60 protein-coding genes and 1 pseudogene (2 of these 61 only partly in view) are annotated in these 55,423 nt (G+C 68.5%); 19 read left to right on the forward strand and 42 right to left on the reverse strand.

What is annotated here, in order from left to right:
- Both lysS and EV649_RS19990 read right to left on the reverse strand, forming a co-directional pair.
- A protein-coding gene (gene lysS / locus EV649_RS19985; protein WP_130384933.1) for a lysine--tRNA ligase crosses the window boundary here: on the reverse strand, positions 1-1,088 show its 5' portion. 433 nt of this gene lie to the left of the window's left edge; the window shows 1,088 of its 1,521 coding nt (coding positions 1-1,088); it begins with the start codon at positions 1,086-1,088; its stop codon lies beyond the left edge, outside the window.
- 9 nt (positions 1,089-1,097) lie between these two features.
- Positions 1,098-2,321: an MFS transporter gene (locus EV649_RS19990; protein WP_130384934.1), complete on the reverse strand. Its 1,224-nt coding sequence runs from the start codon at positions 2,319-2,321 to the stop codon at positions 1,098-1,100.
- Positions 2,322-2,379: 58 nt separating this feature from the next.
- Here EV649_RS19990 and EV649_RS19995 point away from each other — a divergent pair, with 58 nt between their 5' ends.
- The 4 genes from EV649_RS19995 to EV649_RS20010 all read left to right on the forward strand — a co-directional run bounded on the left by EV649_RS19995 (position 2,380) and on the right by EV649_RS20010 (position 5,054).
- Positions 2,380-2,946: a winged helix-turn-helix domain-containing protein gene (locus tag EV649_RS19995; RefSeq protein WP_198682568.1), complete on the forward strand. Its 567-nt coding sequence runs from the start codon at positions 2,380-2,382 to the stop codon at positions 2,944-2,946.
- 74 nt (positions 2,947-3,020) lie between these two features.
- Complete coding sequence (locus EV649_RS20000; RefSeq protein ID WP_130384936.1) at positions 3,021-3,467, forward strand: NfeD family protein; 447 nt, start codon at positions 3,021-3,023, stop codon at positions 3,465-3,467.
- The gene (locus EV649_RS20005) at positions 3,455-4,342 is read left to right on the forward strand and encodes an SPFH domain-containing protein (protein WP_130384937.1); all 888 of its coding nucleotides are present in this window, start codon (positions 3,455-3,457) and stop codon (positions 4,340-4,342) included. The genes EV649_RS20000 and EV649_RS20005 overlap by 13 nt, the downstream gene beginning before the upstream one ends.
- A gap of 46 nt (positions 4,343-4,388) precedes the next feature.
- Positions 4,389-5,054, forward strand: coding sequence for a DedA family protein (locus EV649_RS20010; protein WP_130384938.1), 666 nt, complete (start codon positions 4,389-4,391; stop codon positions 5,052-5,054).
- On the opposite strand, the gene EV649_RS20015 is transcribed toward EV649_RS20010, so the two are convergent.
- Positions 5,040-6,338, reverse strand: coding sequence for a hypothetical protein (locus EV649_RS20015; RefSeq protein WP_241998457.1), 1,299 nt, complete (start codon positions 6,336-6,338; stop codon positions 5,040-5,042). The two genes, EV649_RS20010 and EV649_RS20015, sit on opposite strands and share 15 nt — an antisense overlap.
- A 132-nt stretch (positions 6,339-6,470) precedes the next feature.
- Between EV649_RS20015 and EV649_RS20020 the strand changes: the two genes are divergently transcribed.
- Positions 6,471-7,031 carry a carboxymuconolactone decarboxylase family protein gene (locus EV649_RS20020; protein ID WP_130384940.1) on the forward strand — a complete coding sequence of 187 codons (561 nt, stop codon included), beginning with the start codon at positions 6,471-6,473 and terminating at the stop codon, positions 7,029-7,031.
- Here the strand turns inward: EV649_RS20020 and EV649_RS20025 are convergent.
- The 7 genes from EV649_RS20025 to EV649_RS20055 all read right to left on the reverse strand — a co-directional run bounded on the left by EV649_RS20025 (position 7,019) and on the right by EV649_RS20055 (position 13,951).
- Entirely contained in the window at positions 7,019-8,443 is a 1,425-nt protein-coding gene (locus tag EV649_RS20025) for a multicopper oxidase family protein (protein ID WP_130384941.1), read from the reverse strand. The genes EV649_RS20020 and EV649_RS20025 overlap by 13 nt on opposite strands.
- Before the next feature lie 35 nt (positions 8,444-8,478).
- Entirely contained in the window at positions 8,479-8,910 is a 432-nt protein-coding gene (locus tag EV649_RS20030; protein WP_130384942.1) for a hypothetical protein, read from the reverse strand.
- A 76-nt stretch (positions 8,911-8,986) separates the two neighbouring features.
- Entirely contained in the window at positions 8,987-9,751 is a 765-nt protein-coding gene (locus tag EV649_RS20035; RefSeq protein WP_130384943.1) for a type III pantothenate kinase, read from the reverse strand.
- Positions 9,751-10,605 carry a carboxylating nicotinate-nucleotide diphosphorylase gene (nadC, locus tag EV649_RS20040; RefSeq protein WP_130384944.1) on the reverse strand — a complete coding sequence of 285 codons (855 nt, stop codon included), beginning with the start codon at positions 10,603-10,605 and terminating at the stop codon, positions 9,751-9,753. Before nadC ends, EV649_RS20035 begins: the two co-directional genes overlap by 1 nt.
- The gene (locus tag EV649_RS20045) at positions 10,598-12,256 is read right to left on the reverse strand and encodes an L-aspartate oxidase (RefSeq protein WP_130384945.1); all 1,659 of its coding nucleotides are present in this window, start codon (positions 12,254-12,256) and stop codon (positions 10,598-10,600) included. Before EV649_RS20045 ends, nadC begins: the two co-directional genes overlap by 8 nt.
- A gap of 22 nt (positions 12,257-12,278) precedes the next feature.
- Complete coding sequence (gene panC, locus EV649_RS20050; RefSeq protein WP_130384946.1) at positions 12,279-13,106, reverse strand: pantoate--beta-alanine ligase; 828 nt, start codon at positions 13,104-13,106, stop codon at positions 12,279-12,281.
- Positions 13,103-13,951, reverse strand: coding sequence for a Rossmann-like and DUF2520 domain-containing protein (locus EV649_RS20055; protein WP_130384947.1), 849 nt, complete (start codon positions 13,949-13,951; stop codon positions 13,103-13,105). The genes panC and EV649_RS20055 overlap by 4 nt, the downstream gene beginning before the upstream one ends.
- A gap of 82 nt (positions 13,952-14,033) precedes the next feature.
- Here EV649_RS20055 and EV649_RS20060 point away from each other — a divergent pair, with 82 nt between their 5' ends.
- Both EV649_RS20060 and EV649_RS20065 read left to right on the forward strand, forming a co-directional pair.
- A complete protein-coding gene (locus tag EV649_RS20060; RefSeq protein ID WP_198682569.1) occupies positions 14,034-14,609 on the forward strand; it encodes a 2'-5' RNA ligase family protein in 576 nt (191 codons plus the stop codon).
- Positions 14,606-15,244 (forward strand): annotated as a pseudogene (locus tag EV649_RS20065) (SAM-dependent methyltransferase); the annotation flags it as partial. The gene EV649_RS20060 and the pseudogene EV649_RS20065, both read left to right, overlap by 4 nt.
- A 107-nt stretch (positions 15,245-15,351) precedes the next feature.
- Here the strand turns inward: EV649_RS20065 and EV649_RS20070 are convergent.
- Positions 15,352-16,758 carry a PH domain-containing protein gene (locus EV649_RS20070; protein WP_241998408.1) on the reverse strand — a complete coding sequence of 469 codons (1,407 nt, stop codon included), beginning with the start codon at positions 16,756-16,758 and terminating at the stop codon, positions 15,352-15,354.
- Positions 16,759-16,769: 11 nt separating this feature from the next.
- Positions 16,770-17,258: a PH domain-containing protein gene (locus EV649_RS20075; RefSeq protein ID WP_130384950.1), complete on the reverse strand. Its 489-nt coding sequence runs from the start codon at positions 17,256-17,258 to the stop codon at positions 16,770-16,772.
- Positions 17,259-17,284: 26 nt separating this feature from the next.
- On the opposite strand from EV649_RS20075, the gene EV649_RS20080 reads away from it, so the two are divergent.
- A complete protein-coding gene (locus EV649_RS20080) occupies positions 17,285-18,484 on the forward strand; it encodes an NADH-quinone oxidoreductase subunit D (RefSeq protein WP_130384951.1) in 1,200 nt (399 codons plus the stop codon).
- Position 18,485: 1 nt separating this feature from the next.
- Here EV649_RS20080 and EV649_RS20085 read toward each other — a convergent pair whose 3' ends face one another.
- The 15 genes from EV649_RS20085 to dacB form a co-directional block, all read right to left on the reverse strand.
- Positions 18,486-19,256 (reverse strand): inositol monophosphatase family protein, encoded by a 771-nt coding sequence (locus EV649_RS20085; protein ID WP_130384952.1) that lies wholly within the window; start codon positions 19,254-19,256, stop codon positions 18,486-18,488.
- 24 nt (positions 19,257-19,280) lie between these two features.
- Positions 19,281-19,676: a hypothetical protein gene (locus EV649_RS20090; protein WP_130384953.1), complete on the reverse strand. Its 396-nt coding sequence runs from the start codon at positions 19,674-19,676 to the stop codon at positions 19,281-19,283.
- Between the two features lie 21 nt (positions 19,677-19,697).
- Positions 19,698-20,138 (reverse strand): hypothetical protein, encoded by a 441-nt coding sequence (locus EV649_RS20095; protein WP_130384954.1) that lies wholly within the window; start codon positions 20,136-20,138, stop codon positions 19,698-19,700.
- Positions 20,139-20,148: 10 nt separating this feature from the next.
- Positions 20,149-20,679: a DUF3180 domain-containing protein gene (locus EV649_RS20100; protein WP_241998410.1), complete on the reverse strand. Its 531-nt coding sequence runs from the start codon at positions 20,677-20,679 to the stop codon at positions 20,149-20,151.
- Between the two features lie 2 nt (positions 20,680-20,681).
- Positions 20,682-21,239 carry a 2-amino-4-hydroxy-6-hydroxymethyldihydropteridine diphosphokinase gene (folK, locus tag EV649_RS20105; protein WP_130384956.1) on the reverse strand — a complete coding sequence of 186 codons (558 nt, stop codon included), beginning with the start codon at positions 21,237-21,239 and terminating at the stop codon, positions 20,682-20,684.
- The gene (gene folB, locus EV649_RS20110; protein ID WP_130384957.1) at positions 21,236-21,625 is read right to left on the reverse strand and encodes a dihydroneopterin aldolase; all 390 of its coding nucleotides are present in this window, start codon (positions 21,623-21,625) and stop codon (positions 21,236-21,238) included. Before folB ends, folK begins: the two co-directional genes overlap by 4 nt.
- Entirely contained in the window at positions 21,622-22,095 is a 474-nt protein-coding gene (locus EV649_RS20115) for a nuclear transport factor 2 family protein (protein WP_130384958.1), read from the reverse strand. Before EV649_RS20115 ends, folB begins: the two co-directional genes overlap by 4 nt.
- Positions 22,092-22,949, reverse strand: a complete 858-nt coding sequence (folP, locus tag EV649_RS20120) for a dihydropteroate synthase (RefSeq protein ID WP_241998412.1) — start codon at positions 22,947-22,949, stop codon at positions 22,092-22,094. Before folP ends, EV649_RS20115 begins: the two co-directional genes overlap by 4 nt.
- A gap of 73 nt (positions 22,950-23,022) precedes the next feature.
- Positions 23,023-24,174 carry a S1 family peptidase gene (locus EV649_RS20125; protein WP_130384959.1) on the reverse strand — a complete coding sequence of 384 codons (1,152 nt, stop codon included), beginning with the start codon at positions 24,172-24,174 and terminating at the stop codon, positions 23,023-23,025.
- Between the two features lie 159 nt (positions 24,175-24,333).
- Positions 24,334-24,906, reverse strand: coding sequence for a GTP cyclohydrolase I FolE (gene folE, locus EV649_RS20130; RefSeq protein ID WP_130384960.1), 573 nt, complete (start codon positions 24,904-24,906; stop codon positions 24,334-24,336).
- A 99-nt stretch (positions 24,907-25,005) separates the two neighbouring features.
- Positions 25,006-27,039: an ATP-dependent zinc metalloprotease FtsH gene (gene ftsH, locus EV649_RS20135; RefSeq protein ID WP_130384961.1), complete on the reverse strand. Its 2,034-nt coding sequence runs from the start codon at positions 27,037-27,039 to the stop codon at positions 25,006-25,008.
- 174 nt (positions 27,040-27,213) lie between these two features.
- Positions 27,214-27,765 carry a hypoxanthine phosphoribosyltransferase gene (gene hpt / locus EV649_RS20140; RefSeq protein ID WP_130384962.1) on the reverse strand — a complete coding sequence of 184 codons (552 nt, stop codon included), beginning with the start codon at positions 27,763-27,765 and terminating at the stop codon, positions 27,214-27,216.
- Positions 27,766-27,769: 4 nt separating this feature from the next.
- Positions 27,770-28,810, reverse strand: coding sequence for a tRNA lysidine(34) synthetase TilS (tilS, locus tag EV649_RS20145; RefSeq protein WP_130384963.1), 1,041 nt, complete (start codon positions 28,808-28,810; stop codon positions 27,770-27,772).
- On the reverse strand, positions 28,782-29,876 hold the full coding sequence (locus EV649_RS20150; protein ID WP_130384964.1) for a zinc-dependent metalloprotease: 1,095 nt from the start codon (positions 29,874-29,876) through the stop codon (positions 28,782-28,784). Before EV649_RS20150 ends, tilS begins: the two co-directional genes overlap by 29 nt.
- A gap of 120 nt (positions 29,877-29,996) precedes the next feature.
- On the reverse strand, positions 29,997-31,358 hold the full coding sequence (gene dacB / locus EV649_RS20155; protein WP_130384965.1) for a D-alanyl-D-alanine carboxypeptidase/D-alanyl-D-alanine-endopeptidase: 1,362 nt from the start codon (positions 31,356-31,358) through the stop codon (positions 29,997-29,999).
- 50 nt (positions 31,359-31,408) lie between these two features.
- Between dacB and EV649_RS20160 the strand changes: the two genes are divergently transcribed.
- Complete coding sequence (locus tag EV649_RS20160) at positions 31,409-31,897, forward strand: inorganic diphosphatase (protein ID WP_130384966.1); 489 nt, start codon at positions 31,409-31,411, stop codon at positions 31,895-31,897.
- Here EV649_RS20160 and EV649_RS20165 read toward each other — a convergent pair.
- On the reverse strand, positions 31,894-32,325 hold the full coding sequence (locus EV649_RS20165) for a MarR family transcriptional regulator (protein ID WP_130384967.1): 432 nt from the start codon (positions 32,323-32,325) through the stop codon (positions 31,894-31,896). The two genes, EV649_RS20160 and EV649_RS20165, sit on opposite strands and share 4 nt — an antisense overlap.
- Before the next feature lie 88 nt (positions 32,326-32,413).
- Here EV649_RS20165 and EV649_RS20170 point away from each other — a divergent pair, with 88 nt between their 5' ends.
- The 3 genes from EV649_RS20170 to EV649_RS20180 are packed head-to-tail and all read left to right on the forward strand — an operon-like array spanning position 32,414 to position 35,038.
- Positions 32,414-33,379, forward strand: a complete 966-nt coding sequence (locus tag EV649_RS20170) for a zinc-binding dehydrogenase (RefSeq protein ID WP_130384968.1) — start codon at positions 32,414-32,416, stop codon at positions 33,377-33,379.
- A gap of 13 nt (positions 33,380-33,392) precedes the next feature.
- A complete protein-coding gene (locus EV649_RS20175; RefSeq protein ID WP_130384969.1) occupies positions 33,393-34,283 on the forward strand; it encodes a LysR substrate-binding domain-containing protein in 891 nt (296 codons plus the stop codon).
- A gap of 47 nt (positions 34,284-34,330) precedes the next feature.
- Positions 34,331-35,038: an SDR family oxidoreductase gene (locus EV649_RS20180; RefSeq protein ID WP_198682570.1), complete on the forward strand. Its 708-nt coding sequence runs from the start codon at positions 34,331-34,333 to the stop codon at positions 35,036-35,038.
- A 45-nt stretch (positions 35,039-35,083) separates the two neighbouring features.
- On the opposite strand, the gene EV649_RS20185 is transcribed toward EV649_RS20180, so the two are convergent.
- The 4 genes from EV649_RS20185 to EV649_RS20200 form a co-directional block, all read right to left on the reverse strand.
- On the reverse strand, positions 35,084-36,511 hold the full coding sequence (locus EV649_RS20185; protein WP_130384970.1) for a C40 family peptidase: 1,428 nt from the start codon (positions 36,509-36,511) through the stop codon (positions 35,084-35,086).
- Between the two features lie 248 nt (positions 36,512-36,759).
- Entirely contained in the window at positions 36,760-37,572 is an 813-nt protein-coding gene (locus EV649_RS20190) for an endonuclease/exonuclease/phosphatase family protein (RefSeq protein ID WP_130384971.1), read from the reverse strand.
- A gap of 63 nt (positions 37,573-37,635) precedes the next feature.
- Positions 37,636-38,706, reverse strand: a complete 1,071-nt coding sequence (locus tag EV649_RS20195) for an oxidoreductase (protein WP_130384972.1) — start codon at positions 38,704-38,706, stop codon at positions 37,636-37,638.
- Positions 38,707-38,727: 21 nt separating this feature from the next.
- Entirely contained in the window at positions 38,728-39,999 is a 1,272-nt protein-coding gene (locus EV649_RS20200) for a ThuA domain-containing protein (RefSeq protein ID WP_130384973.1), read from the reverse strand.
- Positions 40,000-40,106: 107 nt separating this feature from the next.
- Here EV649_RS20200 and EV649_RS20205 point away from each other — a divergent pair, with 107 nt between their 5' ends.
- Positions 40,107-41,048: a bile acid:sodium symporter family protein gene (locus EV649_RS20205; RefSeq protein WP_277875684.1), complete on the forward strand. Its 942-nt coding sequence runs from the start codon at positions 40,107-40,109 to the stop codon at positions 41,046-41,048.
- Here the strand turns inward: EV649_RS20205 and EV649_RS20210 are convergent.
- Positions 41,024-41,869, reverse strand: a complete 846-nt coding sequence (locus EV649_RS20210; RefSeq protein WP_130384975.1) for a helix-turn-helix transcriptional regulator — start codon at positions 41,867-41,869, stop codon at positions 41,024-41,026. The genes EV649_RS20205 and EV649_RS20210 overlap by 25 nt on opposite strands.
- Positions 41,870-41,968: 99 nt before the next feature.
- On the opposite strand from EV649_RS20210, the gene EV649_RS20215 reads away from it, so the two are divergent.
- Positions 41,969-42,709 (forward strand): SDR family NAD(P)-dependent oxidoreductase, encoded by a 741-nt coding sequence (locus EV649_RS20215; RefSeq protein WP_130384976.1) that lies wholly within the window; start codon positions 41,969-41,971, stop codon positions 42,707-42,709.
- Here EV649_RS20215 and EV649_RS20220 read toward each other — a convergent pair.
- The 4 genes from EV649_RS20220 to EV649_RS20235 form a co-directional block, all read right to left on the reverse strand.
- Positions 42,698-42,997 carry a thiamine-binding protein gene (locus EV649_RS20220; RefSeq protein ID WP_130384977.1) on the reverse strand — a complete coding sequence of 100 codons (300 nt, stop codon included), beginning with the start codon at positions 42,995-42,997 and terminating at the stop codon, positions 42,698-42,700. The two genes, EV649_RS20215 and EV649_RS20220, sit on opposite strands and share 12 nt — an antisense overlap.
- Positions 42,994-44,571 carry an MDR family MFS transporter gene (locus EV649_RS20225; protein ID WP_130384978.1) on the reverse strand — a complete coding sequence of 526 codons (1,578 nt, stop codon included), beginning with the start codon at positions 44,569-44,571 and terminating at the stop codon, positions 42,994-42,996. The genes EV649_RS20220 and EV649_RS20225 overlap by 4 nt, the downstream gene beginning before the upstream one ends.
- Positions 44,568-45,194 carry a TetR family transcriptional regulator gene (locus tag EV649_RS20230; protein WP_241998414.1) on the reverse strand — a complete coding sequence of 209 codons (627 nt, stop codon included), beginning with the start codon at positions 45,192-45,194 and terminating at the stop codon, positions 44,568-44,570. Before EV649_RS20230 ends, EV649_RS20225 begins: the two co-directional genes overlap by 4 nt.
- Before the next feature lie 76 nt (positions 45,195-45,270).
- Positions 45,271-45,741: an isoprenylcysteine carboxylmethyltransferase family protein gene (locus tag EV649_RS20235; protein WP_130384979.1), complete on the reverse strand. Its 471-nt coding sequence runs from the start codon at positions 45,739-45,741 to the stop codon at positions 45,271-45,273.
- Between the two features lie 64 nt (positions 45,742-45,805).
- Between EV649_RS20235 and EV649_RS20240 the strand changes: the two genes are divergently transcribed.
- Positions 45,806-46,348, forward strand: a complete 543-nt coding sequence (locus EV649_RS20240; RefSeq protein WP_130384980.1) for a hypothetical protein — start codon at positions 45,806-45,808, stop codon at positions 46,346-46,348.
- A gap of 59 nt (positions 46,349-46,407) precedes the next feature.
- On the opposite strand, the gene EV649_RS20245 is transcribed toward EV649_RS20240, so the two are convergent.
- Both EV649_RS20245 and EV649_RS20250 read right to left on the reverse strand, forming a co-directional pair.
- A complete protein-coding gene (locus tag EV649_RS20245) occupies positions 46,408-47,361 on the reverse strand; it encodes a hypothetical protein (protein WP_130384981.1) in 954 nt (317 codons plus the stop codon).
- Between the two features lie 145 nt (positions 47,362-47,506).
- Positions 47,507-48,265, reverse strand: a complete 759-nt coding sequence (locus EV649_RS20250) for a hypothetical protein (protein WP_130384982.1) — start codon at positions 48,263-48,265, stop codon at positions 47,507-47,509.
- 98 nt (positions 48,266-48,363) lie between these two features.
- Here EV649_RS20250 and EV649_RS20255 point away from each other — a divergent pair, with 98 nt between their 5' ends.
- From EV649_RS20255 to EV649_RS20270, 4 genes are read left to right on the forward strand one after another with little or no spacing between them, the layout of a single operon-like run.
- Positions 48,364-48,807, forward strand: a complete 444-nt coding sequence (locus EV649_RS20255; protein WP_130384983.1) for a MarR family transcriptional regulator — start codon at positions 48,364-48,366, stop codon at positions 48,805-48,807.
- Positions 48,804-50,018 carry an MFS transporter gene (locus tag EV649_RS20260; RefSeq protein ID WP_241998416.1) on the forward strand — a complete coding sequence of 405 codons (1,215 nt, stop codon included), beginning with the start codon at positions 48,804-48,806 and terminating at the stop codon, positions 50,016-50,018. The genes EV649_RS20255 and EV649_RS20260 overlap by 4 nt, the downstream gene beginning before the upstream one ends.
- Positions 50,019-50,058: 40 nt before the next feature.
- On the forward strand, positions 50,059-50,586 hold the full coding sequence (locus EV649_RS20265; protein WP_130384984.1) for a TetR/AcrR family transcriptional regulator: 528 nt from the start codon (positions 50,059-50,061) through the stop codon (positions 50,584-50,586).
- A 10-nt stretch (positions 50,587-50,596) separates the two neighbouring features.
- Entirely contained in the window at positions 50,597-51,094 is a 498-nt protein-coding gene (locus EV649_RS20270; RefSeq protein WP_130384985.1) for a DUF2867 domain-containing protein, read from the forward strand.
- Here EV649_RS20270 and EV649_RS20275 read toward each other — a convergent pair.
- The 3 genes from EV649_RS20275 to EV649_RS20285 form a co-directional block, all read right to left on the reverse strand.
- Positions 51,042-52,877: an ABC transporter permease gene (locus EV649_RS20275; protein WP_130384986.1), complete on the reverse strand. Its 1,836-nt coding sequence runs from the start codon at positions 52,875-52,877 to the stop codon at positions 51,042-51,044. The genes EV649_RS20270 and EV649_RS20275 overlap by 53 nt on opposite strands.
- Before the next feature lie 74 nt (positions 52,878-52,951).
- The gene (locus tag EV649_RS20280) at positions 52,952-53,350 is read right to left on the reverse strand and encodes a hypothetical protein (protein WP_130384987.1); all 399 of its coding nucleotides are present in this window, start codon (positions 53,348-53,350) and stop codon (positions 52,952-52,954) included.
- Positions 53,350-55,423 carry the 3' portion of a CehA/McbA family metallohydrolase gene (locus tag EV649_RS20285; protein WP_130384988.1) on the reverse strand. The gene runs 233 nt beyond the window's last position, so only the last 2,074 of its 2,307 coding nucleotides appear in the window; its start codon lies off the right edge, out of view; it ends in the stop codon at positions 53,350-53,352. Before EV649_RS20285 ends, EV649_RS20280 begins: the two co-directional genes overlap by 1 nt.

Genomic DNA, 55,423 nt, shown 5'->3' on the forward strand with positions numbered 1-55,423 from the left:
ACGTCGTGCTGCTCGGCCAACTTGGTCAGGCCGGCCACGTCGGTGGTCGCGTCGACACTCTCCCCGACCGCTTCCGAGAGCAGCCCGAAAAGCGTCGCATGCCGGAACGGCTGCTCGACGTCGATGGTCGAACCGTCGCGCCCGGTGATCGTCGTACGACCGATCGCACGGCCCGCGTTCCGGATCAGCTCCTGGATCAGCTCGGCCATCGTGTCGTAATCGCCGTACGCCTCGTACGCCTCGATCATCGAGAATTCCGCCGAGTGGGTGGAGTCCAGCCCCTCGTTACGGAACGTCCGGCCGATCTCGTAGACCCTGTCGACGCCGCCGATCATCGCGCGCTTGAGATCGAGCTCGAGCGCGATCCGGAGCTTCATCTCCTGGTCGAACGCGTTCAGGTGGGTCGAGAACGGCCGGGCCGCGGCGCCGCCGTTGGTCAGCTGCAGCACCGGCGTCTCGACCTCGACGAAGCCGTGACCGTCGTACGTCGCGCGCAGCGCCTTGAGGACGGCTGCCTTCGCGCGGACCATCTCGCGCGCCTCGGGACGCACGATCAGGTCGACGTACCGCATCCGGACCCGCGCCTCTTCGCTGAGCGGCTTGTGCTCGTTCGGGAGCGGGCGGAGCGTCTTCGCGGCCATCTGCCACGCGGTCGCCTGCACGGACAGCTCACCGCGCCGGCTGGTGATCACCTCGCCCTGGACGGACAGCAGGTCGCCGATGTCGACGAGCTGCTTGAACCGGGCCAGCTCCTCCTCGCCGAGGTCGGCGAGCGAGAACATCACCTGCAGCTCGGTCCCGTCCCCCTCGCGGAGCCGGACGAAGCAGAGCTTGCCGGTGTTCCGCAGGAAGATCACCCGGCCGGCCACCGAGACCTGCTCGCCGGTCCGGGTGTCGGGCTCCAGGTCCTGGGCGTCGTACTTCGCCCGCAGGTCCTTGAGCAGGTGCGTCCGGGCCACCGAGATCGGGTACGGCGGCACTCCTTCCGCCAGCAGGCGGTCACGCTTCTCCCGGCGAACCCGCATCTGCTCGGGCAGGTCGTCCTGCCCGCTGTCGGGGTTCACCGGGTCCACGTGTGCGTCAGTCATGCCCAAAGGCTAGTGACTGAGTGCCTCCAGCTCCGAATCCTTTGATTCGTCCTTGCTCCGGGCGACCAGGGCGCCGACGATCGCGGCGGCCACGACGCACGCCACTCCGCAGGTCACGAACGTCCCGCGCGGGCCGAGCAGAGCACCGGCCAGACCGCCCAGCAGCATCGCGAGAATGCTGAACGAGCGGACCGTGCCGTTCAGGGCCGCGATCACCCGGCCACGGACGGCCTCGGCGGACCTGGTCACTACCAGTGCGCTCGTCGCAGCGTTCAGCATCCCGCTTCCGACGCCGATCGTGGTGGCCCCGATCAGCAGGGTCACGAGATTCCCCGCCAGGCCCATCAGCACACTTGATCCGCCGATTGCCGCCATTCCCACGACGACGCCCACCGCCCGAGCCCGGTCGCCGTTCAGCCGGCCGCTGTACCAGGCGCCGAAGATCGCCCCGGCCCCGGTCGCCGCTCCCGCTGCGCCGTACAGAGCAGGTCCGAGGCCGAGCTCGCCGGTGATCAGGAAGACCTCCACGACGTTGACCGCCTCGCCCGCGACCACGAACATCCACAGCGCCGGGACCAGGATCTTCAGGATGTCGTCGCCGAAGATGGAGCGCAGTCCCGCCGAGACTCCGCCGCGCTCGCGAGCGGCGCCGGGCTCCGGCCGGCGGCGAGTGCGGACCAGTTGCGCGATGACCACCAGAGCGAGGAAGGTCGCGGCGTCGACGAGCAGGGCGCCACGGCTGCCGACCCAACCGACCAGCACACCACCGGCCGCCGAGCCCGCCAGTGTCGCGACCCCGATCAGCGCCTGGCTGGTCCCGGTGGTGCGACCAACGAGTTCCTCGCCGACGATCCGCGGGATCAGGGCTCCCCATGCCGGGCCGGCAACAGCCTGGCCGATCTGAAGCACGCACACCAGCGCCAGCGTGTTGACCAGGTCGTGCACGAACGCCAGCCCGATGCCGGCGACGACCTGCAGCAGCCCTGACCAGACCAGGACCGTGCGCGAGTCGAACCCGTCCACGATCCGCCCCGCGAACGGGATCATCACCACGGTCGGTACGGCGAACGCGAGCAGCAATGCCGTGACAGCCGCCGGCCCGTGACCGTCGGAGACCCGCAGCATCAGCGCGATCATCGCGATCGAGTCGCCCGCGTACGACAGCGCGCGGGCGGGCAGCACCAGCCGGATGTCCCGGGACGACCAGATCGAGGTCTGAAGTGTTTGCTTCATAGTTGTGAAGTAAACACTTCAGACTTTGCGGCGTCAAGCGGTTCGCTACGCTGACCTCGTGGCGAAGAAGAAGCGGCTGGTGATCACGGACCCGAAGGCGATCCGCGCCCTCGCGCACCCGGCCCGGCAGCGGGTCATCGACGAGCTGTTCAACGGCAAGGTGCTGACCGCGACCGAGTGCGCGGAGCTCGCCGGGCTGACGCCGTCCGCGATGAGCTACCACCTGCGCGCGCTGGAGAAGTGGGGCATCATCCAGCGCGCCGACGAATCCGCCGACGGCCGCGAGCGGCCCTGGCAGGCACCGGCCGCCAGCCTGGTGATCTCGTCGCAGTCCACCGGCGCCGGGCGGCTGGCGAGCCAGGCGATGATCAAGACCGCGATGGACGCGGTCCTCGACCAGTTCGTGGACATGGATGCGGACGATCCCTGGGACGGCGTCAGCTCGATGAGCCGGTCCCGGTTGTGGCTGACCCGTGACGAGGCGGAGCAGTTCAACCAGGACCTGATCGACCTGGTCGACCGCTACAAGAAGACCCGGACGGCCGCGAGTCATCCGGCCGGAACGCGTGAGGTGACGTCGCTGATAGCCGTCGTACCGACCGGGGATCCGCCGAAGGACAGCTGAACCGTTAGCTACGGATCCGCGGATCTCGGAGTACCGTCGAATGAAGAGGTACTTTCCGCCGTCGGGTGGTCGCCATGCAGTCCTGGATCCTGTGGTTGATCGTCGCCGCCGTCCTCGGCACGGCCGAGTTGATGACAGCGACCTTGGACCTGCTCCTGCTCGCCGTCGCCGCGCTCGCCGCGGCCGGGATCGGCGCGCTGGGACTCGGCATCGCCTTCCAGGTGCTGGCCTTCGCGATCACCGCCGCGACCATGGTCACGCTGGTCCGTCCGGTCGCGCGCCGGCATCTGACCGGGCACCCGAAGCTGCGGACCGGTGTCGCCGCGCTGATCGGCCGCGAGGCCGTCGTACTCGCGCCGTGTGACCGGGACGACGGCCGGGTCCGGATCGGCGGCGAGGAGTGGAGCGCCCGCTCCTACGACCCGCACCTGCACATCCCCGCGGGCACCCGCGTCGACGTGTTCGCCATCGAGGGGGCTACCGCCCTCGTCCATCCTCAGGAGGAACCATGGCCGGACTGATCATCGGAATCGTCGTCGCGCTGCTCGCTGTCGTGCTGGTACTGCGGACCGTGCGGATCGTGCCGCAGGCGCGGGCGGTCAACGTCGAACGCCTCGGCCGGTACCTGCGCACCCTCGAGCCCGGCCTGAACGTCCTGATCCCGTTCATCGACCGGCCCCGGCAGCTGATCGACCTGCGCGAGCAGGTGGTCTCGTTCGAGCCGAACTCGGTGATCACCGAGGACAACCTGGTCGTCCACATCGACACGGTGCTGTACTTCCAGGTCACCGATCCGCGGGCGGCGGCGTACGAGATCTTCAACTACATCCAGGCGATCGAGCAGCTGACCGTCACGACGCTGCGCAACGTCATCGGTGCGCTGGACCTGGAGAAGACGCTGACCTCGCGCGAGCACATCAACTCGATCCTGCGCGGCGTCCTCGACGAGGCCTCCGGCAAGTGGGGCATCCGGGTGAACCGGGTCGAGCTCAAGGCGATCGAGCCGCCGGCGTCGATCAAGGAGTCGATGGAGAAGCAGATGCGGGCCGAGCGGGAGAAGCGGGCCGCGATCCTGAACGCCGAGGGCGTCCGGCAGTCCCGGATCCTGACCGCGGAAGGCGACCGGCAGGCCGCGATTCTGCGCGCCGAGGGTCAGGCGAAGGCGATCGACACCGTGTTCGAGGCCATCCACCGCAACGACCCGGACCCGAAGCTGCTCGCGTACCAGTACCTGCAGATGCTCCCCGAACTGGCCAAGGGACCCGGCAACACCTTCTGGGTCATCCCGTCCGAGGTCACCACCGCACTGCAGAACGTCACCAAGGCGTTCAGCGGCGAGACAACCCCGAAGATCCCCTCGGAGAACGGCCACAACCCTGAACTTCCCCGGACTTAGTTGCCCGGTCACCAAATCGGTTGTCTGACGATGTCACTATGGGTGCATGGGGGAACCTCTACTCGCCCAGGCGATCGCCATTCCTACCGGGGTGGCCGTGCTGGCGTATCTGGTGGTCGGACTTGTCATCGGCGTGGAGAGCATGGGCGTACCGCTGCCCGGTGAGACCACGCTCATCGCGGCCGCGCTGCTCGCGTCGCAGCAGCATCATCTGAAGATCGAGTTCGTGATCCTGGCCGCCGCCGCGGGCGCGATCATCGGCGACTCGATCGGGTACTTCATCGGCCGCAAGGCCGGCCGCCGGCTCTTCGAACGGCTGGGGAAACGGTTCCATCACTTCTCCGAGGACCGGATCGTCCGGGCCGAGAAGTACTTCCACAAGTACGGCGTCTGGACGGTGTTCTTCGGCCGCTTCGTCGCGCTGCTGCGGATCTTCGCGGGCCCGATGGCCGGCATGCTGCGGATGCACTACCCGCGCTTCCTGGTCGCGAACGCCGCCGGCGGCATCGCCTGGGCGACCACGATCGGTGTCGTCGCGTACAAGATCGGCGACAACGCCGACAAGATCTTCGGCCGGGTGTCGGTCGTCGCGCTGATCGCCGTCGCGGTCCTGGTGGTCGCGCTGTACGTCGTACACAAGGTCCGCAAGCGTCGCCGCGAGCAGGCCGAGCCGGTTCTCGAGGCGGCGGCGACCGGGTCAGCGGACGTGTAGCTGCAACTGCGCCGTCGTGGTCCCGTCGATCGGCCGGCCGAACATCATCGCGCCGGGGATCACGAACCGGTAGACGAAGTCGCCCGGCTGCGCGGCCTTGAACGCCAGCGCGGCCTGGCCGTTGCGCATCGGCAGCGCCTTGGAGTCCACCCACCGACGGGTCTGCCGGTTCCAGGCCTGCAACATCACGGTCGTGTTCATGGCCGGCTTCACGCCGACGGACACGGTCACCGTCGAGCCCTTCGCCGTCGCCGCGTTCCCGCCCGCGAATCCGGCCGACGCGACCCGGACGATGCTCTTCGTGTACGCCGGCTTGCTGGTCGACGTACCCGTCTGTATCCCGCCCTTGGTGTTCTCCGGCACGGTGATCTTGTACGGGCGACTGCCACCGGTCGGCACCGCGATGTCGTAGTACCCGCCGCCTGTCGTCGACCCGCGTGCCGCCGGCGTCCACCGCGCGCCCGGGGTGACCTGGGTCAGCACCACGACCGGTACGCCGGCCGGGGTCGCGCGCCTGCTCGTGCACGGCGAGTCGAGCTCGCAGCCGACCTGGTAGAGGATGACCCGCCCGCGGACCCGGATCGGCACGCTGAACTGGGCCAGTCTCGGGACGGCCGCGTTGATCGAGCTGGTCAGCCCGAGCACCTGCCCGCCCATGCTGGTGCTCCACTCGTTCTGGGTGCGCAGCTGGAAGGTGTACGGCGGTTTGACGCTCTTGATCACCTGCCGGGTCGAGGTCGTCGCCGGGCCGATCACCTTCAGCATCTGGCCGGGCCGCCCGATCATCGGCACGTACCGCTGGGTCTTCTTGCCCTTCACGTCCAGCGGGTCGTTCGGCGTGAAGTCCTGCGGCGCGACCGGCACCGACCATCTGATCAGCACCCCGCGCCCCTGCTTCGCCACCGCCGCCGCGCTCGGCCGCACCGGACCGTCGGTGTCGAACACGGGCGACTTGGTGAGCTTGCTGGTCACCCCGCCCTGCGAGGTCCCGGTCCCGACCGCGACCTTGTAGTTCCCGTCCGGCGGGAACGCCGAGGTCGGAATCTCCCACCGGTTCGGTTCACCGGCCGGGATGTACTTCACGTACGACGGGCTCTCGCTGAGCACACCCTCGATCGTGACCCGGTTCGGCAGCCCGTTGTCCTTCCAGGTCACCAGCACCGCGGCACGCCCCTTGGGCGCCCACGCGACGGCGACATCGGTCGGCGGCGGATCGGAGGCACAGGCAGTCAGCGAGGCAGCCCCCGCGATCACCGCCAGCGCTACGGCGAGCACGCGCCGCATTCCGACCACCCCTCGTCTCCTCACGACCGACCGGGTGAACGATACCCAGTCGCGGGTGCCCTCTCCCTACAGCCGTTGCCGGATCGGTATCGCGCACCTACCGTGAGGTAAGCCACTGAGGGGGGAACCACGATGGCATTCATCAGTACGCCGAACGTCCCGGAGATGTTCGCAGCGAATCGGGCGCCGGCCGGGCACGTGCCCAACTTCGTCCACACGTTCGCCGCGCGACCGGCCGTCTACGAGGCGTGGAAGCAGCTGAACGGCGCGATCAAGGAGTCGATGGACCTGCGCCGCTACGAGCTGGCCACGCTGGCCGCGGCGACCGCGCTGAAGTCGAGCTACTGCAGCCTCGCGCACGGCCAGATCCTGGCCGACAAGTTCTACACCGCGGAGGAAGTCGCGGCGCTCGTCGACGAGCCGGCGAACGACCCGGTCGACCGCGCCGTGATGGCCTTCGCGCGCCAGATCGCACTCGGCGCCGACACCGTCACCCAGGCGGACGTCGACGCGCTGAAAGCACTCGGCCTGACGGATGACGACATACTCGACGTAGCCCTGGCGGCCGCGGCCCGAGCCTTCTTCTCCAAGACACTCGACGCCACCGGCACCCAACCCGACGAGGCCTTCAACGGCCTCCCCGAAACCCTCCGCAAATCCCTCACCGTCGGCCGCCCTATCTACTCGGGCTGATTGTTCGGGGTGCCGCCGAGGTGGTGGTTCGTGGTGACGCCGGTGTACATCAGGTGGGTCACGAGGCCTTGGGCGGCATGCGGGAGGTTGTGGCAGTGGTCCATCCAGATGCCTGGGTTGTCGGCCACGAAGGCGACCTCGTAGGTCTCCTTGTCCTCGACGTTGAGGGAGTCCGTCCGCCACGGGCTCCCGGTCGCGCGCACCCCGTCGCGGCTGAGTACGACGACGTGGTGGCCGTGCAGATGCATCGGGTGGACCTGGCCTGAGCTGTTCTTGATCGTCATCCGCACGATGTCGCCCTCGCTCACCACGAACATCGGCACGTCCGGGTACTGATGCCCGTTGATCGTCCACCACAGCCCGGGTTTCCCGTCGAAGAACCCGATCCGCCGGCCGATGTCGTACCGGAACACCCGGGTCGCCTTCGCCGGATCGAACCCGATCGGCTTCGGCGTTCCGTACTTCAGCAGGTCGACCCGGTCCCGCGGCTCGGTCCCGGCCGGCGCGTCACCGTCCCCGATCACCAGCGTCGTCGGTCCGCCACCGAGCCCGATCCGCACCGCTTTCGCCGTGGGGATCTCGAGGTCCACCCGGCCGCCCGCGGTGACGAGCACCGCCTTCCCGCTCACCTCGGTCGGCGCGTTCACCTCGGTCCCGTCGACCGCGACCACCTTGTACGGCGCCCCGTCGACCCAGACCGCCATCGGTCCGTTGTCGGTGTTGATCAGACGGACCCGCGCGATCGGACCAGGTGCTTGCACACGACGTTCGCCGTACTCGCCGTTGACCGTGCGGACCTTGTCGTAGGTGTGCACCGCCGCGATCACGTCCGTCGCGGACGGCTGGACGATCAGTACGCCGTACAGCCCCTTCTGCACCTGCTCGTGCGAGACCTGGTGCGAGTGGTACCAGTACGTGCCGGCGTCCTTCGCGACGAAGCGGTACACGTACGACTTGCCCAGTGGGATCGCATCCTGCGTGACGCCCGCGACACCGTCCTCGGCATTCGGTACGTCGACGCCGTGCCAGTGCAGTGTGATGCCCTCGGCAACGTTCTCGTTGCGCAATGTGACCTGGACGAGATCGCCTTGTTTCGCGACGATCCGCGGCCCCGGCGACGTGTGGTTCAACGTGTAGCCGTCCATCGGCCCGCGACCCGGGATGTCGAAGCGCTCCTCGCGCGCCACGAGATCCACCGCGACGTCAGGCTTCTGATCGGCAGGACCCGTCAGCCGGCTGACGTCGGTCCCGTGATGCGCCGCGGCCGGTCCGCCACCGTAGTCGGCGTACCCCATCGTCATCGGCGACAGGTCGTTCGGGATCAGGCTCCGCTGCCAGAAGAACCCGATCGGCGCCAGCACCACAACCGTCGCGACGACCGCGATCAGCCCACGACGAGACGGCGATCGCATCCTCACGACCGCCGCCGGTCAGTTGCCAAGGGCATCTAGATGGTCGAAGCCGCTGCGGCCGTCGTCTCCGGCTGAGTCGCGGCTCGCCGGGCCGCCATCGCCGCGACTGCCAGGAGCGCGAACGCGTTCAGCCCGTGCAGGGCGCCGACCGCAGATGCGCCGAACGACAAGACGGCCAGCCCGAACTGCAGCACGACCAGACCGAACACGTACAGCGCCCACTTGACCCCGCCGTCGACCTTCGCGAAGAACGAGACGATCAGCAGCAGAATCGCCAGCAGCGGGATGATCCCGCTGCCCACGATGGTGTGGATCATGTGCCCTACGTTGGCATCGGAGTTCTTGTCGAACACCAAGCCGCCGTCGACATCCTTGATGACCGTGAACCACGCGAGTGCGATCGCCATCGCCTGGACGATCACCCCGATCGCGATGAGCCCGGCCAAGGCACGATAAACAGACCTCATATTTCCCCCAACCCCTGAAGTCACCCCTGGGGCTCATAGTGAGGCAGGTCACCTCAAGCGCACAAGAGGTCGACCCTCAGCCGTGGTTGCGGGCGAAGGCCTGATACAGACCGCGCAGGGTCAGCAACGGTTCGTCGCGGACCGGGGTGTTCAACCGGCCGGCGAGCAGTGGCGCGAGGGCGCCGGTGAGTACGACCACGACGTCGTCGTTCAGAGACTGCTCGGTCCGGATTCGTGCGACCAGACCGTCCACCAGCGCGGCGAAGCCGTGGATCGCGCCGGACTGCAGCGCCTCGACGGTGTTCTTCGCGACCACCGATCGCGGCCGGACCAACTCGACCCGGCGCAGTTGCGCGGCCGCCTGCCCGAGCGCGTCGGTCGCGGTTTCGATGCCCGGGGCAATCACGCCCCCGATGAAGGCGCCGGCCGGGTTGACCACGTCGATCGTGATCGCCGTACCGACATCGACGACCAGGCAGGGCGCGCCGTACTTGGTCACGGCCGCCAGCGCGTTCGCGATCCGGTCCGTGCCGACCTCCCGCGGGTTGTCGACCAGCACCGGCAGCCCGGTCTTCACACCGGGCTCGACGACGACGCTCGGCACACCCTGGTAGTACCGCGACACGACGTCCCGCAACTCGTGCAGCACATGCGGTACGGCGGAACACACGGCGATCCCCGACACCGGCGATTCACCGGTGAGCAGGCCCTGCAGCAGCACCGCCCACTCGTCCGCCGTACGGCGTGGATCGGTCCCAACCCACCAGTGCCGCTTGACCGTGCCTTCGAACACCAGCCCGACCAGCGTCCTGGTGTTCTCGACGGCAACGGTTAGCAGCATCAGCCTTCTCGCAGATCCAACGCGATGTCGAGCACCGGCGCGGAGTGCGTCAGCGCACCGACCGCGAGGAAGTCGACACCGGTCTCGGCGACCTCTCGCGCCTTGTCCAGGGTCAGCCCGCCGGAGGCCTCCAACCGGGCGCGGCCCGCGACCTTCTCGACGGCTTCCCGCAGCAAGGGGACGTCCATGTTGTCCAGCAGGATCAGCTCGGCGCCGGACTCGACCGCGATCACCGCGTCCTCGACCGAGTCCACCTCGACCTCGATCCCGATCTCCGGGTACGCCTTGCGCACCAGCCGGAACGCCTCCGCGACGCCACCCGCCGCGATCACGTGGTTGTCCTTGATCAGCGCGGCGTCCGACAGACCCATCCGGTGGTTCTTCCCGCCCCCGCAACGTACGGCGTACTTCTCGAGGGACCTGAGCAACGGCATGGTCTTGCGGGTGTCGCGGATGACCGCGCCGGTGCCGTCGACCGCGTCCACCCAGTGCCGGGTCAGCGTGGCGACACCACTCAGGTGGCAGAGCAGGTTCAGCGTGGTGCGCTCGGCCGTCAGGAGTTGCCGCGTCTTGCCGCGGACCGTCATCAGGACGTCGCCCCGCCGCACTGAGTCGCCGTCGCGGACGGTGTGCTCGATCTCGATCTCGTCCGGCGCCGCGACCTGGCGCAGCACCAGCTCCGCGATCTCCAGGCCTGCCACCACGCCGTCGGCGCGGGCGACCAGCTCGGCGACCGACACCTGGTCCGGGTCGACCGTGGCGGTGGTCGTCACGTCGACACCCCCGGCCAGGTCCTCCTCGATGGTTGCCCGCACGAGGTCACCGACCCACTGCCGGTCGACTGTCTCATCCATGCCGGTCATTCTCCTCGGATTCGCGCGGAACAAACGTGGCTTGCGGCACAGCCTGCTGATCAAGTGTCAGGTCCAGGCTTCCGAACCAGTGCAGATCATCGCGGTCCGGGTGGTCCTCGCGCCAGTGCGCGCCCCGGCTTTCTTCGCGGGCGGTCGCCGCGGCGATCAGCGCGGAGGCGACCGTCACCAGGTTCGTCGCCTCCCAGCCCGGCGTCCCCGGCTCGTCGTACGGCTGCTCGATCAGCTTGCCGATCGCCGCCCCCGCCTCCGACAGCCCGGTCGCGCTCCGGATCACGCCGGCGCCGACGGTCATCGCCCGCTGCAGCTCGGGTACGACGTCCGCGTCGACGAGTCCCGGCGTACGGCGGTCCACGACCGGCTCCCGCCGCTCGGGCAGCCCGTTCGCGAGGTGCGCCGCGATCCGGCGGGCGAACACGAGTCCTTCGAGCAACGAGTTCGAGGCCAGCCGGTTGGCCCCGTGTACGCCGGTGCACGCAACCTCACCGCACGCGTACAGGCCGGGCACCGAGGTCTGGCCGTTCAGGTCCGTCCACACGCCGCCTGACGAGTAGTGGCAGGCGGGCGCGACCGGGATCAGTTCGCGGACCGGGTCGATACCGTGCGAGCGGCAGGACGCGAGGATGGTCGGGAACCGGACCCGCCACTTCTCGTCACCGAAGTGCCGGGCGTCCAGGTAGACATGGTCCTTGCCGGTAGCAATCATCTGGCGCATGATCGCCTTCGCCACGATGTCCCGCGGCGCGAGGTCTGCGAGCTCGTGCTGCCCCTGCATGAACCGCTTGCCGGTGTGGTCGACGAGGAACGCGCCCTCGCCGCGAACCGCCTCGGACACCAACGGCTGCTGGCCTTTCGCGCTCTTGCCCAGCCAGAGCACCGTCGGGTGGAACTGCACGAACTCCAGGTCCCGGACCTTCGCGCCGGCCCGCAGCGCGAGCGCCATCCCGTCACCGGTCGACACGCTCGGGTTGGTCGTTGCCGCGTACAACTGTCCGAGACCGCCGGACGCCAGGATCACTGCCCGGGTACGGATCTCGCCGACGCCGTCCAGCTGTCCCTCGCCCATCACGTGCAACGTCACGCCGGCGATGGAGCCGTCGGAGGCGGTGAGCAGGTCGAGGACCAGGGCGTGCTCGATCAGCCGGATGTCCTTGGCCCGCTTGACCGCGGCAACCAGCGCCCGCTCGATCTCGGCGCCGGTCGCGTCGCCGCCCGCGTGCGCGATCCGGTTGCGGTGGTGCCCGCCCTCACGGCCGAGCGAGATCTCCCCGTCCGCCATGGTGTCGAAGCGCGCGCCGAGGTCGATCAGGTCGCGGACGGCGTCCGGGCCTTCGGTAACGAGCACCCGGACGGCCTCCGGATCGCTCAGTCCGGCGCCGGCGACGAGCGTGTCCTGCAGGTGCTCCTCGGGAGAGTCCTCCGGGTCGAGGGCGGCGGCGACGCCGCCCTGCGCCCACTGCGTGGAGCCGGAGGCGACGACGTCCTTCGTCACCACCAGGACGGAGCCCAGCTCGCGGGCCTTGAGCGCGGCGCTCAGCCCGGCGACGCCGGAGCCGATCACCACCACGTCAACTGTGTCGGTCCAGCCGGCCTCCGGCGCGGCCAAACGTCGCGGGACTGCGGGTGCGGTCATTCGGTGACCGTATCAACCGAATTCATCGCAGCGTGATGGAAATGTTGTCAATGAGACGGGTCAGGCCGACGCGGGCGGCGATCAGCATCCGGGCCTCGCCGGGGCCGATCACCGGGCCGAGATCGGGTGCTCGCAGGGCGAGATAGTCGATCTTCACCGACGGCACCGCCTCGAGCTCGGCCTGCGCCGCCGCCAGCACCGCGTCCGGGCCGTTCATCCCGGCCTTCGCACCGGCGCTCAGCGCCCGGTACAGCACCAGCGCCTCGTCACGCTCGGTCTCGCTCAGGTACCGGTTGCGTGAGGACAGCGCGAGGCCGTCCGCCTCCCGAACGGTCGGCACCGGCACGATGTCGACGTCCATATCGAGGTCGCAGACCATCTCGCGGATCAACGTCAGCTGCTGGTAGTCCTTCTCGCCGAACAACGCCAGGTCGGGCCCGGTCAGGTGCAACAGCTTCGAGACCACGGTCAGTACGCCGGAGAAGTGGCCCGGCCGGAACACGCCCTCCAGCTCGTCCGCCAACGGGCCCGGATGCACCGTGATCGACGGCTCGTTCGGGTACAGCTCGTCCCGAGACGGGTTGAAGACCAGGTCGACGCCCTCGTTCTTCGCGATCGCCAGGTCGCTGGCCAGCGTCCGCGGGTACCGGTCGAAGTCCTCGGTCGGCCCGAACTGCAACGGATTCACGAAGATCGTCAGGAGCACGCTGCCGTCCGGCCCGACCCGTTCGCGGGCCTCGGCCAGCAGCGCGGCATGGCCGTCGTGCAGGGCGCCCATCGTCATCACGACCGCCCGTGGCCGGATCGCGGCCGCCGCTCGCAGTTCGGCCTTGGTCTGGGTGAGTCTCATCGCGGTGCCTCCCCTGTCCGATCTGCCCGGTGCCCGTCCAGTACCTCGGTCAAGCGGCGGACCGTCTCCGCGTCCAGCCGCCCGTCCGTCGCCAGTTCCACAGTCGCCCGGGCAAGTTCGGCGTACGTGCGCCGCGTACTGCCCCGAAGTACTGCCAGATGTGCTGCCACCGTGTCGACATCGCCCCGGGCGATCGGCCCGGTGAGCGCATGATGACCGGATCGCAGCGTGTTGTCGAGGGTTGCGACGAGCAATGGCCGGAGTGTCGCCACCGGATCCGCCACGCCCGCCTCCCGCAGTACGGCGACTGCCTGCGAGACCAGCGTCGTCAGGTGGTTCGCGCCGTGGACCAACCCGGCGTGGTAGCGCGCACGCTGATCGTCGGCGACCCACTGCACCTGTGCGCCAAGCGCCTTCACCAGCCGCTCGACGATCGACCGAGCCGCATCAGGAGCGGTCGCGGTGAACATGACCCCGTCCAGCCTTACCGGACCGCCTGGAAAGGTCATGGACGGGTGCAGCGCGACCGGTGTCGCAGCAAGTCCGGTCAGCGGGGCCAGGCCATGCGCTCCGGACAGGTGCACGACGTATTGCGCACTGGTCAACGGCAGCGTGTGCGCGACCTCGTGAATCAGGTCGTCCGGTACGGCGACCAGTACGACGTCGGCGCTCCTCGTGACCTCGTCAGCGGTTAGCACGGGCACAGCGGGCAGAAGGCGGGCGGCGCGGTCCAGGGACGCGTCCGAGCGCGCGGTGACTCCGACCAGGGGATGTCCGGCTGCCGCCAAGGCTGCTCCCAAGGCGGTCCCGGCCCGGCCGGCTCCGATCAAGCCGATCCGTTCCATCACTCACTCTCTTCTCGTTCCAGTCCCGCTCCCGGGTACCAGACGATCTACCTGTCAGCGTAGGTGATGAGAGCATTGGAGGGTGAGTGATGCGTGGGCAGCGGGTGCCGAATTGACCGCGATTCTGATCACAGTTCCCGAGCTGGCGGAGTACACAGAGCGTTGGCGTTCGGTGTCACGGTCGACCGCGAGACCACAGGTCCCGTTGACCGAGCTCATCCCGCCGCACGTGACGGTGCTGGTCCCCTGGGTTGCCGAGCCCACCGACACCGACCTGGCCCGGCTCCAGGCGGCAGTCGCGTCGATCGAGCCGTTCGAGCTCAGCTTCCCGACCGCGGGTCAGTTCCCGAACGGTACGGCGTGGCTGAAGCCGGAGCCGTTCGACAAGGTGCGCTCGATCCTCCTGTCCGTCTTCGACGCCTTCCCCGAGTGCCCGCCGTACGGCGGTGAGTTCCCGGACCCGCATCCGCACCTGACCATCTCGTCGTCCGCTCAAGGCGGTCCGGCCGTGGTAGCCGAGGCAAACGCTGCCCTGGCCGCGGCACCGGCCCCGACCGTCCTGCTGACCGAGCTGGAGCTGTGGCGCGAGGACGCGGAGGGCGTGTGGCACCAGCTCGGCGCGGTACCGCTGGGGTCCGCTCCGAACGGCAGGCGATGAGCGAGACCTTCCGAGACGCCTGGCAGCAGGCCCTGTACGGCCCTGGCGGTTTCTACCGCCGGGAGCGCCCGTCTGCGCATTTCCGTACGTCGGTCCACGCATCTGACCTGTTCGGGCAGGCCATCGCGCGGCTGGCCGATCAGCTCGGTCTGGACGAGGTCGTGGACATTGCCGCCGGTTCTGGTGAGCTGGGCAAGGTCCTGCGCGCAGAGGGCCTGACGGTCGTCGACATCGAGCTGGACGACCAGCTGCCCGATCGCCTGACCGGACTGGTCATCGCCAACGAGTGGCTCGACAACGTCCCGTGTGAGGTGGTCGAGTGGGACGAGGACGGCGTACCGCGCTATCTGGGCGCTGACCTGACGCCAGGGGACGTTGTCGACGGCAACGACCTGGACTGGTTGCGTGAGTGGTGGCCCGGCGATCCCGGTGACCGGGCCGAGGTCGGCAGGGCACGTGACGAGGCTTGGCAGGACGTGGTCCAGCGGCTCGCGGACGGCGCAGTCGCGATCGCCATCGACTACGGACACGTGAAGTCGGCCAGGCCGCCGTACGGGACCCTGACCGGCTTCCGCTCCGGCCGTGAGTGCTCACCTGACCCCGACGGCAGCTGCGACATCACTGCCCACGTGGCCCTCGACTCGCTGGGCGGCACGATTCTGAGCCAACGGGACGCCCTACGAGCCTTGGGCGTCAGCGGGGCCCGGCCGAGCCTGGAGCTGGCTCAGACCGAGCCGCTGCGCTACCTGTCCGAGCTGTCGTCAGCCGGGGAGGCTGCCGAGTTGCTGGACCCGTCCGGGCTCGGTGGGTTCGGCTGGGTCTGGACGGCGACCGATGCAGCCACCGTACGGCGGGCCTCGCGTGCCCTCTCCGCCTGAGCCGCGACCAGCGCCGCAGCCTCCGCCTGGTCGCGGTGCAGCGCAGTGGCGTCGGTCGGACCCAGTGGGGTGTCCACATGCACGTTGGCCAGCCCCAGGCGCCGCTGGATCGGCCCCTGCTCCAGCCGGACCGACTGCGTCTTGTGGTGCAGCACGATCGACGTACGGCGGCTCACCCAGCCGCGCGTGGTGACCATGACCTGGTCGTCGACGCCGTACATCAGGTAGCGCCAGCCGACCGGACGCAGCCACTTGGCGCGCTCCGGCGCCGGGTGCATCTGAATACGGCTCAGGTCGAAGCCGGGCAACACCCGCGCGAGGACGTAGGCCACCTCGGCACGCTCGCCGACCGGTAGCAGCTGTGCGCCCTCCAGCGCGTCGTCGCCGTCCTCCTTCTGACCAGCCACGCCGGCGATGTCCAGCTCGACCCGGGACCAGCCGAGCAGCCGCCAGATCAGCGGCTCGGTGATCAGCAGACCCTGCACGCGGCCGGGCGGTACGGTCTGGCGCTGGACGTCGAACAGTCCACGTTTCGTCCGCAGGCCGTGGCTGGACTCGGACAGCGTGAACCCGTGGTTCCCAACGACCTGCTTCCAGATCGGCTGCACCACACCGAGCAGCAAGGGCAGACCGGCGAACAGACCGATGTGGAAGTCCAGCACCATGGTCGCGACGATCAGCCAGACCAGTGCGCCGGCACTGGCGACGACCGTGGACGACAGCAGCGTCGCACCGAGCAGGCGGTTGGTCGGGACCGTCAGCAGCGGCGGAGCCAGTGCCTCGGCCTGCTGATCGTGCTCCTGCTGCTCAGCAGCCTTCTCGCCCTTGGCACGGACCAGCAGTGTGGTGCGGAGCTGCTGCGCCTCGTCGTACCGGAAGTAGCTCAGCTTGCCGTCGCTCTTGCCGCCACCGGCCACGTCCATCCGCAGCTCGGCCATGCCGAACAACCGCGCGACGAACGGCTGCGCCACGTCGATCGCCTGGATCCGGTCGAACCGGATGATCCGGGTCCGGCGGAACAGGAACCCGCTGTCCACGCGGATCGCGTCGCCGGTGAGCTGCCACTTGGTGAACCACCAGGACAGTGCGCCGAGCAGGATGCCGCCGACGAGCACGCCGGCCAGGCCGATGCCTGCGACGGTCAGGTTGCTTCGCAGGCCCTCGTTGTTGACAAGGGCGACGGCCGCGACGACGAAGTACCCCCATCCCTTCACGAACGGGGTGAGTGGGTGAAGTCGCTGGCCGACGACCTCGACGGTCTGCTGTGTCACCGGATCTTGAGTCACAGGCCCCACGCCTGCGCCTGACCGAGGGCGGACAACCGGTCACGGAGCCGTCCAGCCTCGTCCGGATGCAGCCCCGGGATCTTCGCGTCGGTGGCCGGCGTCGCCGTGTGCAGCTCCACGGTGGCCATCCCGTACGCACGCTCCAGCGGCCCGGCAGTCACGTCCACGAACTGCATCCGGCCGTACGGTACGACGACCAGCTCGCGGAACATGACGCCGTGGCTGACGAGCAGCTCGTCCTCACGTTCGGCGTACTTCCACGAGCGCTGGTTGCGGCCGATCAGCACCCACGCCCAGCCGAGGAGCAGTGCGATCACCACGACCGCGAGAACGCCGTACAGCCAGCTCAGCGTCAGCCCGAGCGCGACCAGCGCCACGATCGCGGCCAGCCCGGCAACGATCGCCGCGTTCAGCCGCCGGAGCGTGGCGAGCTTGGGCGAGACCGGCGTCCAACTGACATCCGAGGGTGCGAAGAGGTCGTCCACGGGTAAAGCCTGTCACGATAGTGGTCATGAGCACGGAAAGAGTCGTGGGAGTCGGCGCGGGAGCCGCTGGATTCGACCCGGCGTACGAGCGGGGTGGGACCGGCGCCGGATCGGAGCTGGCGACGTCCGACATGGTGCTCAACATCGGGCCCCAGCACCCGGCGACGCACGGCGTACTGCGGCTGCGGCTGACCCTCGACGGCGAGCGGATCGTCGGCTGCGAACCGATCATCGGCTACATGCACCGCGGCGCGGAGAAGCTGTTCGAGGTCCGCGACTACCGGCAGATCATCGTCCTGGCGAACCGGCACGACTGGCTGTCCGCGTTCTCCAACGAGCTCGGCGTCGTGCACGCGGTCGAGCGGATGATGGGCCTCGAGGTCCCCGTCCGCGCGGTCTGGCTGCGGACCCTGCTGGCCGAGCTGAACCGGATCCTGAACCATCTGATGTTCCTCGGCTCGTACCCGCTCGAGCTCGGCGCGATCACGCCGGTGTTCTACGCGTTCCGCGAGCGCGAGACGATCCAGGCCGTGATGGAGGAGCTGTCCGGCGGCCGGATGCACTACATGTTCAACCGGGTCGGCGGCCTGAAGGAGGACCTGCCATACGGCTGGCTCGGCCGCGCGGCAGCTGCCTCCGCCGCGGTCCGGACCCGGCTGCCCGACATCGAGGAGCTCATCCTCGGCAACGAGATCTTCCGCGCCCGCACGGTCGGCGTCGGCAAGCTCTCCCCCGAACTCGTCGCGCAGTACGGCGTCTCCGGGCCGATCGCCCGCGCCTCCGGGGTCGACGCCGACCTCCGCCGCGACGAGCCGTACCTCGCGTACGGCGAACTGCATGACGTGCTCCGCGTCGTCACCCGACCCGAAGGCGATTGCTTCGCGCGATTCGCCGTACTGCTCGACCAGGTCAAGGTGTCGCTCGACCTGGTCGACGCCTGCCTCGACAAGCTGTCCACACTGCCGGCCGGACCGGTCAACGTCCGGCTCCCGAAGATCCTCAAGGTCCCCGAGGGCCAGACCTACGCCTGGACCGAAAGCCCGCTCGGCATCAACGGCTACTACCTGGTGTCCCGCGGCGACAAGACCCCCTGGCGCCTGAAGCTCCGCTCAGCCAGCTTCAACAACATCTCCGCCCTCCCCGCCCTACTCCCCGGCACCATGATCCCCGACATGATCGCCATCCTCGGCAGCATGTTCTTCGTCGTCGGCGACATCGACAAGTAGCTCAGCCGAGAAGCTCCTGCAGCGGATCGCGGATGCCATCGGCGACGGCGAAGACGCCGTGGGATTCGGGGGCGTGGTTCGTGCCGTCTAGGTCTAGGACGGTGACGCCAGCCTCGCGGCAGATGGCTACGCCGGCCATTGTGTCCCAGGGCTTGTTGGAGAACATGATCAGCGCGTCGAAGTAGCCGTTCGCCGTCCAGGTCAGCGCGGTGGCCGCCGTACCGATCATCCGGAGGCGCTGCACCCGCGGGACCAGCCGCTGGGTCAGCGCCGCTCGATCGGCGTTCACCGTGTCGGCGTTCGGCCCGACCGCATAGTCGCCCACGGCAACCAACGCGTTCTCGAGGTCGGTGCATTGACTGCCCCGGATCGCCTTCCCGTTGCAGGTCGCGCCCAGTCCTTCAGCAGCGGCGTACGTCGTGCCGAGCGCCGGGTGGTCGATCACACCCGCGACGGCGCGGCCCTCGTGGATCAGCCCGAGCGAGATCGCCCACAGCGGTACGCCGTGGATGAAGTTCACCGTCCCGTCGACCGGGTCCAGAACCCAGCGCGTCCCGTCGGTGGCGCCGCCCTCCTCCTCGCCGAGTACGCCGATCTCCGGCGTCTCTCGCTCGAGGAAGGCCCGCACCTCCCGCTCCACGGCGAAGTCCACCTCGGAGGCCATGTCCCGGTCGCCCTTGAACGTCAGCTCCCCGACCGCACGGCTCTGTGTCACCGCCCGCCCACGCTCGACGGCAGCTCCGGCAACCTTCAGCAGCTTCGCGAGATCCACACCCCAGAACCTACGCGACAGGAGCTACGCCGTACCGAGTGATCTCGCCCTTCGACGCCAGGCTGCGGCAGCGGCGGCTCCTCCGATCACCAGGAGTCCGGCACCGGCCGCCTGGGCGATCTTGATCGGGCAGCCGCTCGCGCAGTCCGGGATCGGGTACGGCTGGCCGGGGTTCAGCTCGTGGGTCTCGTCGGCGCCGACGTACGCCTCGTCCGCCGGGAACGGGAAGCCCTCGGGGTTCAGCAGGCGGTACCAGTACAGGTCGTCCCACGCCTTGCGCCGGCACGTCACATTCACCGACGGAGCCTCGTACGGCGTCGGCCCGAGCTGCCCGATCGGCAGATGGTCCTCGTTGTAGACCGTGACGTGGCCGTTCGGATCGTTCATCGTCACGGCCGGGTAATTCGCATCCAGCCCCATGACCGCAGTATGGGGCTGCGGTCAGGACGCGGCCAGGCCTCGGAGCTTGAGGTCGACGACGGTCGGCGCGTCGGCCTGCGAATGCTTGTCGCCGGCGGCAACGACGGTCGCGACCTCCTGGTCGATCTTGTCGAGGCGCTGGTCGATCTTGTCCAGCCGGCGCTGCATCAGGTCGACGAACTCCGCGTTCTCGACGACCCGCGCGCTGGTGATCCGCGAGTACTCCTGCGCGACCTGCGCGCGCTCGTCGGAATGCGCCAGCCGCTCGACCAGCAACTGGTGGCGGAACAGGAAAGCAGCAGCGATCGCGACCAGAACAGCCCCACCTGCGGCAGCCCGGAGAATCCAGGCATTCTGCGAGAAGAGCGCGATGCTCACGCCCAGGCAGACAACGATCAGCAAACCGTTGGCGACGGTGAGAACTGTGGTCCTGGTTCGACGGCGGCTACCCCTGGAACCCATGGACCGCATGTTAGGGGGTCTTGTCGGGGTCCTCAGGAATACGACACGCGCGTTCGAGCAACAATCCGGCCGTGACGACCAGCACAGAGACCACCGCCGCAGCGCCGGCCATGATCACACGGTTACGAGGCCCGGAGGAGCCCATCGCCTGCAGGAAGCTTAACGCGAACCCTGCGTAAACGCCGGTGCACAACGCGCCGACGAAGGCGCTCGCCTTCCCGATCATCAACAGGAAGACCGCGCGCGACGGTTCGATCCGTTCCCGGCGTACCTGGACCCGCTGATGGGTGTTGCGGGCCGCGGCGAACAGCAGCGCGGCCAGGAAGCCCCAGGCGATCAGCGTCAGCCAGGACACCGCCGGCGCGACCCCGCCGCCGGCCTCGATCGCCTTCACCGTCGTCACGCCGATGGCGACCCCGAGGACGGCGATCGCGACCAGCAACCGTCGTGAGGTCGGCCGCACCGAGCCCGGGCGCGGCGGCTCCTGCTTGTCGCCGTGGTGATCGTTGGGCGCCCGATCGGGCTCGGTACCGCCGGACACCACTACTGCAGCTCGATGTCGAGCTTGGTCACACTGTCGGTCCCGACCTTGGCGAGCAGCTCCGCGACCGGACCGTGGCCCGGCAGTACGGCGTCGCGCTCGATGTCGAGCCACGGCGCCAGCACGAACGCACGCTCGTGCGCCCGCGGATGCGGAATCGTCAGTTCGTCGGTCTCGATCGTCTTCTGCCCGTAGGTGATCAGGTCGACGTCGAGGGTCCGCGGCGCGCCCGGCACGCTACGCTCCCGGCCGAACGCCTGCTCGACCGCGTGCGCACGTTCGAGCAACAGGTCGACGCCCAGCGTCGAGTCGGCGAGCAGGACGACATTCAGATACGGACCGGACTCGTCCGGGCCGCCGACCGGTTCGGTCTCGTAGACCGGCGAGACATCGACCACCACGACGTCCGGGGTGTCCCGCAGTGCGTCGACCGCGCCCTGCAGGTTCGCCTCACGGTCGCCGAGATTGCTGCCGAGCGACAGGATCACCTGGCGGATCGGCTTCAGGCCACCGCTCAGGGTGTCCGCGTCGATGACGTGGGGACTAGGGGTCTCAGTCACGTGGATTCTCCGGCTCTGCGCTGCACGGTCAGGACAACGTCGTCGAACGGCACCGTGATCGGCGCCGAGGGTTTGTGGATGGTCACGGCCGTCGCTGTCACCCGCTTGTCGGCGAGACAGAGATCGGCGATGCGCTGGGCGAGGGTCTCGATCAGATCCACCGGGTCGGTCTCGATCGCCTGGTGCACCTGCTCGGCCACCACCCCGTAGTTCACGGTGTCGGCCAGGTCGTCGGAGGCCGCAGCGGCCCGGGTGTCCAGCTCCAGCCGGACGTCCACGACGAACTCCTGTCCGTCGGCCCGCTCGTGATCGAACACCCCGTGGCGCCCGAAACCGCGGATGCCCCGGATCTCGATCACATCAGAAGGTGCAACGGGACCGCTCATTCCGCCTCCTCCTGTCGGCCCCCAGACGACAGTACCGGTGAGGCATGGTGGATCCACAACCGCCAGCCGGAGGAAGTTCTGCGGAAAACGTTCGTGGCGAGCGCCTTTCCGCCCGCGAACCCGTCCTCCGGGGCGCCCTCACCCGACGACAGGACATTCTCCGTACACGTGACGTAGGCCACGTCTTCATCCACCCGCACCTGCACGTCGGTGAGGAAGAACTGGATGTACGGCGTGTTCGCGAAGATCATCGCCCAGGCCCGCATCATCTCGGCGTACCCGGAGATCGCCGCGTTCCCCGGATGGATGCAGACGGGATCGGGCTCCGGCAGCCAGACGGCCGCCATCAGGTCGAGGTCACCGGCCTCGAACGCGTTGTAGAACGCGGTGTTGGCATTCAGTACGACGTCCTGCACCGTGGCGTCGGCCTGCCGCTTGGGAGCACCCTCCTGCCGCGGTCCATCCGTCATACAGTTCCCCATCTCTTCGCCACCCGGACCGCGTCCGCGTTCGGCGCCACCGCGTGGGCCCGGACACACCAGGCACCTGCGGCGGCGGCCAGGGCGGATACGGCCACGCTCGCGTCGTCTCGTCGTACGGCCGGTCTGGGTTCACCGGTCTGCTCGTCGGCGAGCAGCCTACCGAGGAACGTCTTCCTGGACGCACCGATCAGTAACGGTCTTTCCAGTACGGCGAATTCCCGCAGCCGGCGCAGAATCTCCCAGTTGTGGTCCGCGTTCTTCGCGAAGCCGAGGCCCGGATCGAGGGCGACCCGGTTCAGGTCGATGCCCGCCTGGCTGATCACCTCGAGGCGTTCGCCCAGCTCGGCGATGACCTCGGCCACCACGTCGTCGTACTGCGCCTTGTTCTGCATGTCGACCGAGTGCCCGCGCCAGTGCATGCACAGGTACGGCCTTCCGCGCTCGGCGATCAGCGGGAGCATGTCCGGATCGGCCAGCCCACCGGACACGTCGTTGATCATCGTGGCGCCGGCGTCGAGCACGAGCTCCGCTACCTGGGACCGCATGGTGTCGACGGAGATGATCGCGCCTTCCGCGGCGAGGGTCTCGACGACCGGGATCACCCGGCGGATCTCCTCCTCCTGCGACGGCCGCACAGCCCGCGGGCGAGTCGACTCACCACCCACGTCCAGCAGATCGGCGCCCTCGGCCAGCAGCTCGCGGCCGTGCTTGATCGCGGCGCTCGGCTCGAACCACTCGCCGCCGTCCGAGAACGAGTCGGGCGTCACGTTCACGACACCCATGACGAGACACCGGTCCACCACCGGCAACCCGTCCACGTGACCCCACGGCTCAGTTCTCATCCACACACCGTAGTAGCCCCTACAGACACCCCGGCAACCAGCCGCCGATTTCCCGTGAGCAGGGCGCCTGGGATCAGTTCGCGAGGATCAGGCGGGACTTTGTCGACTGGAGCGCCGGGGCGATGGGTTGGGCGTACGACTCGTTGGTCTGGCCGTGCTTCTCCAGGCACTGCCCGTCGATCAGCGCCGCCCCGCTGGTGATGCCCTGGGCGTAGTTCCCGGTCATGCTGGCGCCGCCGGAGTCGCCCGACTCGACGCACGCGGTGTGCTGGAACAGCCCGCGGACCACGCGGTTGTTCCCGTAGTTGACCGTCACGTTCCGGGCGACGATCCGCCCACACGTCCAGCCGGTGGTCTTGCCCGACTTGCAGAGCGTGGAGCCGACGGTGGCGTCCGCAATCCCCTTGACCGCGACGTTCCCGTTGCCCCAGCCCTCGACGTACCCCTGCTGGTCCCAGCCCTCGATCACGCCGACCGACCCGAAGTCGTGCCCCGGGAAGCTCGAGGTGGACGTGTTGCCGAGGACGTACCCGTTGCGGGAGAACGACGGTTTGCCGGACGTGCAGTGCCCCGCGGTCAGGAAGATCCGGTTGCCCTTGCGGGTCCGGGCGTTGAACCCGAGCGAGCACATGTATCCGGTGTTCTTGGTGACCTGTACGCCGCCGCGCAGGCTGAAATCGTCCGCGGTCGGCCGGACCGTCCCGGACACCTCGCGCAGGGTCACCCGCTCGCCGTTCGCCATCGCGCGGGAGAGGAACCGGTCGGTGATCGAGTCGTGCACGCCTCGCGGCACCGAGACCACCACGGTCCCCGACACGGGGTCGACGTACCACGACCGGACCTTGCCGGCGCTCGACGTGACAGCCAGCCGGTTCAGCTCGCCCTGTACGGCGTTCAGCTGCTTGGCGGTGAACTTGACCAGGCGCGGGACCGCGCCGATCCGGCGGACGAGGGCGGCTGTCGACAGGTTGGACACCGCGACGATCAACTCGCCGGAGTCGTCGTAGTAGCTGCCCACGACGCCCGAGTCGGAGCCGAGCTCCGACTCCAGGGTCTCGGCGACCAGCGGGTCCACGGGCATCTTCGCGGCCTGCTTCTGGTGCGCGGTCTGAGGTCCGGTCTTGTTCCGCGTGTCCGCGGTGGCCCAGTTCGCTGCGACCAGCCCGCCGGCCGTCAGGACGACGACCCCGGCAAGTGCGGCGCCGACCCGGAAACGCCCCGACATCCTGTCCTCCTCACACCAGCACCTGGTCCCCGTTGGCCAAGCACCACTACGGAAAGTAAACGCTCAGCGACAGAATGTCCATAGTGCCGGACTCTCAAACTTCAACGACCACAGCCCTCCCCGGGCTACGGGTGGGTGGGCAGGTCGGAAGACCCGCCCCTAGCCAACGATCAGGCTCATGGCCTCGGCGCGGGTGACGGGGTTGCGGAGCTGGCCGCGGACGGCGGAGGTAATCGTCTTGGCGCCCGGTTTCCGGACGCCGCGCATGGTCATGCACAGGTGCTCGCACTCGATCACCACGATCACGCCGCGCGGCTGCAGGATCTCCACCAGGGACTCGGCGATCTGGGTGGTCAGCCGTTCCTGGACCTGCGGGCGTTTCGCGTACACGTCGACCAGCCGGGCGAGCTTCGACAACCCGGTCACGCGGCCGTCCCGGCTCGGGATGTAGCCGACGTGCGCGACGCCCGTGAACGGGACCAGGTGGTGCTCGCACAGGCTCCAGACCTCGATGTCCTTCACCAGGATCATCTCGTCGTGCTCGAGCGCGAACGTGGTCGTCAGCACGTCCTCGGCGCCCTGACCGAGCCCGGCCGTCATCTCGGCGTACGCCCGCGCCACCCGGGCCGGGGTGTCGTGCAGGCCCTCGCGCTCCGGGTCCTCGCCGATCGCGTACAGCAGCTCGCGCACGGCCCGCTCGGCGCGCTCATGGTCGAAATTCGGTGACGCCATCCCGGCTCCTCCTGCCAACGGAACTTCGCACGCTACCGCGCGGGCAAACGAAAACGCCGCCCCCCGGTCGGGTGGCGGCGCTCGTTCGAGCTGGTCAGCTCACTGGTGGCTCGGCGGGGTCGGGCCGCTGCCGTAGTCCGGCGGGCGGATCGCCTCGTCCGGGCCGACAGAACCGCCCGGCAGCACGTCGTGCAGCGAACCGTTCTGCTCAGCGCGGCCGGGAACCGGCATCACCGGCGGCTGGTCGGACGGGATCCGGGTCGACGACCCGGTCCAGGCCGGCCGGCGCTCCTTCATGATCACCGGCTCGAAGACCCGGGCGATCTGGTGCTTGTCCAGGGTCTCCTTCTCCAGCAGCTCCTCGACCAGGTGGTCCAGGACGGCCCGGTTCTCGACCAGGATGTCGAAGGCCTCCTGGTGCGCGTTCAGGATCAGCTTGCCGACCTCCTCGTCGACCGCGGCCGCGATCTCCTCGGAGTAGTTGCGCTGGCTGCCGATGTCGCGGCCCAGGAACGGCTCGCCGTTGTCCTGGCCGAACTTGATCGCGCCGAGCCGCTCGGTCATGCCGTACTGCGTGACCATCGCGCGGGCGAGTGCGGTCGCCTTCTCGATGTCGTTGCTGGCGCCGGTGGTCGGGTCGTGGAAGACCATCTCCTCGGCCGCGCGGCCACCGAGCATGTAGGCGAGCTTGTCCAGCATCTCCGACCGGGTGGTCGAGTACTTGTCCTCGTCCGGCAGCACCATCGTGTAGCCGAGCGCCCGGCCCCGCGGCAGAATCGTCACCTTCTGGACCGGGTCGGAGTGCGGCAGGGCAGCGGCGACCAGGGCGTGTCCGCCCTCGTGGTACGCCGTCAGCACCTTCTCCTTGTCCGACATCAGCCGGCTGCGCCGCTGCGGACCGGCGATGACCCGGTCGATCGCCTCGTCGAGGCCGCGGTTGTCGATCACCTGCTGGTTGTTCCGCGCGGTGAGCAGGGCGGCCTCGTTCAGCACGTTGGCCAGGTCGGCACCGGTGAAGCCCGGCGTACGGCGGGCGACCGCGGTCAGGTCCACGTCCGGCGCCATCGGCTTGCCGCGCGCGTGCACCTTCAGGATCTGCTCGCGACCGGGCAGGTCCGGCGCGTCGACGGCGATCTGCCGGTCGAAGCGGCCGGGCCGCAGCAGCGCCGGGTCGAGGACGTCGGGCCGGTTGGTGGCCGCGATCAGGATCACCCCGCCGCGGACGTCGAAGCCGTCCATCTCGACCAGCAGCTGGTTCAGGGTCTGCTCGCGCTCGTCGTGTCCACCGCCGAGGCCCGCACCACGGTGCCGGCCGACGGCGTCGATCTCGTCGATGAACACGATCGCCGGGGCGTTCGTCTTGGCCTGCTCGAACAGGTCGCGGACCCGGGAGGCACCGACACCGACGAACATCTCGACGAAGTCCGAACCGGAGATCGAGTAGAACGGCACGCCGGCCTCACCGGCGACCGCGCGGGCCAGCAGGGTCTTACCGGTTCCGGGCTGGCCGTAGAGCAGCACGCCCTTCGGGATCTTCGCCCCGACCGCCTGGAACTTTCCTGGTTCCTGCAGGAACTCCTTGATCTCGCCGAGCTCCTCGATCGCCTCGTCACAGCCGGCGACGTCCGCGAAGGTCGTCTTCGGGGTGTCCTTGGTGACCAGCTTGGCCTTCGACTTGGCGAAGCTCATCACCCGGGAGCCGCCGCCCTGCATGGAGTTCATCAGGAAGATGAACACCACCGCGATCAGCAGGAACGGGATCAGCGTGGAGAACACCTGGCCGATGAAGCTCGGCTTCGGGTTCTCGACGTCGTACCGCTCGATCTTGCCGTCCTGGAACAGCGACTGCAGGTCGTTGCCGAGGTTCTCGGCCTGGCCGTCCACCCAGTGGGCCCGGAGCTTGGTGCCGTCGGTCTTCTCGACCCGGATCTCCTGATCCGGATCGATCAGCGTCACCGTCTTGATCGTCTTGTCGCTCGACGACTTGGCCTGCTGGATCAGCTGGACGACCTGGCCGGTGGGCTCGGTCTTGTACCCGGTCGAGCCGGTCAGGAGCTGCCCGATCACCAGGACGCCCAGGAAGGCGACGACGATCCAGAACAGGGGTCCGCGGAAGATGCGCTTCACGTCCATGATCGAGGCCTAGGCCCCGTCCCTCCTAGCTCGGCAGGCCCGGGTATGGCGGGCTTGTGACGGTAATACCAGTCCAAGTGTCTCGTGTCGCACAAGACAACACAGCACGAGGGTCACCAATGGACGGTACGACCCGTTGTACAGGCCGTCACCAAGTCTGCCCTGAAGCGTGGATCAGGAGTAGACGTGCGGTGCCAGTGTGGCGACGCAACGCAGGTTCCGGTACTTCTCGGCGTAGTCCAGCCCGTACCCGACGACGAACTCGTCCGGCAACTCCAGACCGACGTACTTCACCGGCACCTGCATCTTGGCGGCGTCCGGCTTCACGAAGGCCGTGCACAGCTCCAGCGAGGCGGGTTTGCGTGACTCCAGGTTGCTGACCAGCCAGCTCAGCGTGAGGCCGGTGTCGATGATGTCCTCGACGATCAGCACGTGCCGGTTGGTGATGTCGGTGTCCAGGTCCTTCTGGATCCGCACCACACCCGACGACTTGGTCCCGGACCCGTACGACGAGATGGCCATCCAGTCCATCTCCACGTGCCGGCTGAACGACCTGGCCAGGTCGGCCATCACCATCACCGCACCGCGCAGGACGCCGACCAGCAGCAGGTCCTTGCCCTCGTAGTCGGCCTCGATCCGCGCTGCCAGCTCCCGCAGCTTCGCGAGGATCTCGTCCTCGGTGTAATGGATCTTGCTCAGGTCCTTCTCGATGTCCGCCGCATCCACGCGGTCAGCCTGTCACATCAGGGCCGAGGATGATGAATCCGCCTTGGCGGACCGCTCGGATGCCCTGCGGGAGATCGATCCAGCGCTGCCCACGCCAGTCGGTCACCAGCGCGTCGACAGACGCCACATGGCCGGCGGTGAGGTCGGTGGCCCGGCAACCGGCTTCCAGCGCTGCCTGCCGCAGGACCCGCGTGCGGATCGCTGCAGGCTGCTCTACGAGTACGCCGATGTCGCTGCGGACCTGTCCCTCAGCGCGGCTCAGTGTGGTCTCCGCAACGTCCGCAGCGAGCTGATCGAGCGCATCCGCGTCCGCTCGGAGCAGACCCGCCGTACGGGCCAGGGCCTCGACCACACCAGGCCCCAGTGCCTCCTCCAGCACCGGCAGCACTTCGTGCCGTACGCGGACCCGGGTGTACTGCGGATCGTCGTTGTGCGGGTCGTGCCACGGCCGCAGCCCGGACGCGATGCACGCAGCAGCCGTAGTGGCTCGCGGTACCTCCAGGAACGGTCTGCGCAGCCGCCCGACGGCCGGAGCCATCCCAGCCAGCGAACGCGCACCAGAGCCACGCCCCAGCCCAAGGAGGACAGTCTCAGCCTGATCATCGCGGGTGTGAGCCAGCAGTACGACGTCTGCGCTCAGCTCATCGGCTGCGTCGCGGAGTGCGTCGTACCGGGCTGTGCGCGCAGCGCCTTCCGGACCGCCATCGGCGCCGACCTCGACCACGCGGACCTGGACAGGGTCCAGCCCGAGCGTCCGGCACTGCTCCGCGGCGGTCTCGGCGACATGCGCCGAGTCAGGCTGCAGATCGTGGTCCACGACGACCGCACCGGCCCGTAGACCGAGCTTCGGCGCCTCGAAGGCGGTAGCGGCCGCCAGCGCGAGTGAGTCGGTTCCGCCGGAGCAGGCGACCAGGACGGTGGTGCCCTGCGGCAGTTCGGCCAATGTCGCTCGTACCGCCTCCCGGGTGCGAGCGACGGCGGGGTGCAGCTTCCCCCGCCGTTGCCCCACCAGGCGTTCAGCCGTGGAGTCGGGCGACCCAGGCATCGGGGTTCGCGATCTCGTTCTTGGTCGGCAACGTGTTCGGACCGGTCCAGACCCGGTTGAAGCCCTCCATGCCGACCTGGTCGACCACCCGGCGTACGAACGCGGCTCCGTCCTTGTACTGCCGCAGCTTCGCGTCCAGCCCGAGCAGCCGCTTCAGCAGCTGGTCCACCGGGTTGCCGCTCGCCCGCCGCGACGAGAACTTCGAGCGGATGGTGTCCACCGTCGGAATGACGGACGGCCCGACCCCGTCCATCACGAAGTCGGCATGACCCTCCAGCAACGACATGACCGCGGTCAGCCGGTCCAGCACCGCACGCTGCTCCGGCGACTGCATCAGGTCCACCAGACTCAGCTCGGCCTCGCCACGCACCGACCGACCCAGCCGCTGCACGGCCTCGCGGAACATCGCGGCGTACGCCGAAGCGTCCAGCTCGGCCTGGTCCAGGAACAGGGCGATCTCCGACCGCAGGTGGTCCCGCAGCCACGGGACTGCGGTGAACTGCACCCGGTGCGTCTCCTCGTGCAGACACACCCACAGCCGGAAGTCTCGCGGTACGACGCCCAGCTCGGACTCCACCTGCATGACGTTGGGCGCCACTAGGAGGAGGCGACCGGTCAGACCGGGACGGTCCGGGTCAGGCTGTGCCGGGTAGAACGGGTCGAACTGACCGAGCACCCGGGACGACATGAAGGCCAGCAGTGCACCGGCCTCGATGCCTGTCACCCGGGAGCCGACCGCGGAGGACAGGCCGGCTGTCCGGTCCGCCTTCTCGCGCAGCTTGTCCGCCAGCGGCTGCAGCACGGTCCGGAAGCCGTCCGCGTTCGCCTGAACCCAGCCCGGCCGGTCGACGATCATCACCGGCGCGGTGGCCGACGTTGCCTTCAGCCCGGTGAACTCGCGCACGTGTCCCTCGGACTCGGCCGCGAACTGACGCAGATCGGCGACCACCTGGTCCGCCTCCGCGCGGCTGACCGCCGGGCCGGGTCGCAGCAGCTTCCGTGCCACACCGGTCGCCAGCTGCCAGTCGACCATCTCGGTCGTGGTCCCGCCTTCCGCCGTGCTCATCCACGTCCTCGCTTCGCTCCGGGCGCGGATGAGACACAAGGCACACTGTGCTTGATGATGAACTCGCTCCGCTCGTTCATACAACGACCCTAGTGGTATGTCCCAACATGCGCTGCCCAATCAGCAGCCGCAGTTGGCCAATGCAGCGGTCGCGCGGTCCAGGGCAGCGCGGGCGTCGAGCGTCTTCGGGACCGGAACGCTGTCACTGGCGATCGCGAACACCAGCAGCGTGCCGGTGCGGTCACGGGCGTACCCGGCCAGGCTGTGGACCCCGGTAAGCGTTCCGGTCTTCGCACGGACCAGTCCGGTCCCAGTACCGGTTCCGGCCGAGGTGAACCGCTCCCTGAGGCTCCCGTTGAAGCCCGCCACCGGCAGACCGCTCAGCAGGTGCCGCAACTCCGGGTGGTCCTTCGACACGGCCACGCGGACCGCACCGGCGAGCAGGTCGAGCGGGACCTTGTTGGCGCGGGTCAGACCGCTGCCGTCGTAGATGCGGGCCTTGCTGACGTCCAGGCCGAGCTTGGTCAGCGTGGCCCGGAGGCCCTTGACGCCACCGGCGTACGAGCCGCCGTTGCCGGTCGCGATGCCGACGTGCCGCAGGAGCACCTCGGCGCCGTCGTTGTCGCTGTGCAGGTTCACGTACTCGACGATCTGGCCGAGCGTCGGCGACTTGACCTGTGCCAACGGCGTAGCGCCGGCAGGTGCCGCAGCGGCCTTGGCAGCGCCCACCTTGATGCCGTACTGCGTCAGCAGCTTCTGGAACGACGTCGCAGCAGCCAGCGCCGGAGAGGTCGCGCGCTTCGCCATGCCCGGAGACACACGACCCTCGTTGACCCAGAGCGCGGAGGTGGGGGCAGCGATGCCTTCGGGGACGTAGTTCGCTTCCCAGTTCGCGTTGACAGCCGGGCCGGTGAACAGCGAGGCGTCGTACCCGAGGGTCACGGAGGCGAGGCCCTGCGCCTTGAGTGCCTTCGCCGTACTCGCAGCCAGGGCCTGGAGCGTGGCGCGGGCAGGGAAGCCGTCGCTCGCGGACGCCTTCGCAGTCAGCAGCGGGTCGCCGCCGCCGACCAGGACGATCGACCCCTTGCCGGTGCTCACGACCTTGGTGGCGAACGTGTGGTCCGGACCGAGTGTGGCCAGCGCGGACACTGTGGTGAGCAGCTTCAAGGTGGAGGCAGGCGTGTACGGCGTGGCTGCGCCGACCGAGAACACCGGCTTGTCGCGTGAGGCGTCGTACACGTAGATGCCGCGGTGCGAGCCGAGCGACGGGTCTTTGAGGATCGCCGCGAGCGCCGTACCGACGCCGGCCGCGGTCGGGGCGGTCCCCTCGGTGGTCGCCGGCGCCAGGACGGCCGGAGCCTGCTGGGTGCTCCGGTCAGCTGTCTGCACTGAACCGGGTACGGCGCGTGCGCTGCTCACCAGGCCGGCACACAGCGCCGTGGCGAGGAGCGTGACGAATGCCGCACGGGCAGGTCGGGCCACCGGGCTGCTCCTGTCATTCGGTCGGTCGGAACCGTGACAGTATCTGCCGTATGGAGTTCGACGTCTTCATCGAGATCCCCAAGGGCACCCGCAACAAGTACGAGCTGGACCACAAGACGAACCGTCTGCGGCTGGACCGGACGCTGTTCACCGCGACCCAGTATCCGTCCGACTACGGGTTCATCGAGGACACCCTGGGCCAGGACGGCGACCCGCTGGACGCGCTCGTGCTGCTACCGGAGCCGACGTTCCCCGGCTGCCTGATCCGCGCTCGCGCGATCGGCATGTTCCGGATGACCGACGAGAAGGGGCCGGACGACAAGGTCCTGTGCGTCCCGGCCGGGGACCCGCGGCAGGAGCACCTGCGCGACATCCACCACGTGCCGGAGTTCGACCGCCTGGAGATCCAGCACTTCTTCGAGGTCTACAAGGACCTCGAGCCCGGCAAGTCGGTCGAGGGCGCCACCTGGGTCGGCCGCGCCGACGCCGAGACCGAGATCACCGCCTCCTTCGCCCGTCTGAAGACCGAAGGCCACTAGTCGTCTGACAGGCGGCGGAGCAGCGCCAGCAAGGACTTGCGCTCCGCCGCGGTCAGCGGCTCCAGCAGCTCCGCCTCCGCGGCGCGGATCAGCTCGTCCATCGAGTCGAGCTGCCGCTCACCCGCCGGGGTGATCGCGACGATCTTCCGTCGCCGGTCCGCGGGATCGACCCGCCGCGCCAGGAACTTCAGCTCCTCGAGCTCGTCCAGCAGCGTCACCAGATCGCTGCGATCGAATCCGATCCGGTCCGCGAGCGTCGCCTGCGCGGCCTCGCCGTCGTCGGACAGACTCGCGAGCACGTGGTAATGCTGCGTCCGGACGCCGCCGTCGGTCATGTGCTGCCGGACCAACCGCTGGGCGTGCTGACTCGACCGCCCCAGCGCAAACAGGACGTGGTCGGACAGCCGGTGGTTCGGCGACTTCTTCACCGCACCAACTCTATTGGCAACGCCGACCCGTCGAGTTATCGTGGGAGTCTCCCATTATTTCTGAATCCCACGATATGGAGCACCCACCATGCGCGCAGTGCGCTTCCACCGCCACGGCGGTCCCGACGTACTCCAGCTCGACGAGGTCGCCGTCCCCGAACCCGCCGCCGGCCAGGTCCTGATCCATGCCGAAGCGATCGGCGCGAACGCGATCGACACCGTTCTCCGCCGCGGCGGTTCGCCCTGGGACGGCCCGCTGCCCGGCACCCTGACCGGCGACGTCGTCGGCCGGATCGTCCAACTCGGCCCCGGCACCCCGCCCGGCGTCGCCGTCGGCCAGCGCGTCTCCGCCCTCACCGTGGACGCCTTCGCGGAGTACGCCGTGGCGGACGCGGGCTTCCTCGCACCGATCCCGGACGACGCGGATGCGGGCGAGGCCACGATGATGTCGCTGGCCGCCCCGCTCGCCCTCCGCCTGCTAGAGGCCGGCCGGATCCCGGCCGGCGGCACGATCCTGATCCAGTCCGCGGCCGGCACCATCGGCCACCTCGCCGTCCAGCTGGCCCGCTCCTACAACCCGAAGACGATTATCGGTACGGCGTCCTCCGCGCACCGGCTCGACTTCATCCGCGAACTCGGCGCCGAACCAGTCAACCTCACCGCCGCCGACTGGCCGGACCACGTTCGCGCGATCGCCCCGGACGGTGTCGACACGGTCCTCGACGCGGTGGGCGGCACCGTCTTCGACCAAGGCCTCGGCCTGGTCGCACCCCTCGGCACGATGATCACCTACGGCGCCATCACGACCGAGCTCCCGAGCATCCCGGTCAGCAGCCTGTTCGGCCTCAAGACCGTTACCGGCGTGGGAATACAGGGCTGGCGTGAGGCCCGGCCGGACGAGGCCCGCGCCGACATCACCGAGGTTACCCACCGCTGGCAGTCCGGCGAGCTCCGCCCGATCGTCCACGCCACCCACCCGCTCGCCGACGTCGCCCGCATCCACGAAGCCCTCGACGCCCGCACCAGCCTCGGCCGCCTTGTAGCGACTCCCTGAATAGAATCACCGGGTGGAGCTTCGGCCGCTGCGGTACTTCGTGGGCGTCGCCGAGGAACTGCATTTCGGTAAGGCCGCCGAGCGCCTGTACATCTCCACCCCGACGCTCAGCCAGCAGATCAAGCAACTCGAGCGCGAGATCGGCACCGCCCTGCTGATCCGGCACAGCCGCGGCGTCGAGCTCACCCCGGCCGGGCAGGTCCTGCTCGTTCGCGCCCGGGAAACCCTCCAGGCGGCCGGCCTGGCGCTGAAGGACACGCGCCGGGCCGCCGGCCTGGATGAGCCGGTGCTTCGCCTCGGCCTGCTGAACGGGATTCCCGGCCACCTCCCGGCCGCCCTCGAACAGCTCGCCACCGAACGCTTCCCGAACAGCACGGTCACCCTCGAAGCAGGCACCACCACCGACCAGCTCCGGATGCTCGACGCCGGTGAGATCGACCTCGGCCTGGTCCGCACCCCGCTGACGTTGCCTCCAGCAATTACCTCCGAACAGCTCGCCGACGAGGAGCTCGGCGTCCTGCTGACCGCGACCCACCCGCTCGCAGCAGCACCCGAACTCACGCTCGACGACCTGACCGGACTCGAGCTCATCTGGATCCCCCGCGCCGCCGCGCCCGAGTTCTACGACGACACGATCCGCCGGATCGGCACCGGCGTACGGCTGAGCGACATCAGCATGAGCCACTCACAACTCCGGTCGGCACTCCTCGTACGACGCTCCGCCTTCAGCCTCGGCTCCCGCCGCGCCGCGACGCCGGACATCGTCTGGCGACCGCTCGCGGGCCGCCCGCTGGTGGCCCGGTACGCCGCCGTGTGGCGCACCGACTCGCACAACCCGGTGCTCCAGGCGATGACCGTTAGTCCCGGCCTAACGGTCATCAGGCAACAAGTCGTGGCGGACTGACACACCCGGTGGTTGGCTCGAAATGTCAACCACCGAAGGAGAATCTGTTGCAGGAACACGTCGTCATCGTCGGCGGCAGCTCAGGGATGGGTCGCGCCCTCGCCGCCGAACTCGTTGCCCAAGGCAGCGAGGTCACCGTCGCCGGCCGGACACCCGCCAAGCTCGACGCAGTACGCCGGGAGCTCGGCGTACGCACCGTTGCCACGGACCTCGGAAGTGAGCACGACATCGAACGCCTCTTCGCGACTACCGGCAAGGTCAGCCACATCGTCACCACGGCCGCCGACGTCGGCGGCGCCTACCAGCCGATCGCCGAGTACGACGTGGGCTCGGCGCGCGGCGCGGTCGACTCCAAGCTGCTCGGCCCGCTGCTGCTCGCCAAGCACGGTGCCCCGATGCTCGAACCCGGCGGCTCGATCGTGTTCACCTCAGGCATCGCGGCGTACCGGCCAGGTCCGCGGGCCTCGTTGCTCGCGGCACTCAACGGCGCACTCGCCTCGCTCGCCGCGGCGCTCGCGGTCGAACTGGCACCGCTGCGAGTCAACGTGATCTCACCCGGCTGGGTCGACACCCCGATCTGGCAAGACGTGGCCGGCGAGGCCGCGCCCGAGACGCTGTCCGCGATGGCGGCCCGCCTCCCGGTCGGCCGGATCGGCCATCCCCAGGACATCGCCGCGGCGATCATCGCCCTGCTCCGCAACGGATTCATCACCGGCACCGTTCTGCACGCCGACGGCGGACACCGGCTGGCGTAGAAGAGAAATGTCCCCGGCAACAAACCGTTGCCGGGGACAACTGCATCAGGGACGACCGAAGAAGTCCGGGGGTTCCCAGTAGTAGACGCTGTCGATCTGCACCGGCTTGCCGGTCCGCGGCGCGTGGATCATCCGGCCGTTGCCGAGGTACATCGCGACGTGGTGGATGGTGCCCGGGTCGCTCGGGTTCAGCGACCAGAAGATCAGGTCGCCGGGCCGCAGCTCGTCCTCGTCGATGTGCTGGATCTGCTCGTACTGCGCGACGCTGTAGTGCGGCAGCTGCACACCGGCCTTCTCCCAGGCACCCTGGGTCAGCCCGGAGCAGTCCCACCGGCTCGGGCCGGTCGCACCCCACAGGTACATGTCGCCGAGCTGCCGCATCGCGAACTCGATCGCCGCCGACGCGCCCTTCCGCGAGCTGTGGTTGCCGTCATTGTCATTGTCGTCGTTGTCACGGCTAGGCGTGGACGGCTTGTGCCGCTTCGGCGGGTTCTTCTTGCCGTTGTTCTGCTCGCGCTCTTCCTTCTCCTCGCGAGCCTTCTCCTCCGCCTCCCGGGCCCGCTCGGCCGCCTCCGCACGGCGTTCGGCCGCCTCCCGGGCTGCGATCCGGCGCTTCAGTTCGGCGGCCTTCTTCGCAGCGATCGCAGCGGCGCGCTGCCGCGCAAGCTCCTCGAGCCCCGCCTGTCGCTGGGCGGCCACGTGGACGGAGATGTTCTGCAAGGTGGCGAGCTGCGCGATCGACTGCTTGCGCTGGACGCCGATCGCGGTCACAGCTGCCGACTGCGCAGCCTCCGCGGCCTCGGCCGCCTTCTTCGCTTGGGCTGCCTCGTCGGCTGCCTTCTTCACCTTCACGACCGCCTGGTCGGCCTGCACCTTGAACAGGTTCGTCATCACCTGGGTCGCCGTGAATCGCAGGTACGAACCCTGCATGGCGGCCGACACCGAGTGCGCCGCACCGGCCGAGTCGAGCAGCTGCTGCGGACCCTCCGCGGTGAACAGCGGCGCGATCTTCGCCACCTCGCCACCACCCTGGTACGACGCGGCGGCGAAGCGGCCGATCTGCTGCCGCTGGGCGGTCAGCGTCTTCTGCGCCTCGGCGGCCCGGGCCGCGGCGGCGGCTGCCTCGGCCTTGGCCTGCTGCAGGCGGTAGACGGCGCCGTTGTACGCCTCGTCGGCGATGCCGGACGCGATGCCGAGCTGCTCGAGCCGCGCGCCGGCGGCGGCGAGCTGACGCTCGATCGCGGCGACCTGGCCGGCCTTCGAGGCGGCGGCCTGCTTGGCGCGCTCGACCGCGGCCTTGGACGGAATCACCGGCGGCTTCGGCTTCGCGGCCTCAGCCGGAAGGGTTGGCATGGCCATGGTGCCGGCCAAGCAGATCGCGAGTACCCCGGAGAGCAGGGCCTTGCCCGCTCGGCCGGTCTTCCCAGCACTCGTGATCCGCCTGCCGGACGTGGCCCTGGGGGGCGTCCGCATCGGGATCGTTCCTTCCGCCGGTCACGAACCCCTTCCCCAGGATTCGTGAACTTTTGGTCCTCCTGGACCACATACGTGACACTAGTTGCCTGCAGCCCCATTGGGAACAGCTTTCACACAAGTATCTTTGTTTCACCCGTGTGTCGACTTGACAAACTACAAGCTTGTAATTCCGCGAAGCCGCAGGTCGGCGCACAAAAACGCCCCTCCGGCCGGAGCCGGAGGGGCGTTGCTGCGAACCCGGTGATTCAGCTGAGGACGAACGAGGCGACCACCGGCAGGTGGTCCGAGGCCGGCGTCACCGGTACGGCGGCCTTCGTCGGGCGCAGGCCCTCGCTGTGCAGCTGGAAATCGATGCGCTTGGTCGGGTTGTCCGCCTCGATCGTGTAGCCCGGACCGACACCGACCTCGACCCAGGTGTCGTCGTACACCGCGGTCAGCGTCTTGATCTCCGGCTTCTCCGGCGTCGCGTTCAGGTCGCCGACGAGCAGTGTCGGTGTCCGCGATCCGCTCAGCAGCTCGACCACCTTCTGCGCCTGCTCCAGCCGCTCGGCGTTGTTGTTGCTGGTCAGATGCGTGTTCGCGAAGCGCAGTTTGGCGCCGCGGACGGTGAGGTCTGCCACCGCCAGGCCGCGCTGTTCACCGGTCGGGTACTTCGGCAGCAGCGTGTTGCTGAAGTCCTGGATCGGATACCTGGACAGGATGGCGGTCCCGTACTGCCGGCGCGGCTCCCCCGGGTTCACGGGCGGGAGGTCGAGGTTGGCGGCGTACGCGTAGTGCATCTTGAGGCGCTGGGCGAACCAGGCCGGCTGGTCCACCCAGTTGCTCCGCACGTCCCAGTGCCGGTCGACCTCCTGCAGGCCGATCACGTCGGCGCCGGACTGCTCGATCAGAACGGCGATCCGCTCGAGATCGAGTACGCCGTCGATCCCCGCGCCGTGGTGGATGTTGTACGACATGACGGTCAGCGGCCGGCCCGGACGACCCGCGTCGGGCTGCGCCGCGGCAACGGTAGGAACCATCATCAGCAACCCCACGAGGACGGTCAGCAATTTACGCATGCAGTCATCTTTCCGGAAAACCGGCGACACCCGCACAACGAGCGAGTGTCGCCGGTCTGAACGTCAGTGCACCAGACGTCCGACTGCACCCTTGGCGCCCGAGGCCCAGCAGCCTGCCTGGATGCCGTGGCCGGCGCATTCGACGCTGTCGAAACTGCCGTCGTAGAACTGCTTCCAACTGCGGCCGCCGTCGAAGCTGACGTCACTCCCGGACGGACCGACCGCGACGACGGTCGTGGGCAACCACGGGACGAAGTGCGACCCGCTCCGGTAGCCCTTCGGCGCCTTGTCTGCCGGGACCAGCTTCCACGTGCGACCACCGTCGTACGTGACCGATGCGGCGTTCACCGCCTCGGTCGGCTTGAGGAAGTCACCGCCGACCGCGACGCCGAACAACGAGTTCCGGAACGCCAGGCTGAAGATTCCGGCTGCTTCACCACTGGCCATCGGAGAGTCCGAGACCGTCCAGCGCCGTCCGCCGTCGACGGTCCGGAAGACCCGCGGCCGATCGCCGCCACCGCTCGCGAACCACGCCGTACGACCATGGCCGGCGACCAGGCAGGTACCGCTCGCCGCGAACGCGAACTCACCGGCAAGCGCGGCCGGCATTCCGTCGGTCGGCTGCACTTTCCAGGACTTTCCGCCGTCGGCCGTCGCCGCGATCCGGAACTTTCCGTCCACCGGATCGCTCAACGCCAGGCCGTGCTTGTCGTCGTTGAAGGCGATGCAGTCGTAGAACGCGTTCGCGTCCGTGTTCCGGAACGTTTCCGACCAGGTTTTTCCGCCGTCGGCGGTTCGGTAGACCCGGGAGTCCTCGCCGTTCCCGATTGTCAGCGCAACCGCACGCCGCGCGTCGAACGCCTCGACATCGCGGAACTGCAGCGCCTCCGCACCGGGCGGGCTGACGTTCTGCCAATGCTTCCCGCCGTCGACGGTCCGCAGCACGGTGCCCGCGGATCCGCCGACCCAGGCGACGTCCTTGCTGACCGCCGCCAGCCCACGGAACTGCGCCGTAGTTCCGGTCGGCGTCAGCTCCCACCGGTACGACGATCCGCCGTCAGCCTGGGCGGGCACGACCTGACCCATCAACAACAGACCTCCTGCCGCCAAAGCGGCCACACGCAGGATTCTCATGCGCCGCAATCTAACCGCAGGTCAGGCTGTAGTCAGCAGGAATGACTGTGCCGGGCCTCCGTTGCAGGTGAGTTGGACGAGTTGAGTGCTGTCGGCGACCGAGCCGTTGGGGACGGTCAGGCACTTGTTGCTGAGGCGGCTGACGATGTGGAAGTAGCCGCTGCCTTCGGAAACGGCCTGCCACTGCTGGTTGTTTCCGTTGCTGTACGTCCACAACTGGAGGCCGGCGTTGTCCGCGGCGGACACACCGGTCACGTCGATCACCTTGGTGGCGTCGTTGCGGTTGTTGACCCGCGTGAAACCGCTGGACGTCGGCTGGAACTGGAACTGCTGCGCCTGCGTGCCGTTGCAGCTGTACTGCTGGATCACGGTCCCGTTGGCGGTCCCGGCCGCGCGGGCGTCGACGCACTTCCCGTTGGCCTTGTTCGCGACCGAGTACCACGAGGTCGGCGACGGCTGGTCGACCGGCGGCGTCGTACCGGCACCGCCGAGCCACTTCAGCGCGTCCATCATGAACTGGTTCTGCGCCGGGCTGTCGAAGGTCGACGAGAGCCGCGTGTTGGTCTCGTAGTTCATCGCGTTGTGGCCGAAGTTCGCGTAGATCATCTTGTAGTTCTTGTTGGTCCAGATGATCGGGTAGTAGCCGCCGTACCAGGTCTGGTTCGGGTCGGTGCCGACCGGGAAGCTGGAGCTGTCGATCGACGCCAGGATCTGGATATCGGGGTTGTTCCGCAGGTCGTTCTGCCAGCTGTACCACTCGCTGACAGACGACCGGAACGTCGCTCCCGTGTTCACCAGCGACGGGTGCGAACGGTTCTCGGTCCGCAGGGTCACCGCGGTCGGACCCCAGGTGTTGGACTGGAACCTCCCGGTGCCGAGCAGCGTGTTGTTGAACCACGGCCAGCCACCACTGGCATCGTTGTACGCCGCGACGTGGAAGCCGAAGAATGCGCCGCCGTTGTCCATGTAGTTCTTGAACCCGTTGCGCTGCGCGTCGGTGTGCGGCGAGTCGTCGAGGAACATCACCACCTGGTACTGCGAGGCGGTCAGGTTGTTGAGCTGGTCCCAGTTGTTGGTGGCCGTGTAGGTGAACCCGTTCTGCGCGCCGAACTCCGGAAAGCGCTGGTTCGCCTCTTTCTCGAAGTCGACGTGGGCGGCGTCCCAGGTCCCGCTGTAGAACGCGAGGACCTTGAAGGTGGCTTGAACCTGAGCCGCCGCGGTGCTGGTCAGGCAGCCGACCAGGAGCACGAGGGCGAGCACGAATGCGGGTAGGCGGAATCGATCGGAAAGCATGGGGGCGGACCTTTCCGTAAGAACGCTCTATAAATTTCAGAACTTAAATTAACTCATGACCTAAAGCGGGTAAAGACTCCACCGGTCCCGGAACCAAAGCCGAGATCTTGCCGCCGTCCCGTAGCGCTGTCACCCTGAGCCACCGACTTCCGAAGGAGCCGCCGATGAACGACTCCGTGCTCACCTCGGTTCTGCTGCCGGTCGCGCTCGCGATCATCATGTTCGGCCTCGGCCTGACCCTGACGGTCGCCGACTTCACCCGGGTGCTGCGGATGCCCAGGGCCGTCCTGGTCGCGCTCGGGACCCAGGTGATCCTGCTGCCGGTGATCTGCTTCGGGCTGGTGACGTTGTTCGAGCTGGAGCCCGCACACGCCGCCGGCATGATGCTGCTGGCCGCCTCCCCCGGCGGCACCACGGCGAACCTGTTCAGTCACCTGGCCGGCGGCGACGTCGCGCTCAACGTCTCGCTGACCGCGGTGAACTCGGTCCTCGCCGTGGTCACCCTGCCGATCGTGGTCAACCTGTCCCTCGACCACTTCCTCGGCGACGGCCAGATCGGCCTGCAGCCACTGAAGATGCTGCAGGTGTTCGCGATCGTGCTGGTCCCGGTGGCGCTCGGGATGCTGGTGCGGAGCCGGCGGGCCCGGTTCGCGGAGCGGATGACGCGGCCGGTCAAGCTCGGCTCCGTCATCGTCCTGGCCCTGGTGATCTTCGCCGCGATCTACACCGAGCGCGCCAACGTCCTCGACTACATCGCCGCCGTCGGCGCGGTCGCCGTACTGCTGAACGTACTCAGCCTGTTCTTCGGGTACGTCGTACCGAAGCTGGCCCGATTGGGTGAGCGGCAGTCGATCGCCTGCTCGATGGAGATCGGCATCCACAACGCCACGCTCGCCCTGACGATCGCGCTCAGCCCGGCACTGCTCGGCAACAGCGAGATGTCGATCCCGGTCGCGGTCTACGGCATCGTAATGTTCTTCCCGACCGCCGCGTTCGCCTTCTACCTCAGCCGTCGTACGACAGATCAGCGTGCCGGATCGAGTGTCTGACTTCCCAGCACGGCCAGCAGCTCCAGCTTCTCCGCGCTCTCGCTGCCCGGCTCCGCGGTGAAGACGATCAGTGTCTGCTGCTGGTCGCGGCTCTGGATCAGCTCGCAGTACAGCTCCAGCTCGCCGACGGACGGGTGCCGGAACCGCTTGGTCCGGCTGTGGGCGACGACCACCTCGTGTGCGTCCCAGATCGCCACGAACTCCGGGCTGAGCTTCTGCAGCGCCCGGACGATCGAGGCGCAGATCGACTTCGGACCGTCGATGGTCACGGCCGTACGCAGCATCGAGACGAACAGCCGGCTGTTCATGGACAGCTCGGGCTCGGCATACAGGGCCCGCGACTCAGGATGCGCGAACCAGCGGTAGTACTCACTGCGCTCCATGCCCTGGAAGTTGGTCAGCTCACCGGCGAACGCGACGTGCGCCGGCGTCTGCGCGACCACCTCGCCGCACCGGCTGAGCAGCAGCGCCGGGGTGTCCTGCAGCCGGTCCAGGATCCGCAACATTCCCGGGTCGACGTGGTGCGGTGCCGTCGTGCGCGGCGGCGTACCGTGACCGGCCAGCAGGAACAGGTGGTCGCGCTCCTCGAGCGTCAGGCGGAGCGCCCGGGCGATCGCGCCCAGCATGTCGACCGAGGGTTGCGGGCCGCGGCCGCCCTCGAGCCGGCTGTAGTAATCGGCCGACATCGACGCGAGCGCCGCCACCTCCTCACGGCGCAGTCCCGGCGTACGGCGTCGGCGGCCGCGCGGCATCCCGACGTCTTCAGGTTGCAGGGCCTCACGGCGTTTGCGCAGGAAGTCGGACAGGTCGGCGTACTCCATGACTCCAGTGTCCACCGGTCAGGCCGGTTAACCACTGCTTGCCGAGCAGTGGCTGAGCGCAGCCTGGTTGCCCGGGGCATCCGGCTCCACGCTGGAACCATGAGAACAACAGGCAACACGATCTTCATGACCGGCGGTACGTCGGGTATCGGCCTCGAGCTCGCCCGGCGGTTCCGGGACCTCGGCAACACCGTGATCATCAGCGGCCGTCGCAAGGACCTGCTCGACAGGATCGCCGCCGAGGACGGTATCGAGGGCATCCTGCTCGACGTCGCCGACCCGGCTTCGATCACCGCCGCCTTCGAGCAGGTGACCAGCACCCACGACGTCAACGTGCTGATCACGATGGCCGGCATCATGCAGGTCGAGGATCTCCGCGATCCCGGTCACCTCGCCACCGCGGAGCAGACGATCGAGATCAACCTGCTCGGGACGATCCGCGCGGTCGCCACGTTCACGCCGTACCTGCTGAAGCAGCGCGATCCGGCGATCCTCACGGTCTCCTCCGGCCTCGCGTCGGTGCCACTGACGATCACGCCGACGTACAGCGCGACGAAGGCCGCGATCCACAGCTACACGCAGAGCCTGCGGATCCAGCTCGCCGACACCGGGGTTCAGGTGATCGAGGTGGTCCCGCCGGCCGTCCAGACCACTCTGATGAACCAGGAGAACGACGAACGGTCGATGCCGCTGGACGAGTACCTCGACGAGACGATGAACATCCTCCAGCAGCAGCCGGACGCCGACGAGATCCTCGTCGACCGGGTCCGCTTCCTCCGCGACGCCGAACGCGAGAACCGCTACGACGCCGTCGTCGCAGCCCTCAACTCAGTCGCCTAACGCCTGCTCGATCCGCTCCACCTTGGCGGCGAGTTGGCCGGTGTAGCCGGGGCGGATGTCGGCCTTGAGGACCAGGCTGACCCGGGGCGATACGGCGGCGACAGCATCCACGGCCTGCTTCACCACCGCCATCACCTCGTCCCACTCGCCCTCGATGTTGGTGAACATCGCGTTGGTCTCGTTGGGAAGACCGGAGGCGCGGACGACGCGGACGGCCTCGGCCACCGCTTCGCTCACGCCCCCGGTCTCGTCACCGGCCGACGGGCTGATGCTGAATGCGACGATCATGCATCCAGTTTGTCAGGCTCCTCGTTGGCGAGGCGTTCGGCGCCGGAGGTGGTGAGGAGGGCCTTCTCCTTGATGAAGAGGTCGGCGATCAGGGCGAGGACCGCGAACGGGACCGACATCATGAACAGGTCCGCGGTCGCCGCGCCGTACGCGTTCTCGACGATCGTCCGAATCTCCGGAGGCAGCTCCGCGATGTTCGGCACCGCGTTGCCGCCGCCGGACGACGCGCCGCCCGGGTTCAGCGTCTCGGCGACGTTGTTCGCCAGGATCGCGCCCAGCACGCTCACGCCGATCGTGCCGCCCATGCTCCGGAAGAAGCTGACCGCGGACGTCGCCGCCCCGAGCTCCCGGGCCGGTACGTCGTTCTGCGCGGCGAGGACCAGGTTCTGCATCACCAGGCCGATGCCGACGCCGAGGACGATCATGAAGCTCCACAGCAGGTACTTCGAGGTGTGCGCGTCGATCGTGCCGAACAGCGCCAGCCCGATCGGCAACAGGACACTGCCGATGACCAGGTAGATCTTCCAGCGGCCGTACTTCGTGATCAGGCCACCGGCGATCGTGGACGCGACCATCATGCCGAGGATCAGCGGCAGGCTCATCAGGCCGGCCTTGGTCGGTGTGTAGCCCTGCGCGATCTGGAAGTACTGCGCCAGGAACACCGAGCCACCGAACATCGCGACCCCGACCAGCGCGCTGGCCACGATGGACAGCGTCACCGTGCGGTTGCGGAACAGGTCCATCGGGATGATCGGCTCGGGGTGCCGACGCTCGACCAGCACCGCCGCGACCAGCGCCACCAGGGCGACCGCGACCAGTGCGAAGCTCCAGCCGGAGACCCACTCGAACTTGTTGCCGGCGAACGAGGACCAGACCAGCAGCGTGCTCACGCCGCCCATGATCAGGACCGCGCCCCACCAGTCGATCTTCACCTCGCGACGGACGGTCGGCAGCTTCAGCGTGCGCTGCAGCAGGATGATGGCCGCCAGCACGAACGGCACACCGACCAGGAAGCAGGCGCGCCAGCCGAGCGGCGAGTCGACGAGGAAGCCGCCGAGCAGCGGTCCGCCGACGGTCGCCGACGCGAAGATGGCACCGAAGATGCCGGAGTACCGGCCGAGCTCCCGCGGCGGGATGATGGCCGCCATCACGATCTGTACGAGCGCGGTCAGACCGCCGGCGCCGAGGCCCTGGAGGACGCGGCTGCCGAGCAGCACCTCGATGTTCGGTGCGAAACCGGCGACCAGCGAGCCGATCACGAAGAAGCCCAGCGACAGCTGGACCAGCAGCTTGTTGTTGTAGAGGTCGGCGAGCTTGCCCCACAGCGGCACGGTGGCCGTCATCGTCAGCAGCTCGAGCGTGACGACCCAGGTGTACGACGACTGACTCGCCCCCAGGTCGTGAATGATGCGCGGCAGGGCGGTGCTCACCACGGTGCCGGCGAGGATCGCCACGAACATGCCCATCATCAGGCCGGAGATGGCCTGGATGGTCTGCCGCGGTGTGAGTGTCGCCGTGTCGGTGGCGGTGACCTCACCCACGGGTTCCGGAGTGGGTGACGAGGTCGTCGTCATGAGGTGCCTTTCTTCTGGTGGTCCGGCCCGAAGGCGGTGTCGATGCCTTGGGCAAGTAATTGGAAGGCTTCGTCGAGCAGGTCGCGGATCGGCCGTTCGGGAGCGGTCTTGTGCAGCTCCATCACCACCCGGCAGGCGGCCCCGGCCGTGCTGACGATCAGCGCCGGCCGGACCGATCCGGCCGGTTCGCCCATCCGCTCGGCGAGGGCTGCGGTCAGCTGCCGCTCGTCGTCGAGGCTCGACAGCATCAGCTGGTACAGCAGGCTCGGTGAGCTCATGATCAGCTCACCCCGGCGCGACAGTTGACCGTCGCTCTCCAGTTCCCGCAGTACGTCGTGGACGATGAGCCACATCGTGGTCAGCGGCGACTCCTCGGCCGGCGCCGTCCGCATCCGCTCCAGGGCGCGTTCGAGGTGCTCGGGGTTGCGCGCGAGGATCGCGTGCTCCTTGTGCGGGAAGTAGTTGAAGAAGGTCCGCACAGAGACGTCGGCCGCCTCGGCGATCTCCTCGACCGTGACGTGGTCGGGCCCCTTCTCCAACGCCAGCCGCAACGCCGCATCGGCCAACGCCGCCCGCGTCTGCAGTTTCTTACGCTCCCGCAACCCACCCTCTACGTGCTTCACGCCTACCAGGCTACGGACAAACTTGCACTCACTGCAAACAATTAAACGCTGCAACTTTGCAGCCGTGCAGGTTCGCCTACCGACCTGAAGCTCTGAACCGGGGAATCCACGCCGGCACGGTCCGGCAGTACTCCTCGTACTGCCGGCCGTACCGCTCCCGCAGCACCGGCTCCTCGTACCAGCGCACGAACGACGCCATCACGGCCCACGCGATCACGCCGTACCCGAGCACTCGCCAGTCAAGGAAAACGAGTGCCTGCCCGAAGATCGCCGCGACCACCCCGACGTACATCGGATTCCGCACGAACCGGTAGTCACCACCGACCACAAGCTCCTCGGTCGGCGCGACCGGGGCCGGCGTACCCCGGCCCTCGCGGACGAACCGGACGAAGGCACGCAGTACGACGAACGCACCGGTCGCCACGATCACGAAGCCCGGCCAGAACCGTGGCGCGGCCCAGCCGCTGACCCACCACGGGAGCACACCAGCGACCACGCAGGGCGCCGCGAAGAAGAACACTGCGCTTCCGAGGATCGCTTTGACCATGGGGATTCCTGTAGAATGTAGAGGCAGCCTCCGGCACGGTTCTCGTGTTCGGAGGCTTTTGTGTATGACGACTCTTCTCTACAAAGCCGCCGGCGACATCCGCGGTGACGACATCCTGCCGCTCAACCAGCTCCGTGTGCACTACCCCGACCTCTACGAGGTCCACTTCAAGAAATACGCGGATCGCCCGAACCGGGTGGGTGCTCCGGTTTATCCGCTGGACTGCACCTGGGCCGACGTGGTCTTCCTGTCCCCGGTCCACCCCGCCCCGATCTTCGAGGCGATGCACGAGTCCGGCCGGATCGGCCCGGTCGTAGTCGACTACTGGACCCTAGAGGCCGACCTCCTCGACCCGGCGAACACCTGCATCCTGCTCAAACGCCACGACCCCGAACTCCGCCCGCAGCCGCCCGAGGACTTCATCCCCTACACGCCTGAAGCAGCCGCCGCCCTGTCCACACCCTCCGAGCGCGCCCTGCACCGCCTCCGCAACCTCAACGCCACCGAGCCCCTCTACCCCTGGGCCGACATCCCCCACATCCTGCACCGCGGCCCGATTCCGGTCTCCGCGTTCCGCACCGCAGAAGGCGACCCGGTCGCCGACTGAACGCGACGAAGCCCAGGACACACCGTGGTGTCCTGGGCTTCGTCGAGCAACTGCTGCTACTACTCGCCGACCAGCTGGTCGTAGTGCGTGGTGAGCGACACATCGCTCACGCCGTTGAAGGGGGCCGGGATCTTGCCGTACGACGTGATTGCGGTTGCGGCGCCGTTCGCCCTGCTCATCGCGAACTGGTAGCCGGACTGCGTGCCGTGGTCGACGGCGACGATCAGCGAACCACCGCGGTCACCGCAGCCCTGGGCGACCAGGGACTCGTAGGCCGACCAGCCCGAGGAGCGGATCAGCTTCATCACCGGCTTGGCCCCGGCGGCGACCGGGATGTGGGCGGTCCACAGCGCACCGGCGTTGGTGGTCATCAGCAGCGTGTCGTACGTCGCGGTCTCGCTGATCACCGTCATCGTCTTGAAGCCGCGGAAGCCCGGGATCGGGCCGAGGCCTCGGAAGCCGGTGCCGACCATCTGGTACCGGTACAGGCTGCCGTTGGTGTTCAGGCCGTACAGGTACGCATGCCGCGGCGTACCGACACTGTAGTTCGAGGTGGCGATCGCCTTGAAGCTGGTCCAGCCCGACCCGACCTTCTTGAAGGTGGGCGACCAGCTGAACGTGTCGCCGTTGTCCCGGAGGTACGTCGTGTGCCGGTACAGGTTGCCGCCCTGCAGGAGCAGGCCGTAGTAGTACACCTGCGTGCCGGCGGCGTTCACCGCGCCGTACCACGTCGTGTCGGCGCGGCTGCCAACGAACTTGAACGGCGTGTCCTGGAAAGCCTCGACGTGGCGGCCCGGCATGGCCAAGGTCTCTTGCGACATGCCCGCGGCAGTCGGCGACATGACGTCGCTGATGCAGGGCTCGCCGGCGGCCTTGATCGTGTTCGGCGTGACGTTTTTGGCAAACGGGTGCTTCGGGTCGGTCTGCCCGGTGGCGACGGCCGGGACGGAACTGGCGGCCGCGGCGATCAGCCCGGCTCCGGCCAGTGCAAGCGCAAAGCGCTGCAGTTTCATACGAGTTCCCCCTCTGAAAGCGTCTCGAAGAGTTCGAGCGCGCGCTGAACATCGCCGAGCCCGCCAACGAGTGGCCGAACCGGGCAGCAATGTGCACATCGTTGACAAGGGGCCGGCCGTTACAGATTTCGGGAATCGGCCTTGTTCAGCGGGTGACCCGGTCGAGGAAGGCGAACAGCGCCGGTTTCGCGACGGCGGCCTCGGTGCCGTCCAGGAGCTCGACGCCATGGCCGGTGGAGCCGGCGACGACGACCAGCTTCTTGTCCTTGGCAGGTACGACGGCGAAGTCCTTGCGCACCTCGGCGATCGGAAGGCTGTCGCCGTCGCCGGCCAGGTACAGCGCCGGCACCCGGAGCTTCGCGGCGAGCGGTGTTGTCGGCAGCCTGTGCTCCACGTCGTACCAGGACGCGCAGCTCAACACCGCGACCCCTGAGACCGCCGGGGTGATCATGGAGCCGCCGATCATCGATACGCAGCCGCCCACCGAGCCACCGGCCAGCACAACCTCTGTCGCGCCGGCGGCCCGGACCTGGTCCACGACGGCCTGCAGCTCCTTGATCCGATCCAGGCCGGTGAGTGTGCCGTACTCCCACAGCGCGACCCGGTAGCCGCGGGCGACCAGCTCGGTCGCGACGTCGGACCAGTCGCACGGCGATCCGCCCCACTCGTAGGACAACACGACGGCCCTGCCGGCGTCACCCAGCTGCACGCCACTAACCGGGCTCCCGCCGGCAACCGGTGCGGTGAACTCTTCCGCACCCTGGGACGGGCACGCGGCCATGATCCCCGCCGGGGCGGATGTGGTCGGCGAACTCGGCGCCGGCACGGCTGGATCGGCCCCGCATCCGGCCAGTCCGAGCGCGAGGACGACGACGAAGACCGCGGACCGACCGACATTCGGCATGACCACCTCCAAGGGCGCGACCAGTGTGGCACTCCGATTCGTGATGCTGTTCACTTTCGTGGAGATGCATAGCTTTGCTATGTATATTTGCAGGTGTGATGGCAACTGAGCTGACCAGTCTCGGAGAAGACATCGTCGTCGCGTCGACGCGGTTGGCGCGGCTGGCGACGCGGAACGTGAACACGCTGCCGCACGCCGCGATGCGCGTGCTGGGGCGATTGGACGAGCTCGGCCAGGCCCGGATCAGCGAGCTGGCCAAGGCCGATCGGTGTTCGCAGCCGACCATGTCCAACCTGGTGCAGCGCCTCGAGGACCAGGGCTGGGTGCGCCGCGCCCAGGACCCGGCCGACTCGCGCGCCAGCTTGATCAGCCTCACCGACGCAGGCCTCGCCGAGCTGCGCAGCGCCCGCCACCAGTCCGGCGCCGCCTTGGCCGCGCATCTGAGTCAGCTCCCGGCGACCGACCTCACCACCCTGGAGGCCGCGGTCGCCATCGTCCACAAACTCCTCACCCTCGAACCCGTGGAGGACACAGCCCGGTGAGCAAGTCGTCGTTCCTGAAGCAGCCCAAGTCCGTCTGGGCGGTCGCGTTCGCCTGCGTGATCGCTTTCATGGGCATCGGCCTGGTGGATCCGATCCTCAAGCCGATCGCCGAACAACTGCACGCGAGCCCGTCCCAGGTCTCGCTGCTGTTCACCAGCTACATGGCGGTCATCGGTGTCGCGATGCTGATCACCGGCGCGGTCTCCAGCCGGATCGGCGCCAAGCGCACCCTGCTGATCGGTCTGGCCATCATCGTCGTGTTCAGCGCGCTGGCCGGCCTGTCCAACAGCATCGGCATGATCGTCGCGTTCCGGGCCGGCTGGGGCCTGGGCAACGCGCTGTTCATCGCGACTGCGCTCGCCACGATCGTGAACTCGGCCGCCGGTTCGGTCGCCGAGGCGATCATCCTCTACGAAGCCGCCCTCGGCGTCGGTATCGCGGCCGGCCCACTGGTCGGCGGCGAACTCGGCACGATCTCCTGGCGCGGCCCGTTCTTCGGCGTCGCCGTACTGATGACGATCGCCCTCGCCGCCACCGCGTTCCTGCTGCCCGCATCGCCGCCGGAAGCACGCCGTACGTCGGTTCTCGAGCCGTTGAAGGCACTACGGCACCGGTCGCTCGCGACGGTTGCGGTCACCGCGTTGCTGTACAACTTCGGATTCTTCACGCTGCTCGCGTTCACCCCGTTCCCGCTGGCGATGTCGGCGCGGCAGATCGGTCTGATCTTCTTCGGCTGGGGTATCTGTCTCGCGTTCACCTCGGTGTTCGTGGCGCCGCGGCTGCAGCGCCGGTTCGGCACCCTCCCGGTGGCGATGACCGTGCTGCTGATGTTCGGCGCGGACCTCGCGGTGATGGGTGTCTACGCGCACCACAAGCCGGTGCTCGCGGCCGGCGTCATCGTGGCCGGCCTGTTCCTGGGCATCAACAACACACTGATCACCGAGGCCGTGATGGCAGCCGCTCCGGTCGAACGCGGTACGGCGTCCGCGGCGTACTCCTTCGTCCGCTTCTCCGGCGGCGCGGTCGCACCGTGGCTGGCCGGCAAGCTCGGCGAGGAGTTCAACATCCAGCTCCCGTTCTACGTCGGCGCCTTCGCCGTCCTCCTCGCGGTCGGCGTCCTCGCCAGCGGCTGGAAGCCCCTCTCCCACCTTCGGGTCCCCACCACCCACTCCGAGCCGGAAGCCGAAGCCCTCACCGCCGCCGACGCCTGACCCATCAGACCATACCAAACGGTATGGTATGGTCTGGGACGTGGTCAGTCGGACGGAGTGGTTGGACGCGGGGCTCGAGTTGCTGGCGGCGGAAGGTGCGCCGGCGGTGACGATCGAGCGGTTGACCGGTGCGCTCGGGGTGACGAAGGGGTCGTACTACCACCACTTCAACGGGGCTTCCGGTTACAAGGCGGCCTTGCTGGAGTACTTCGAGGCGCGGAACACGACCCGGCTGATCGACGCCGTTGAAGACGGTCGTGACGCGAACGCGAAGCTCCAGCATCTGTTGCGGCTGGTGCTGGCTGACCCGGAAAGCGCGGCCCTGGAGATCGCCGTACGCGCTTGGGCCTTGCAGGACAGCGAGGTGCGGGCCGCGCAGGAGCGGGTGGACAAGGCGCGGACGGCGTACCTGCAGAAGCTGTGCCGTGGACTGGGTGCGGACGTGGACCCAGATCGCTTCGCACAGTTGTTGTACCTGATTCTGATCGGCGCCGAGCAGGTGGTGCCGCCGATCGGCAAGCGGGACGTGCGGGAGATCTACGACCTGGTTCTCCGGCTGATCGACTAGAGGAGCGCAGATGCCGACCACCTTGCACGAGCTGGACGATCTGGTGCCGGTTGTGGACGAGATCGATGTGAAGACGGGGCGGGGCGACGTCACGCTGCGGGAGTTCGTCGCGGGCGCACTGGGGCACAGTCCGTTGTGGGTCAAGGGATTGTTCGCGGTGCGGATGGCCGTGGCCGCGGTCCTTCGCCTCGAGACCACCGGCGTACCGGACTCGCGGTGCCTGCGGCCCGAGACGGTGAGCTTCACGCCGGGCGAGAAGAACGCGTTCTTCACCGTCGTGCGCGGCGAGGAGGACCATTACCTGCTGCTGAAGGTCTCCGACAACCACCTGGACGCGTGGCTCGCGTTCATCACCGACAACGAGCGGCCGGCGACGGTCAAGGTCGTCACGCTGGTGCAGTTCCTGCGGCCCGCCGGGAGGTTCTACTACAACCTGATCCGGCCGTTCCACCACGTCATTCTGCTCGGTATGTGCCGAGCCGGTGAGACGTGGCGCGACCGGCAGTGAGCGCCACCGCGACCCCGACGACCACCAGCGCCGACGCGAAGATCAGTCCGAGCAACCGCCACGGAATCGCCAACGCAGCAAGGCCGTAAGGCCCTGCCGCGATGCCGGCGAGCGCGGCCGCGGCGACCAGCGATCCCAGCAGTACGCCGACCACCACAACGGTCCCGGACTCCACGAGCGCGACCATCACGACCTGCGCCCGCGTCAGACCGGCCAACCGTGCCAGGTGGAACTCCTGCCGCCGGTCAGCTGTCGACATGACGACCGCGTTGACGACCGCGACCGCGGTGAAGATCCCGGCCAACCCCAGGAGCGCGGCAAACAGTCCCGAGTTGCTGCGCTGCTGCGCCTCACCACGAGCCTCGGCCCACTGCTCGACCGTCTGGCCGTCCAGCGTCGCACCAGACGCCAGCTTCACCAGCGTCTCGGTCCGCCCACCGGCCGGCAGCAGACTCCTCGGAACGAAGAAGTTCTCGCTCACATCGAGCGTCTCGGGCATGATCGCGACCACCTTCACGGCGATCGATCTGTTGCCCAGAGCAATCTTGAGCGTCGACCCGAGCTTGTAGCCCTCGGCCGCCATCCCCGGTCCGATCGCGATCGTCCGCCCGCTCAGCCGATCCAGCGAGCCCTTCCGCGGCCGCAGCTTGTGGGTCTGCTGGTACGCCGCCGGATCGATCCCGATCGCCTCGGAGTACAGCGTTTTCCGTCCCCGCGTCACAGCGATCGGTACGGCGGTCTGCACCGAGGCCGCCACGATCCCCGGCCCGGGCCGGACGACGTGATCGACCACGACATCCGCCGTGATCAACTGTTTCTGCTCGACCCCGACCGCCTTCGCCAGCGACCCGAACGTGCCCCACAGCCCGATAACCAGTCCGACGAGCACGATCAACGGTGCCGCGGTCGCCGCGCTCCGCCGTACCGCGTGCAGCACGCCGGCCCGCGCGAGATCCGCGATCAAGTTGCCGCGGACGACGATCGCGGGCAGCCGGCCGACCAGTGGCACGACGACAGGGCTCAACTGGCTCAACGCAACCGACCCGCTGATCATCACGACCAGCCCGATCATCAGCCCGGCCACGAGGTCCCGCGCCGCCTGCGCCACGATCACCAGCAGGACCGTGCCGAACGCGGCCGACAATCCCCAGAACCACCGCCATCCCGTCATCACCCGCCGCGCCGCCTGTCCCTCGACGATCGCCTCGAGCGCATTGACCCGCGACGCCCGCCAGGCCGCAGCGAGTACGCCGGCCAACGCCGTACTCACGCCGACGATCATCGCCGCCCACACCGCGCCCTGACCCCACGGCGCCTCGAACCACTCCGGCAGCATCCCCAACCGAACGAGCAACCACGACTGCGCCCAGGTCGCCAACACGCCCAACGGCAACCCGACCACACTGCCGACCACCCCGAGCAGACCCGCCTCCGTCACGACAATCAGACACAGGTAGCCCCGCTGCGCTCCGACCAGCCGCAGCAGCCCGAACTCGCGCCGCCGTTGCACAGTCATGAAGCCGAACGTCGTACTGACGATGAACACGCTCAGGAAAACGGCCAGCATCACCGACATTCCGAGCAGCGTCGCGGCCCCGACGTACCCCTCACGGACCTTGGCCCGCTCGTACGCCGACAGTCCCGCGGGCAACACCGGCCTGTCGGTCGCGGCCAGCATCTGCAACCCGGACTGCACCAACCCGACCCCGAGCGCGACAGCAACCACCGCACCGGCGAACAGCTGCCACCTGGTCCGCAGCGCCCCGACAGACAACCTCAGCATGCATTTAGCCAACAGCCTGCGGCTGGAACAGGCCCTGGCGTCAGGACCCGACCACAGGTAGCTCGCGCGCTACCTCACTCGCGGGCCGACAGCAGCAGGTTGACGGTGCTGTGGTTGGCGAGACCACCGAGCGCACCGAGAGCCCGGAAGGTTAGGGTCACGTCCACAACGGTGGGCGCGTCGAGCCGGACCCGGAACGCCGCGTCCTGACGATGCTCACCGGTGAGTTCGTGCACCGGCAGGTCGAGTTGGAGCCCGCTGACCGGTTCGGCCTCGACGGCCAACGGCCCGGTCACGAAGCCGTCGTTGACGACCGTCACGGCGAGCGTGTGCCACTCGCCTGGCTTCAAGGTTCCGATCGGCGCACCGCTGCGGGCCACGTTCACCCGCGCCTCCGGGTTGATCGTCACCGCGAGCGGCGCATCGGTGTCGACCGGCCCGCAACAGCCGATGGCAGGTGCCTGGTGAGTCATCAGTCCGTCTCGCATTCTTCTCGCCGCGACCGGTAGACCGCCTGCGCCTCGTCGTACGCCTGCCGGGCGGCAGCCCGCTCGTCGTCCCGGATGAATCCCGACTTCACCGTCCACAGTTGGTCGACGGAGTCGTGCAGCCACTGAGCGCTGCGGCGGGAGGCCCGGATCGGCCGGCCGCCGACCTCAAGGAAGATCGGCTGAGTGTGCACGCTGCGCAGGATCCGCAGCGCAAGCCAGGACGACTCTTCCACCGGTACGTCGAACCCGACCTCCTGCTCGGTGCCATCGGCAACCAACTCCTGCGAGGCCACCGCGACACCGTTCAGCACGGCCTCCACCAGCACGGACCGGGACGTGCCGATCCGGGACCGCTCGAGGTGCCAGCCGACCGGCGCGCTGTACGCCGGACGCCCTGCCGGCGGTGGCGGCGGCTCCTCGGGCAGCCAGGCGGCCACGGTCGCGCTGACCCGGACCGGGCCTGGCGAGTCCAACCGGTGCTCACGACCGACATCGCCGTCGACCGCCAGATCGAAGACATGGCTACGACCGTCACCGAAGTACGACGCGCTCTCCCGCAGACCGGTGGTCCACGCCTCGATCGCCTGCGGGCCCGACGGCGGCTCGTCCAGTCGCACGTACGTACGCCCGACGCCCGGTCCCTCGTCGTACATGCACGGATAGTCGGTCTCGCCGAGCATGAGGGTCCGGAAGCCGACGCTGAGCAGGTGGTACCAGATGTTCAGCTCGGCCGCGGGGGCGAACTGGCCACCGCACTGGAAGTCAGCGGCACCCAGCGGTACGTCGACCACGATCTCGTTGGAGCCGATGCCTTGGAACGACGGCACGATGTAGTTGGGCAACTCCTCGGTGCCGACCCCGAGGCCGACACCGCAATGCGCGTACCCGACCAGTGCGTTCTGCTCCTTGGCCCAGCGCAGTACGGGCAGGTTCCACGACGGCCAGTCCTCGATGAGACTCGTCCCGGGATAGTCCTGGTCGGTGAGCCCGAGCAGGATCAGGTGACCGGAGTGACTGGACGGGAACCCGGAGACCTCGACGTCGTACCGCAGCGCGCTCTCGGCATCGCGATCCGTCGGCTGCGGAGTCCAGGTCATGCCCTGGGCGGCCTGCATCGCCGGGTCCTCCAGCTCGGCCGGCGGGCTGATCGACTCGCCACTGAAGAACTGTTTCTGGTGGTAGTAACACGGCGCCCAGGTGAGCACGCTGCCCAGCCACAGACCTTCCCCGCGGACATGCCGGATCATGGTTTCGGGCGTGACGCCTTCGCTCGGGACGTTGTAGTGCGAGCAACCGCCGGCGTGGATGTGCGGGTCGCCCGAGTAGTAGCCGCGGCTCGCCGGATCGACCCAGCGGTCGAGCGTGATCGGAATCGCCTCGGTGCCCGCGTCGACATTCGCCTCCAGAAGTACCGGCCGATACTCGGGTCCGCGGATCGCGGTGACCTGGTACTGGCCCTCGGGCAGCCGGATCATCTCGCCGGTCGCCCGATACACGTGCTCGTGGAAGAACATGTCCGGCGCCAGGCGCATCGCCTTGGAGGGGTACGAGCGTCCTTGCCCGTCCCGCACGGTGATCGCGGCCATGCAACTGCGTCCGTCGGGCTCCCGGATGTCGAGCCGGATCTCCCGGGCCGTGGCGCAGTCGAAGTCGAACGAAGCGGCGTACTCACGCAACTCGAAGTTCGTCCGGAAGCCCGCGAGTTGCAGAGGCGACCGGCTCAGGCTGTGATGGTTGTGCTCGTCCGCGGCGAACAGCGACAGTCCACCCTGTTTGATGCCACCGTCGCGGGCGTACAGGCTGATGACCTTGTACTCGGCCTCGACGCCGGACAGCTCACTGGGTCCGGCGATCTTCGCGTCCAGCCACGCGTCCTTGATCCGCGGGACGACGGTCAGCGTGTCGTGCAACGCGATCCGCGCGGAGTGACTCAGATAGTCGATCACGCCGTACACACCGCTGTTCCCCGCGGTCAGGTTGGCTTCGATCCGGTGCGGATTCGCCACCTGTACGAGGAAGCTGCGCCAGCCGTGCTGCACCAGTCGCGGCGGCGCG

It is taken from the genome of Kribbella sp. VKM Ac-2569, assembly GCF_004216905.1.
Lineage (GTDB): Bacteria > Actinomycetota > Actinomycetes > Propionibacteriales > Kribbellaceae > Kribbella.

Coding starts and splice junctions, on each gene's coding strand:
- EV649_RS20170 (WP_130384968.1), top strand. CDS start 32,414: ATGCGCGCAGTGCGCTTCCACCGCCACGGCGGTCCCGACGTACTCCAG.
- EV649_RS20280 (WP_130384987.1), bottom strand. CDS start 53,350: ATGACTCACCAGGCACCTGCCATCGGCTGTTGCGGGCCGGTCGACACC.
- EV649_RS20090 (WP_130384953.1), bottom strand. CDS start 19,676: ATGGGGCTGGATGCGAATTACCCGGCCGTGACGATGAACGATCCGAAC.
- folE (WP_130384960.1), bottom strand. CDS start 24,906: ATGGCGTCACCGAATTTCGACCATGAGCGCGCCGAGCGGGCCGTGCGC.
- EV649_RS20005 (WP_130384937.1), top strand. CDS start 3,455: ATGGCCGGACTGATCATCGGAATCGTCGTCGCGCTGCTCGCTGTCGTG.
- folB (WP_130384957.1), bottom strand. CDS start 21,625: ATGAGCGGTCCCGTTGCACCTTCTGATGTGATCGAGATCCGGGGCATC.
- EV649_RS20080 (WP_130384951.1), top strand. CDS start 17,285: ATGAGCACGGAAAGAGTCGTGGGAGTCGGCGCGGGAGCCGCTGGATTC.
- EV649_RS20195 (WP_130384972.1), bottom strand. CDS start 38,706: ATGAGAATCCTGCGTGTGGCCGCTTTGGCGGCAGGAGGTCTGTTGTTG.
- EV649_RS20275 (WP_130384986.1), bottom strand. CDS start 52,877: ATGCTGAGGTTGTCTGTCGGGGCGCTGCGGACCAGGTGGCAGCTGTTC.
- EV649_RS20010 (WP_130384938.1), top strand. CDS start 4,389: ATGGGGGAACCTCTACTCGCCCAGGCGATCGCCATTCCTACCGGGGTG.
- EV649_RS20150 (WP_130384964.1), bottom strand. CDS start 29,876: ATGAGCACGGCGGAAGGCGGGACCACGACCGAGATGGTCGACTGGCAG.
- EV649_RS20200 (WP_130384973.1), bottom strand. CDS start 39,999: ATGCTTTCCGATCGATTCCGCCTACCCGCATTCGTGCTCGCCCTCGTG.
- EV649_RS20030 (WP_130384942.1), bottom strand. CDS start 8,910: ATGAGGTCTGTTTATCGTGCCTTGGCCGGGCTCATCGCGATCGGGGTG.
- EV649_RS20255 (WP_130384983.1), top strand. CDS start 48,364: ATGGCAACTGAGCTGACCAGTCTCGGAGAAGACATCGTCGTCGCGTCG.
- EV649_RS20055 (WP_130384947.1), bottom strand. CDS start 13,951: ATGGAACGGATCGGCTTGATCGGAGCCGGCCGGGCCGGGACCGCCTTG.
- nadC (WP_130384944.1), bottom strand. CDS start 10,605: ATGGATGAGACAGTCGACCGGCAGTGGGTCGGTGACCTCGTGCGGGCA.
- EV649_RS19990 (WP_130384934.1), bottom strand. CDS start 2,321: ATGAAGCAAACACTTCAGACCTCGATCTGGTCGTCCCGGGACATCCGG.
- EV649_RS20185 (WP_130384970.1), bottom strand. CDS start 36,511: ATGCGGACGCCCCCCAGGGCCACGTCCGGCAGGCGGATCACGAGTGCT.
- EV649_RS20000 (WP_130384936.1), top strand. CDS start 3,021: ATGCAGTCCTGGATCCTGTGGTTGATCGTCGCCGCCGTCCTCGGCACG.
- EV649_RS20235 (WP_130384979.1), bottom strand. CDS start 45,741: ATGGTCAAAGCGATCCTCGGAAGCGCAGTGTTCTTCTTCGCGGCGCCC.
- EV649_RS20160 (WP_130384966.1), top strand. CDS start 31,409: ATGGAGTTCGACGTCTTCATCGAGATCCCCAAGGGCACCCGCAACAAG.
- EV649_RS20125 (WP_130384959.1), bottom strand. CDS start 24,174: ATGTCGGGGCGTTTCCGGGTCGGCGCCGCACTTGCCGGGGTCGTCGTC.
- EV649_RS20015 (WP_241998457.1), bottom strand. CDS start 6,338: ATGCGGCGCGTGCTCGCCGTAGCGCTGGCGGTGATCGCGGGGGCTGCC.
- EV649_RS20240 (WP_130384980.1), top strand. CDS start 45,806: ATGACGACTCTTCTCTACAAAGCCGCCGGCGACATCCGCGGTGACGAC.
- EV649_RS20250 (WP_130384982.1), bottom strand. CDS start 48,265: ATGCCGAATGTCGGTCGGTCCGCGGTCTTCGTCGTCGTCCTCGCGCTC.
- panC (WP_130384946.1), bottom strand. CDS start 13,106: ATGAGACTCACCCAGACCAAGGCCGAACTGCGAGCGGCGGCCGCGATC.
- EV649_RS20210 (WP_130384975.1), bottom strand. CDS start 41,869: ATGGAGTACGCCGACCTGTCCGACTTCCTGCGCAAACGCCGTGAGGCC.
- EV649_RS20225 (WP_130384978.1), bottom strand. CDS start 44,571: ATGACGACGACCTCGTCACCCACTCCGGAACCCGTGGGTGAGGTCACC.
- EV649_RS20190 (WP_130384971.1), bottom strand. CDS start 37,572: ATGCGTAAATTGCTGACCGTCCTCGTGGGGTTGCTGATGATGGTTCCT.
- EV649_RS20035 (WP_130384943.1), bottom strand. CDS start 9,751: ATGCTGCTAACCGTTGCCGTCGAGAACACCAGGACGCTGGTCGGGCTG.
- EV649_RS20045 (WP_130384945.1), bottom strand. CDS start 12,256: ATGACCGCACCCGCAGTCCCGCGACGTTTGGCCGCGCCGGAGGCCGGC.
- EV649_RS20095 (WP_130384954.1), bottom strand. CDS start 20,138: ATGGGTTCCAGGGGTAGCCGCCGTCGAACCAGGACCACAGTTCTCACC.
- EV649_RS20220 (WP_130384977.1), bottom strand. CDS start 42,997: ATGATCGTCGCATTCAGCATCAGCCCGTCGGCCGGTGACGAGACCGGG.
- EV649_RS20270 (WP_130384985.1), top strand. CDS start 50,597: ATGCCGACCACCTTGCACGAGCTGGACGATCTGGTGCCGGTTGTGGAC.
- tilS (WP_130384963.1), bottom strand. CDS start 28,810: ATGCCTGGGTCGCCCGACTCCACGGCTGAACGCCTGGTGGGGCAACGG.
- EV649_RS20115 (WP_130384958.1), bottom strand. CDS start 22,095: ATGACGGATGGACCGCGGCAGGAGGGTGCTCCCAAGCGGCAGGCCGAC.
- EV649_RS20215 (WP_130384976.1), top strand. CDS start 41,969: ATGAGAACAACAGGCAACACGATCTTCATGACCGGCGGTACGTCGGGT.
- EV649_RS20245 (WP_130384981.1), bottom strand. CDS start 47,361: ATGAAACTGCAGCGCTTTGCGCTTGCACTGGCCGGAGCCGGGCTGATC.
- EV649_RS20020 (WP_130384940.1), top strand. CDS start 6,471: ATGGCATTCATCAGTACGCCGAACGTCCCGGAGATGTTCGCAGCGAAT.
- ftsH (WP_130384961.1), bottom strand. CDS start 27,039: ATGGACGTGAAGCGCATCTTCCGCGGACCCCTGTTCTGGATCGTCGTC.
- folP (WP_241998412.1), bottom strand. CDS start 22,949: ATGAGAACTGAGCCGTGGGGTCACGTGGACGGGTTGCCGGTGGTGGAC.
- EV649_RS20025 (WP_130384941.1), bottom strand. CDS start 8,443: ATGCGATCGCCGTCTCGTCGTGGGCTGATCGCGGTCGTCGCGACGGTT.